Raw genomic sequence first — 56,901 nt, 5'->3', positions numbered from 1 at the left:
GCCCGTGCTGGGGCAGCAGACACGGCCAGTGTTTGCCGTAACTCTGTACGCCTACGCAGCCCTGCTTCTGCACCCGCTGCACCGCACCAGCCAGCACGTCTCGCATGGCCTGCTCGCAGCGGGTGATCAGGTCGGGCCAGGCGTCCGAGCAGTAGATGCGTAGTACCGGGACGCGTGCGGTCGTGACGAGGTGGCCGTCGCCGAGGTAGAGGCCCAGGAGGTAGGCGTAGGAGGCCAGGTCTGTCGGATCGCCGATGGCTGGGCGGCAACGGAAGCAGCGCAGCGCAGTCGGCCGCATGAGCGGTTCTGGCCGATCACGACACCAGTGCCATACGGTGTGGTAGGAGAGGCCGACGCTGCGGGCGGTGTCGGCGATGCTCGCTCCTGAGAGGTACAACCGCCGGGCGCGAGCGCGGATCTCGGATGGATGCACCTCGCCACTATCGAACATAGGTGCGACAGCTTCTGGTGCCCTCGGTGGGATTCGAACCCACACTGTATGGATTTTGAGTCCATTGCCTGCTGCCGGTTGGGCTACGAGGGCGTTCCACGATTCGACCCTGACAGACTACCCACTACGCTAAGGGCGGCGACACCCGGCATCGCGGGTGTCGAGCACAGACTGGTGGGAGTGGCTCGTGGCCGAGACGCAGACGGACGTCGAGCGCAGGCGCGTTCTGATCGCCGAGGACGAGGCGCTGATCCGGCTGGACCTCGCCGAGATGCTGGTCGAGGAGGGGTACGAGGTCGTCGGCGAGGCCGGTGACGGGGAGACCGCCGTCCGGCTGGCCGAGGAGCTGAAGCCGGATCTGGTCATCCTCGACATCAAGATGCCGATCATGGACGGCCTGGCCGCCGCCGAGCGGATCGCTGGCGCCCGGATCGCCCCGGTGATCATCCTGACCGCGTTCAGCCAGCGTGACCTGGTGGAGCGCGCGCGGGCGGCCGGCGCGATGGCGTACCTCGTGAAGCCCTTCCAGAAGAGCGACCTGGTCCCGGCGGTGGAGATCGCGCTGTCGCGCTACTCGGAGATCGCCGCCTTGGAGGCGGAGGTCGCGGGGCTGACCGACCGGCTGGAGATCCGCAAGACGGTCGAGCGCGCCAAGGGCGCGCTGATGACGACGTACGGGATGAGCGAGCCGCAGGCGTTCAAGTGGATCCAGCGCACGGCGATGGACCACCGGATGACCATGAAGGAGGTCGCCGAGCGGATCCTCGCCGAGACCGCCGGCGGCGAGGTCGCCCAGCCCACCTCCTGACCGCCCCACGGGACGGCGCGACACGCCGCCGTGCGCTCCGGGGACTCCTCGCGGGGGCCGTGGATCGATAGCATCTGATCCATGTGGACGAGGCGGCTGGTGGCGGTGCTCGGCGCCCTCGTGGTGCTGCTGGCCGGCTGCGACCGGGCCCCGGCGGAGCCCGCCGACGAGCCGCTGCGGCCGCGGTGGCAGCCGCTGACCCTGCCCGCGCCGCCGGGCGCGTCCGGCCGGCCGCTGCTGCGCGACGCCGTGGCCTGTGCCGGCCGGTGGTACGTGGTCGGCGGGCTGGCCGACGCGGCGGGGGAGACCCGCCCGGCCGCCTGGAGCAGCACCGACGGCGTCTCGTGGGCGGCCCTGCCGGTGTCGCCGTCGAGCCACTACGGCCGTCAGCACGTGCTCTACGCGGCGGCGTGCCGCGACGGCCGGCTGGCGGCGCTCGGCGCGAAGAACGGCGGCGCGCACGGCAACCCGCGCACGGGCACCTGGTCGCAGGCGCCGGGCGGGCAGCTGCGGGAGGCGCCCGCACCCTTCGAGCTGTACGCGGGCCCGCGCGCGGTGAGCGTGGCGCGGCTGGCGGCGGGCCCGGCCGGTTGGCTGATCGCGGGGGCGCGGGTCGACGGGGCGGCGGTGTGGACGTCGCCGGACGGCGAGCGGTTCACGATCCACGAGGGCGTCGCGGAGCTGGCCGGCGACGGGCGGGGCCGGACGGTCGCGTACGACGCGGTGGCCGTGCCGTCGGGGTGGTGGGCGGTGGGCGCGGTGCTGCCGTCCGGCGCGACGGCCCAGGCGCCCGTGGCCTGGTCCTCGGTCGACGGGCGGGCCTGGCGGCGGGTGGCGCTGCCGGCGTCGGACGGGCGTGGCCAGGCGCAGCGGGTGGCGTCGGTCGGCGGTGCCGTGGTGGCGGTGGGCCCGGTGCGCGACGGGTTCGCGACCTGGCGGCTGGTGGGTGACGAGTGGCGTCGGGCCGGCGGGTTCGGCGCGGCCGGTCCGGGGGTGTCCACGGTCCACGCCCTGGTGCCGGCGGGGCGGGATCTGGTGGCGGTGACGGGGGACGGCGGTGGTCACGGAGTGTGGCTCTCCGTCGATTCGGGGGATTCGTGGCGACTGATGGTCATGCCGACCCCTGTGCCGGATGGTGGGAACACCGCCGTGGCGGTGGCGTCGCAGGGCGATCGACTGCTGTTGGTGTCCGATGACGGGGAGGCGTCCCATGCCTGGTCAGTCGGGTTGCCGACCGTCGATCGGTAGGGGGTCGACGGGGTTCGACCCGTTACCGACGAAACGAAGGTGAGCGGCTTTCGCGGCCGACGGTTCTTACAGCGATCGTTTCGAATCCGCCACGCCGTGTAACGGTTCGGTCAACCCGCTCCCCTGGGGCTTTCGTCACAGCTGAAAGGTGGGATAGCGTCCGGCCCCAGACCGGCGACGACGGTCTGGTTCGTCCGCCCCCGCAAGGGCCAATCGGCAGCGGGTGGTTCGGACCATGGGACGGAGGAGGGTTCGGGCCTTGAGGCAGAAGCTCGCGCGCGTTATCGGTGGGGTCGCCATGCTGGCGCTCGTCGCCGGCGGCACCGCATGCTCCAGCGGTAGCGACGACACGGCGTCCGGTGGCGACGCCTGCGGCAACAAGATCGCGTTCTTCGGCGCGCTGACGGGTCCGTCGGCGGCGCTCGGCATCAACGAGAACAACGGCGTCAAGCTGGCGGTCGACAAGTACAACAAGGAGAACGCCGACTGCAAGGTCGAGCTGGTTCCCCTGGACTCGCAGGGCAGCCCGGACCAGGCGCCCGGTCTGGCGCAGAAGGCCATCGACGACGCGAAGATCCTCGGCATCGTCGGCCCGGCCTACTCGGGCGAGTCGGAGGCCGCCGGTCCGCTCTTCAACGAGGCCGGTCTGGTGACCATCACCCCGTCCGCGACCAACCCGACGCTGGCGAAGCAGGGCTGGAAGACGTTCTTCCGCGCGGTCGGCAACGACCTGAGCCAGGGCCCGGGGGCCGGCAACTACATCAAGAACGTGCTGAAGGCCGACAAGGTCTACGTCATCGACGACCAGTCCGCGTACGGCGCCGGCCTGGCCGACGAGGTCAAGAAGCTGCTCGGCCCGGCGGTCGTCGGCTCGGACAAGGTCCAGGGCGACGGCAAGCAGACCGAGTTCTCCGCGGTCGTCACCAAGGTCAAGGCCGCGAACGTCAACGCGATCTTCTACGGCGGCTACTACCAGGAGGCCGGCCTGATCCGCAAGCAGCTCACCGCTGCCGGGATCACCGCCCCGATGATCGCCGGTGACGGCGTGAACGACGCCGCGTACATCACCTCCGCGGGTGCGGCGGCGGCCGAGGGCACCATCCTCACCTGCCCGTGCCAGCCGGCCGCCGAGGCGCGCGGCACCTTCAAGGAGGAGTTCAAGGCGCTCAACGGCAGCGAGCCGGGCACCTACAGCGACACGGCCTACGACGCGGCGAACATCCTGCTCGCCGGCATCAAGGCGGGCAAGACCACCCGTGAGGGCCTGCTGGAGTTCGTGAAGGGCTACAGCGGCGAGGGCGTCGCGGCGACCTACAAGTTCGTCGAGGGCGGCGAGCTCGACCCGGCGCAGGTCAAGGTCTGGGCCTTCAAGGTCGTCGGCGGCAAGGTCGTCCCCGACCAGGAGATCCCGAAGTCCTGACGCCGGTCGCTGCTACGGCGATTGAGTTGTGATCGCGGGTGCGGCCGGGAGCTCGCTCCCGGCCGCACCCCATTTTTCTCTCCAGACCCTGATGGAGCGTCCCTCCCTTGAACTTCGACGGACTGTTCTCCAACTTCGGAGAACTCACCACGACCGGCCTGACGCAGGGTGCCATCTACGCCCTGGTCGCGCTGGGCTACACGCTGGTCTACGGCGTGCTGAAACTCATCAACTTCGCCCACTCCGAGGTCTTCATCGCCGGCGCGTTCTTCGCGATCTGGACCTGGAACTGGTTCGGTCTCGACCAGAACTCGCAGGTCAGCGGCGTCGGCTCGATCATTTTCTACCTTCTCGTTGCGATGGTCGTCGCGGCGATCGCCTCGGCGACCACCGCAACGGTCATCGAGCGGGTGGCGTACCGGCCGTTGCGTAAGCGCAACGCCCCGCCGCTGGCCTTCCTGATCACCGCGATCGGCGCGTCCATCGCCATCGCGGAGGCGTTCGGCATCTGGACCCGTCGCCGCCCGGAGGGCGCACCGTCGCTGGTCAGCTCCAAGCCGCTGTTCGAGATCTTCGGCGTGCCGATCGACGCCGTCCAGCTGCTGACGATCGGCGCCGCGCTGGTGATGATGATCGCGCTGGACATGTTCATCAACCGCAGCCGGGTCGGCCGCGGCATCCGGGCGGTCGCCCAGGACGCCAACACCGCCGCGCTGATGGGCGTGAACAAGGACCGGATCATCATGATCGTCTTCATCGCCGGCGGCAGCATGGCCGGCGTCGCCGGCCTGCTCTACGACGTGCGGATCCAGACCCTCACCTACAGCGTCGGCTTCCTGCTCGGCCTGAAGGCGTTCACCGCCGCGGTGCTCGGCGGCATCGGCAACCTGCGCGGTGCGCTGCTCGGCGGCCTGCTGCTGGGCGTGGTGGAGAACTACGCCTCCGGCCTGTTCGGCACGCAGTGGAAGGACTTCGCCGCCTTCGCACTGCTGGTGGTGCTGCTGATGTTCCGGCCGACCGGTCTGCTGGGCGAGTCGCTGGGGAGGGCACGGGCATGACGACCGTTCTGGACAAGGTGCGCTCCGGCCGCGAGGCGGTCGGCGAACGGTGGCACCACGCGCCGCGCTGGGTGCGCTGGGCGCTGCTGGCCGCGGTGATCGTGTTCTTCTACGCACTGCCGAACAAGGAGTTCTACCAGTACCTCGGGCCGATCCCGACCCCGGGCGCGAACTTCACCCAGGTGATGTTCACCGTCTCGATCTACGTGCTGCTGGCCGTCGGCCTGAACATCGTGGTCGGCTTCGCCGGCCTGCTCGACCTCGGCTACTTCGGCTTCTTCGCCGTGGGCGCGTACACCGTGGCGGTGCTGACGTCGCCGAGCAGCAACCTCAAGACGCTGTGGCCGTGGCTGCTGGCGGTGCCGGTGGCGATCGCCCTGACGATGGTCTCCGGCGTGATGCTCGGTACGCCGACCCTGCGGTTGCGCGGCGACTACCTGGCGCTGGTGACGCTCGGCTTCGCCGAGATGATCCGGATCGGGGCGGTCAGCTCCGAGTTCCTCCGGGGCCAGCGGGGCTTCAACCAGATCCCGCACCCGCCCGGCGAGTTCGCCGACGGCAAGCCGGTCTTCGGCGTGCTCGACGCCCGGCCGTACTACTGGCTGGTGCTCACGCTGATCATCCTGGTGGTCATCGGCGTGCGGAACCTGACCCACAGCCGGGTCGGGCGGGCCTGGATCTCCATTCGGGAGGACGAGGACGCCGCGCAGCTCATGGGCGTGCCGACGTTCAAGTTCAAGCTCTGGGCATTCGCCGCGGGCGCCGCGATCGCGGGCCTGGCCGGCGCGTTGTTCGCCGGTAAACAGAACTTCGTCAACTCGCAGAACTTCGAGCTGCTGAACTCGATCATCATCCTGGCCGCGGTCATCTTCGGTGGCTCCGGCAACATCGTCGGCGCGATCGTCGGCGGTGGCCTGGTGGCGTACATGATCGAGCGGTTCCGTGGCATCGAGCTGCTGGGCGTCGAGCTGTACGAGTACCGGTTCCTGTTCTTCGGCCTGGTGCTGGTGGTCATGATGATCTTCCGGCCGGAGGGTCTGATCCCCAACCGACGACGTGCGGCGGAGTTCAAGGATCGTCGCAAGGAGGTGACCGTCGGTGAGTGACACCGAGCAGACGCCGGTCGTTCCGGCGCAGGCCGGCGCGCCGGCCGTGGAGGCGGTGCCCACCCGGGAGCCGCTGCTGGAGGTCGACAAGGTCACGCTGCGCTTCGGCGGCGTGGTCGCCCTGAACGAGGTGGACTTCACCCTCTACAAGGGCGAGATCCTCGGTCTGATCGGCCCGAACGGCGCCGGCAAGACCACCTGCTTCAACGCCATGACCGGCATCTACCAGCCCACCGAGGGGCAGATCCGGTTCCGTGGCCAGAAGGTCAGCGGCAAGAAGCGGCACCAGATCACCAAGATGGGCATGGCGCGGACGTTCCAGAACATCCGCCTCTTCCCGGAGATGACGGCGCTGGAGAACGTCCTGGTGGGCGCGGACGCGCACAACAAGACGAGCGTCATCTCCGCGCTGTTCCGCCTGCCGCGGTACTGGAAGGAGGAGCGCGAGAGCCGGGAGAAGGCCGAGCGCCTGCTGGAGTTCGTCGGCATCCGCAAGCGGATGCACGAGTTCGCCCGCAACCTCTCCTACGGAGAGCAGCGGCGGCTGGAGATCGCCCGCGCGCTGGCCACCAACCCGGTGCTGCTCTGCCTGGACGAGCCGGCCGCCGGCTTCAACCCGGCGGAGAAGGAGGAACTGCTCCAGCTCATCCGGCAGATCCGGGACACCGGCGTGACCGTGCTGCTCATCGAGCACGACATGCGCCTGGTCATGGGGGTCACCGACCGGATCGTGGTGCTGGAGTTCGGAAAGAAGATCGCCGAGGGGCTGCCCGCCGAGGTGCGGGAGAACCCGAAGGTGATCGCGGCGTACCTGGGGGTGCCGGACGATGCTGCTTGAGATCGACGATGTGAGCCTGCTCTACGGGCGGATCCAGGCGCTGCACGGCATCAGCCTGACGGTGGACGAGGGCGAGATCGTCGCCCTGATCGGCGCCAACGGCGCCGGCAAGTCGACCACGATGCGGGCGATCTCCGGGATCCGGCCGGTCGCCAGCGGCAGCATCCGGTTCGACGGCGAGGACATCACCAAGCTCCGGGCGGACCTGCGGGTCCGGCGGGGGTTGTGCCAGGCCCCCGAGGGCCGCGGGATCTTCCCGGGCATGACGGTGCTGGAGAACCTGGACATGGGCGCGTACACCCGGCGTGACCGGGCCGGTATCGCCCAGGACCTCGACCGGGTGCTGGGGCTCTTCCCGCGCCTGGCCGAGCGGCGCAGGCAGCAGGGCGGCACCCTCTCCGGCGGCGAGCAGCAGATGCTGGCCGTCGGGCGGGCCCTGATGAGCCGGCCGAAGCTGCTGCTGCTCGACGAGCCCTCGATGGGCCTGGCCCCGATGCTGATCCAGCAGATCTTCGACATCATCGTCGAGATCAACCAGCAGGGCACCACCGTCCTGCTCGTCGAGCAGAACGCCCAGCAGGCGCTGGCCCGGGCCCACCGGGCGTACGTGCTGGAGACCGGCCGGATCGTCAAGAGCGGCACCGGCGCCGAGCTGCTGCACGACCCGGCGGTCAAAGAGGCCTACCTCGGCGTGGCCTGACCGGCCGTCACCCCTCATCGCAAGGAGTACCCCATGTTCCTCATCAGTGGTGGCCGCCGGGCCGCCCTCGGCGTCACCGGCGCCGCGCTGCTCGCCCTCTCGCTGGCCGGCTGCGGCGAGAAGGAGAACACCGAGCAGCCCGGCGCCGGCCCCAGCGTCACCGCCGCCGCCGACTCGGCGCTGGCCGCGAAGGTGCCCGACGCCATCAAGGCCGACGGCGTGCTCAAGGTCGGCACCGACTCGACGTACGCCCCGGCGGAGTTCCTCGACGCCGACGGCAAGACGGTCGTCGGCTTCGACATCGAGCTGTTCAACGCGGTCGCGCAGAAGCTCGGCCTCAAGGCCGAGTACGAGTCGGCGCCGTTCGACGCGATCCTGCCGGGCGTGGACTCGGGCAAGTACGAGGTCGGCGTCTCGTCGTTCACCATCAACGCCGAGCGGATGAAGACCGTCAACATGGTCAGCTACTTCTCCGCCGGCACCCAGTGGGCGACCAAGTCGGGCAACCCGGCCAAGGTCGACCCCGAGAACGCCTGCGGCAAGAAGATCGCCGTGCAGGTCGGCACCGTACAGCTCGACGACATCACCGCCCGGTCGAAGAAGTGCACCGACGCCGGGAAGCCGGCGATCACCATCGACCAGTACCAGGCGCAGAGCGACGCCACCGCCGCCGTGGTCAGCGGCAAGGACGACGCCATGCTGGCCGACTCCCCGGTCGGCGCGTACGCGGTGAAGCAGAGCAGCGGCCAGCTGGAGCTGCTCGGCGACATCTACGAGTCGGCCCCGTACGGCTACGCGGTGAAGAAGGACCAGGCCGCGTTCGCCGAGGTGCTCAAGGAGGCCGTCGCGGCAGTCATCGCCGACGGCACGTACGAGGGCGCGCTGAAGAAGTGGGGCGTCGAGGGCGGCGCCATCACGACTCCGGCGCTGAACCCGACCAGCTGACCATGTCAGTCGGAACAGACACACCCGAACGGGCACGGCCGGAACCCATCCAGGCCGTGCCCGTGCGGCATCCCGGGCGGTGGGTCGCCGTCGCCGTGATCGGGGTGCTGGTGGCCATGTTCGTGCACCTGCTGGTGACGAACAAGGCGTTCAACTGGCCGTTCATGGTCGACGAGATGTTCCGCCCGCCGATCATGGCGGGGGTACGCGGCAGCCTCGCGCTGCTGGTGACCGCCATGCTGATCGGCATCGTGCTGGGCGTCGTCATCGCCGTCATGCGGCTGTCGGAGAACCCGATCCTGCGCGGCGTCGCCTGGGCGTACACCTGGTTCTTCCGGGCGGTGCCCCGGCTGGTGCTGGCGATCCTCTTCGGCAACCTGGGCATCCTCTGGGCGCGCATCGAGTTCGGGCTGCCCTTCGACCGGCAGATCGGCGCGCTGTTCGGGGTCGACGACTTCGAGGCGCGGCTGTTCGGCTTCTCGACGGTGGACATCCTGACCGGGTTCGTGGCCGGCGCGCTGGCGCTGGGTCTCTCGGAGGCCGCCTACATGGCGGAGATCGTCCGGGCCGGCATCCAGTCGGTCGACGAGGGGCAGACGGAGGCCGCCCAGGCGCTGGGCTTGCGGCGGTCGCAGATCCTGCGCCGCATCGTGCTGCCGCAGGCCATGCGGGTGGTCGTGCCGCCGACCGGCAACGAGACCATCGCCATGCTCAAGGACACCTCGCTGGTGGCCTTCGTGCCGGTCTCGATGGAGCTGTTCTTCCAGCTCAGAGCCGTGGGTAGCCGGACCTTCCAGGTCTTCCCGATGCTGGTCGCGGCGACCCTCTGGTACCTGCTGCTGAGCAGCGTGCTGCTGGTCGGGCAGTACTACCTGGAGCGGCACTTCTCCAAGGGCGTGCGGCGCAGCGGGCGGGCGAGGACCAGGCTGCGCACGATCACGGCGGAGAGCGGCGGCACGACCGGGAAGGCGGGCGGCGCATGACCGAGCTGACGGTGCCGGCACCGGCCGGCGGAGCGACGGCGGATTCCACGCCGATGGTGCGGGCCGAGCAGGTGCACAAGTCGTTCGGGTCGATCGAGGTGCTCAAGGGCATCGACCTGGAGGTCCGCAGCGGCGAGGTGTGCTGCCTGCTGGGCCCCTCGGGCTCCGGCAAGTCGACGTTCCTGCGCTGCATCAACCACCTGGAGAAGATCAACGCCGGCCGCATCTGGGTGGACGGCGACCTGATCGGCTACCGCGAGCGCGGCGGCAAGCTGCACGAGATGCGGGAAAAGGACGTCGCCGCCCAGCGCCGCGCGATCGGCATGGTGTTCCAGCGGTTCAACCTCTTCCCGCACATGACCGCCCTGCAGAACGTCGCCGAGGCGCCGGTGCTGCTGGGCCGCGAGTCCAAGGCCGCCGCCCGGGACCGGGCCGCCGCCCTGCTGGAGCGGGTGGGGCTGGGCGACAAGCTCGGCAACTACCCGAGCCAGCTCTCCGGCGGGCAGCAGCAGCGGGTGGCGATCGCCCGGGCGCTGGCGATGCAGCCGAAGCTGATGCTCTTCGACGAGCCCACCAGCGCGCTCGACCCGGAGCTGGTCGGCGAGGTGCTCGACGTGATGAAGGACCTGGCCCGCGACGGCATGACGATGATCGTGGTCACCCACGAGATCGGCTTCGCCCGCGAGGTCGGCGACTCGCTGGTCTTCATGGACGGCGGCGTCGTGGTCGAGTCCGGGGTGCCCCGCGAGGTGATCGCCAACCCCCGGCACGACCGGACCAAGGCGTTCCTGGCCAAGGTGCTCTGAGCCGGATGCCGGCGCGGTCCCCGTCCGGGCCGCGCCGGCGCCCGAGCCTGCGATGTCCGCCCCCGGCGGTGAGGTCCGTGTCGGCCGCGCCTCCTGGCGGTGACGTCCGTGCCGGGCGCGCCCGTGCCGGTGTCCCGGAGTGTCGGAGCGGACGGCTAGAGTCGCTGCCGTGACAGCTACGACGCCGCGCCTGCTCCTCGTCGACGGACATTCCATGGCATACCGGGCGTTCTTCGCCCTGCCCGTGGAAAACTTCTCCACCACGACGGGGCAGCCGACCAACGCCGTCTACGGCTTCACGTCCATGCTGATCAACGTGCTGCGTGACGAGCAGCCCACGCACATCGTGGTCGCCTTCGACGTCTCCCGCCGCTCCTTCCGCACCGAGAAATATGCGGAATACAAGGCCGGCCGCAGCGAGACCCCGACCGACTTCAAGGGCCAGGTCAGCCTGGTCAAGGAGGTCCTGGCGGCGCTGCGCATCCCGGTGGTGGAGAAGGAGGGCTTCGAGGCCGACGACATCATCGCCACCCTCGCCTGCCAGGCCCGCGACCAGGGCATGTCGGTGCTGATCAGCAGCGGCGACCGCGACGCGTTCCAGCTCGTCGGCGACCAGATCACGGTGCTCTACCCGCGCAAGGGCGTCTCGGACCTGGCCCGGATGGACCCGGCGGCGATCGAGGCGAAGTACGGCGTCCCCCCGCAGCGCTACCGCGACCTGGCCGCCCTGGTCGGCGAGACCAGCGACAACCTGCCCGGCGTCCCGGGCGTCGGCCCGAAGACCGCCGCCAAGTGGATCAACCTGTACGGCGGGGTCGACGGGGTCATCGCGCGGGCCGACGAGATCAAGGGCAAGGCCGGCGACAGCCTGCGCGAGCGGCTCGCCGACGTGATCCGCAACTACGAGATCAACTGCCTCGTTTCCGACCTGGAGCTGCCGCTGCGCCCCGAGGACACGCGCTGGGAGGGGTGGGACCGCGAGGCCGTCCACCAGGTCTTCGACACGCTCGAGTTCCGCATCCTGCGCGACCGGCTCTACCAGTACCTGGAGGCGGTGGAGCCGGAGGCCGAGTCCGGGTTCGACCTGACCGGTGAGGTGCTCACCGAGCCCGGGGCGCTCGCCGGGTGGCTGGAGACGCACGCGCCGGCCGACACCCCGGTGGGCGTGGCCGCGAAGCTCGACACGGGCCCCAACCGCCGGCACACCGCCTCGGTGACCGGGCTGGCGCTGGCCACCGCCGGCGGCGCGGCGGCCTGGGTCGACCCCGCCACCCTGGAGCCGACCGACGAGGCGGCCCTGGCGGCCTGGCTGGCCGACGCCGGACGGCCCAAGGTCCTGCACGACAGCAAGCCGGCGGTGCTGGCGTTCGCCGCGCACGGCTGGCGCCTGGAGGGCATCCTGCGCGACACGCAGATCGCCGCCTACCTGGCCCGCCCCGACCAGCGTTCCTACGACCTGACCGACCTGGCCCTGCGCTACCTGCACCGCGAGCTGCGGGTCGACGCCCCGGAGACCGGCCAGCTCACCCTGGAGGGGCTCGGCAACGACGGCGAGGCGGAGCAGAACCTCATGCTCCAGGCCCGCGCCACCCTCGACCTGGCCGACGCGATCGACGCCGAGCTGTCCCGCGACGGCGAGCAGTCGGCGCGGCTGATGGCCGGGGTGGAGCTGCCGCTGATGCGGGTGCTCGCCGGCATGGAGCGCACCGGCATCGCTGCCGACACGCACTACCTCTCCGAGTTGGAGGCGCACTTCGCCGCCGAGGTGAAGGCCGCCGCCCAGGGGGCGTACGAGTCGGTCGGCCGGGAGTTCAACCTCGGTTCGCCGAAGCAGTTGCAGGAGATCCTCTTCGGCGAGCTGGGCCTGCCCAAGACCAAGAAGATCAAGACCGGCTACACCACCGACGCCGACGCCCTCCAGTGGCTGCACGCGCAGAACCCGCATCCGGTGCTGGCCCACCTGCTGCGCCACCGCGACGTGGCGAAGCTCAAGACGACCGTCGACGGGCTGCTCAAGTCGGTCTCCGACGACGGCCGCATCCACACCACCTTCAACCAGACGGTGGCGGCCACCGGTCGGCTCTCCTCGACCGAGCCCAACCTGCAGAACATCCCGATCCGCACCGAGGAGGGCCGCCGCATCCGACGCGCCTTCGTGGTGGGGGAGGGCTACGACTGCCTGCTCACCGCCGACTACAGCCAGATCGAGATGCGGATCATGGCGCACCTGTCGTCGGACGAGGCGCTCATCGAGGCGTTCAACTCCGGCGCCGACTTCCACGCGGCCACCGCCTCGTCGGTCTTCGAGGTGCCGGTGGACGAGGTCACCGCCGACCAGCGGCGCAAGATCAAGGCGATGAACTACGGCCTGGCGTACGGGCTGAGCGCGTTCGGCCTCTCCCAGCAGCTCGGGATCACCGCCGAGGAGGCGCGCGGGCTGATGGAGAACTACTTCGCCGGGTTCGGCGGAGTGCGCGACTACCTCCAGGAGGTCGTCGCCCGCGCCCGCCACGACGGCTACACCTCGACCATCCTGGGCCGCCGCCGCTACCTGCCCGACCTGGTCAGCGACAACCGGCAGCGCCGGGAGATGGCCGAGCGGATGGCGCTCAACGCCCCCATCCAGGGCTCGGCGGCCGACATCATCAAGGTCGCCATGCTGCACGTCGACACCGCCCTGCGGGAGACGGGCCTGCGCTCGCGGATGCTGCTCCAGGTGCACGACGAGCTGGTCTTCGAGGTGGCCCCCGGCGAGCGGGAGACCCTGGAGGCGCTGGTGCGGCGCGAGATGGGCGGGGCGCACCCGCTGTCGGTGCCACTGGAGGTCTCCGTCGGCGAGGGCCGGGACTGGAACAGCGCCGACCACTGACGGGCACCGACCCGCCGCGCGTCGGCGCCGGCCCTGCCCGGGGAAGGCGGCAGGGCCGGCGTCGCCAGTCGAACCGCGCGGGACGGACGTGATCGGGGCAAGGCCCGCGTCGCCGTCAGCCGTCCGGGACGGCCGTGCCCGCCGCGCGCAGGGCCGCCGCCAGCCGGTCGCGTACCGCCGTCTGCGCCGCGATGCGGGCGTCGAGCACCGCGAGCCGGTCCAGGGCGACCCGGACGCCGGCCGGCGCGGGCGCGGCGGCGGCCACGTCCCCGTCGAGGCAGGGCAGGAACGTCCGCACGTCGTCGAGCGTCAGGCCGGCGGCCAGCAGGTGGCGGATGTTGTGCACCCGGCCGACCGACCGCGCGTCGTAGACGCGGTAGCCGTTGTGGGCCCGCCGGGAGCCGATCAGCCCGTGCCGCTCGTAGTGTCGCAGCGCGCGCGGCGTGGCGCCGGTGGCCGCCGCCAGCTCGCCGATCAGCATGGTCCGCACCTCCGGGCACCGTTCTACCAGTGCGGCGCGCGGCGCCGTCACGCGATCACGGCGCCGCCGTCGACCGGCAGCACGACGCCGGTGACGAAGCCGGCCGCCGGGTCGGCGAGGTGCAGGATCGCCCACGCCACCTCCTCGGGGCGGCCGACGCGTCCCAGCGGCGTGCGCGCCACCTGCCACCGGCGTACCTCTGCACGCTGCTGCGGCGTCAACCCCTGGTGGTCGCCGATCGGGGTGTCGACGGCGCCGGGCGCGACCGCCACCACCCTGATCCCGTACGGCGCGAGCTCCACCGCCCAGCTGCGGGTCAGCGAGTCCAGGGCGGCCTTTCCCGCGGCGTACAGCGAACTGCCCGGCCAGGCCCGCGACCCGACCGACGTGGTGACGTTGACGACGACGCCCCGGCTGTCGGTCAGCGCCGGCACCGCCGCCTTAGTGAGCAGGAGCGGCGCCACCAGGTTCGTCGCCAGTTGGCGCTCGACGGTCTCGGGGGCGAGCGAACCGAGCGGACCGCCGCCGGCCACGCCCGCGTTGTTGACCAGCACGTCGAGGCGGCCGTGCCGCCGCGTGACGGCGCCGACGATCGACTCGGCGGCGCCGGGTGCGGTGACGTCGGCGACCAGCGGCTCGATGCCGGCGTCACCGGCGGCGGTCTCCGCCAGGGGCGCGGCCCGTCGGCCCACGGCGACTACGTGCGCGCCCCGGGCGCGGAACCCGTGGGCGGTGGCCCGTCCGATGCCGGTGCCCGCCCCGGTGACGACGACGATCCTGCGCTGTGTGCGACTCATGGCGCGCATCGTCGGACCCTGACGTCAGTGGCAGGGTCAAGAGCGGCGCCGCTCAGCGCTTCAGCGGGTCGTGGCCCCAGTTCATCAGCGACCAGCGCCACTTCGTGTCGCGGACGTCGCCGGAGGGGCGCTGCGCCATGTGCCGGCGGACGTAGCCGACGACCTTGCGCATGTGCCGGTAGTCGCCCTCGGAGAGTTCGGCACGCTTGCGCCGCAGCAGGTTGATGATCTTCCTGCCGGACTCGTGCCCGACCGACTCGCCGCCGCCGGAGCGCCCGCCCTTGTGCCAGCCGACCTGCTTCGACTCGTCGGTCTCCAGCCACTTCGACAGCTCGGCCGGCTTCATGTTCACCGCCTCGGTGAACTCCCGGTAGGTGTCGCGGCCCTCGTCACCCCTGCTCATGGCGCAGCACCTCCGGTCGGTGTGCGACGTCGCGCCCCGAGTCGTCGTTGCGGATCCGGTACTGCGGGTCGTCCGGGGACGCGTTCACGGTGTGCCCGCGTACGTGCGTCCGTTCGGTGATCTTCTCCTTCACCACGCCGTACGCCCGGCCGCTGTGGCTGGCCCAGGAGACGTGGTCGCCTCTGCGGAACTCGCTCTGCTCGGCCATGCCGCGCGGGTACCCGACGTCGATGCCCCGAAACGACGACCCACGGGCTACGGCGCGATGTCGGCGATCGGCAGCTTGATCTCGAATGGCTCGACCAGCTCGATCAGCTCCGCGCTGTCGGCGATCAGTTCGTACTGTCGCTCACCGCCCGGCCCGAGCCGATCGCCCCGCCGGTAGGCGTAGAGGTGGACCGGGTCCTGCTCGATCCGCCAGTAGAAGGGGATGCCGGCGGCGGCGTACTCGCCGGGCTTGGCGAACCGGTCGGTGCGGCGGGTGCCGGGCGACACCACCTCGACCGCGAGGATGACGTCGTCCGGTCTGAGCAGCGACCGGTCGGCGGTCACCTCCGTCCGGCACAGCAGCACGTCCGGATGCCGGCTGGTGTTCGCATTGAGGGCCACGCCGACGGCCTGTGTGGCACGCAGGTGTGCGGGGCAGTGGGTTCGTAGCCACAGCCAGAGCAGGCTGGAAATGTCCTGGTGGCCCAGGGTGGGGGAGGGCGTCACCTGGATGACTCCGTCGACGAGTTCGACGCGGGGGGCGTCGTCCGGCAGGTTGAGCAGGTCCTCCAGCGTGTAGTCGGCACGCTGCTGCCGGATCGGGTCCGGACACCATGGGCCAGGTGGTGTCGCGATCGGCTCGGCGCTCACCGGCTCAGCGTAACCCCGCCGGCCGTGGCGGACGTCGCACCGGCCGTCGCTCAGGCGGGTCTCTCGGCGACGAAGATGGCGGTGCCGGGGAAGAGGCGGCCGCGTAGCGGGCTCCACTGCCCCCAGACCCCCTCGTGCCCCTCGGGCCACTCCGGTTCCACCAGGTCGAGCAGGCGGAACCCGGCGCCCACGAGCTCGCGGACCCGGTCGCCGAGCGTGCGGTGCTGCTCGACGTAGGTGGCGTCGCCGGTCTCGTCCTGCTCCACGTAGGGCGAGCGGTCGAAGTACGAGTGCACGGCGGTCAGCCCGCCCTCGCCGGGATCGTCGAGGAAGATCCAGCGCATCGGGTGGGTCACCGAGAACACCCACCGGCCGCCGGGGCGCAGCACCCGGAACACCTCGCGCATGACCGCCGCCGAGTCGGCCACGAAGGGGATCGCCCCGAACGCGGTGCAGGCGGTGTCGAACGAGGCGTCGGGGAAGGGCAGCGCCAGCGCGTCGGCCTGCACCAGCGGCACGCGTACGCCGGTGCGCGCGGCCGCGAGCGCGGCGTGCCGCAGCATCCCGGCGGACAGGTCGAGGGCGACCGGCCGGGCGCCGCGGGTGGCGAGCCACCGCGCGGCGGCGGCGGCCCCGCAGCCGAGTTCCAGCACCCGCCGCCCGGACAGCTCACCCAGCAGCCGTACGTCGGCCTCCCGCACGCCCTCGGGGCACCAGACGAAGTCCAGGTCGCCGAGGAACCGGCCGTGCTCGGCCTGGTAGTCGTCGGCGTCGGCGTCCCACCAGCGGCGGTTCGCGCGGCGGGCCTCGGCGTCGCCGACCCGGCGCCGGGTCACCCGGCTGTCGTCATCCACCCGCCCACGCTAGCCCCGGCGGACCCGTGTGCCGGCCGACCCCCGCCGCGCGTGGCGTGGCGTGCGGCGCTACCGTTCACCCTGATGCTCCTGTGACCGACGCTACATCTGCGACGTCTTCCTCCCGATATCTCCGCTTTCGCAGCTGACGAGGCGACGAGAGGGCGGGAGGCCTTGCACGCTGTGGTAATGCAGCGGGTAGGCTAGACGATGCGCTCGCGGATCGTGTGCCTCGGCAGGGAGCAGGTGCGCGGTCTCCGGGACCACTGGCGGAGCCACATCCATGATCTCACGCGATGATCTTTCGGTGTGCCCGGCGACGGATCCGCTGGCGCGAACAGGTCACCGCGACACACCAGCCTGCTGTGACACACCATCCGACCGGAGCAACCGCCCACATGACGAGCAGCATCGAGGCCCCCTCGAGCGCCACCCGGGTCACCCACGACGATCTCGGTTCCGAGGAGGCTTTCCTCGCCGCGATCGACGAGACCATCAAGTACTTCAACGACGGCGACATTGTCGAAGGCACCGTCGTCAAGGTCGATCGGGACGAGGTCCTGCTCGACATCGGCTACAAGACCGAGGGCGTCATCCCCTCTCGGGAGTTGTCGATCAAGCACGACGTGGACCCGGCCGAGGTCGTTTCGGTTGGCGACCACATCGAGGCCCTGGTCCTCCAGAAGGAGGACAAGGAGGGTCGTCTGATCCTCTCCAAGAAGCGGGCGCAGTACGAGCGGGCCTGGGGCACCATCGAGAAGATCAAGGACGAGGACGGCGTCGTCCGCGGCTCGGTCATCGAGGTGGTCAAGGGTGGCCTCATCCTCGACATCGGGCTGCGCGGCTTCCTGCCCGCCTCCCTGGTCGAGATGCGTCGGGTGCGTGACCTGCAGCCGTACGTCGGCCGCGAGCTCGAAGCCAAGATCATCGAGCTGGACAAGAACCGCAACAACGTGGTCCTGTCCCGCCGGGCCTGGCTGGAGCAGACGCAGTCCGAGGTGCGCACCGAGTTCCTCAACAAGCTCCAGAAGGGCCAGGTCCGCAAGGGCGTCGTGTCCTCGATCGTCAACTTCGGCGCGTTCGTCGACCTGGGCGGCGTGGACGGCCTGGTGCACGTCTCCGAGCTGTCCTGGAAGCACATCGACCACCCGTCCGAGGTCGTCGAGGTGGGCCAGGAGGTCGAGGTCGAGGTCCTGGACGTCGACCTGGACCGCGAGCGGGTCTCGCTGTCGCTGAAGGCGACCCAGGAGGACCCGTGGCGTCAGTTCGCCCGCACCCACGCGATCCAGCAGATCGTGCCGGGTAAGGTCACCAAGCTGGTGCCGTTCGGCGCCTTCGTCCGGGTGGACGACGGCATCGAGGGCCTGGTCCACATCTCCGAGCTGGCCGAGCGCCACGTGGAGATCCCGGAGCAGGTCGTCCAGGTCGGCTCCGAGGTCATGGTCAAGGTCATCGACATCGACCTGGAGCGCCGCCGGATCTCGCTGTCGCTCAAGCAGGCCAACGAGGGCTTCGTCGAGGGCGAGGAGCACTTCGACCCGACCCTCTACGGCATGGCCGCGACGTACGACGCCGAGGGCAACTACATCTACCCGGAGGGCTTCGACCCGGAGACGGGCGAGTGGCTCGAGGGGTACGACAAGCAGCGCGAGACCTGGGAGAACCAGTACGCCGAGGCGCGTCAGCGCTGGGAGGCCCACACCAAGCAGGTGCAGACCTCCCGGGCCGCCGACGCCGAGGCCGCTGCCAACCCGGCTCCGGCCGTCACCGGTGGCGGCACCACCACCTCGACCAGCGCGGCCCCGAGCCGCCAGGCCGAGGAGCCGGCCGGCACCCTGGCCACCGACGAGGCGCTCGCCGCTCTGCGGGAGAAGCTCGCCGGCGGTAAGTGACCCGCTGAACGACGACGGGCCCCGTCCCCGCGATCGCGAGATCGCCGGGGGCGGGGCCTCCGTCGTTCCTACGCGCCCGGCGGCGCGGCGTCGGCGACCGGCTGCCTCAGGATGGTGCGTCGCCTCTCCGGGGCGACCCTGCGGAAGTCGCTGAGGTAGATCTCGTGGTGCCGGCCGACCATCCGCAGCCCGTTGCCCGGGACGAACTCGTCGTGCAGGCGCGCCAGCACCTCGGCCTCGTCGTCGAACGAACCGACGTGCAGCGTCTGCACGCACCGACCCTCGGACAGCGTCTCCAGCCGGACGTCGTCGAGACGCGACGGGCGGTTGCGGGCCCCGGCCTGCGCCACGGCGGCGCTGAACAGGTCCCGGCCGATCCAGTTCGGCGTCATGATCATCAACGTCCAGCTCCACCGTGACTTGTCGCGGGCGGTGGTGAAGGACGCCATCTCCTCGGCCCACCACAAGCCCTCCAGGGGCGGTACGACGTAGTCGCGTCCGAGGTCGCGTCCGCCGGTGAACTTCAGCTTGTAGGCCACGGGGTAGAGGGCCTCGACGGCGTCGGTGAACGCCGGCGAGGTGTTCGGGTCGCCGTGGCCGTCGATCATCAGGTACTGCGTGTCGGGCACGTCCACGACCCGGAACCGGCCCCGTTCGGCCCGGTACGTGTCGAGGGACTTCTTGAAGTCGGTCTTGTCCGTCATCGGGCACCTGGGCTCGGGCGGCGAGCCACTGCCTTTCCGCCTCCAGGAGGCTCAGGGAGTACGAGAACACCTCGCGCGCCGGTCGCGGGAGGGGGGCCTGCGCCTGCTGCGCCGCCCGCACCGCTCCGATGCGCCTCGACCCCCGCCAGGATATGAGGCCGGCGTCGGACGGGTGCCCCGGTGCCGGCGGCGCGGAGGTGATCCGGTTGACTGGTGCCCGTGTTGAAGGTGGGACTGACCGGAGGCATCGGGTCGGGCAAGAGCGCCGTGGCGAGGCGCCTGGCGGAACGCGGCGCGGTGGTGATCGACTCCGACCGCCTGGCCCGGGAGGTGGTCGCGCCGGGCACGGAGGGGCTGGCCGAGATCGTCGCGGCCTTCTCCGACCGGGTCCTCGACGCCGACGGCGCCCTCGACCGGGCGGCGCTGGGCGCGCTGGTGTTCGCCGACGAGACGGCGCGCCGCCGCCTGGAGGCGATCACCCATCCCCGCGTACGGGCCCGCTCCGCCGAGCTGGCCGCCGCGGCGGGGCCCGACGCGATCGTGGTCAACGACGTGCCGCTGCTGGTGGAGGTGGGGCTCGCCCCCGCGTACCACCTGGTGGTCGTGGTGCAGACGGAGGTCGCCACCCGGCTCGCGCGGCTGGCCCGCGACCGGGGGATGGACCGGGCGGAGGCCGAGCGGCGGATCGCCGCGCAGGCCGACGACGCCCGGCGCCGGGCCGCGGCGGACGTGCTGCTGACCAACGACGGCAGCCTCGCCGACCTGCACGCGGCGGTCGACGCGCTGTGGCACGAGCGGCTGCGGCCCTACGCGGCGAACCTGCGCGAGCGGCGGGCGGCCACCTCGCAGCACGTCGTCCTGACGGAGGCCGACCCGACCTGGCCGCAGCAGTACGCGCGGCTGGCCGCCCGGATCCGGCACGCGGTCGCCCCCGCCGACCCGCGCATCGACCACATCGGCTCGACCGCGGTCCCGGGACTCGCCGCCAAGGACGTGATCGACATCCAGCTCATCGTCCCGACCCTCGCCGACGCGGACGGGCCGCTGGCCGAACGACTCGCGGCGGCGGGTTTCCCGCGCCTGCCCGGCGACTGGTGGGACAACCCCCGCCCGTCCGGCAGCGCCCGCTGGGAGAAGCGACTGCACGCCAGCGCCGACCCCGGCCGTCCCGTGCATCTGCACGTCCGCCCGGTGGACTCGCCCGGCTGGCGGTACGCGCTGCTGATGCGCGACCACCTGCGTGCCGACCCGGACCAGCGGTCGGCCTACCTGACGCTGAAGCGGGAGCTGGCGGCCTCCGCCCCCGACAGCGCCACCTGGACCACCGCGAAGGACCCGTGGTTCGACGAGGAGCACCTGCGCGCCGAGCAGTGGGCGGCGCAGACGGGCTGGCGTCCCTGACCGGTCAGCCGCCCCCGGCCGGGGGCCGGGGCGCCGGCACGAGCCGGGGCACCGTGCCGGGCGTCAGGTCGAGCTGGGCCCACGCGCCTACGCGGGTACGCAGCTCCAGGCGGCGCAGCTCGCCGGAACGGTCGATCCAGTAGCGCAGCGGCCCCCGCGCCGTACGCAGCTCGACCACGTCGACCGTCCTCCCGGCGACGGTGTCGCCGCGGATCCGACGGGCGGCGTCCCGTCCGCCCGGCCTGGCGGCCCGCAGCGCCGCGTCGAGCAGCAGTCCCAGCTCGCCCGCGCGGCGCGGGTCGGCGCGCCATCCCTCGGCGGGCGGCGGCAGCGGCGGCCGGCCGGGCGACTCCACGCCGCCCGGGACGGTCGTGGCCGGCACGTCCGCGCGGCTGACGCCGGTGCCGTCCACGCGCAGCAGCGTCCGGCGATCCGGCACGTCGAGGTCGGCGACGGCCACGTACGCGGCCCGCGTGCCCCAGCTCACCCAGCCGGCTCCGCGCAGGTTGGTGACGGTGGCGACAGGCGCCGTCAGGGTCACGGCGGCGCCGCCGTGGGCGCGCAGCCGGGCGGGCAACCGGTCGAGGCGGTCCCGCTCGGCGGTGCTCAGGGCCCGGGGCTGCCCCGGCCGCCCGCCGAGGGCGTCGACGGGCCGCAGCGTCGGCCGGTCCGCACGGTTGAGCTGCACGGTCACCGGTCCGGTGCCGGCGAGCACGGTCTCCAGCCGGTGTAGCCGGGCGTCGTGGTCGAGCCAGTAGCGCGGCTGCCCGTCCGGCGACGGGGGCGGGGCCGACGCGCCGGGGCCGGGCGGCGGCGCCTGGAGGATGTCGACCGGCGCCGCCCCGACGGTGGCCCCACCGATGCGGCGCGCCGCGTCGGCGGGCGGGTCCGGGCGGTCGGTGGCGAGGCGGAAGACCAGGTCGAGCACGGCGGCCAGCCACCGCCCGGCGGGCGGGTCGTGCAGCCGCCAGCGGTCCGTCGGCGGCACCAGCGGGGGCGGCGCGGGGGTCGGCACGGCCGTCGGGTCGGGCCGCAGCAGGGCCACCGTCGGGGTGGCCTGGAGCAGCCCGCGCTCGGCGCCCGCGCCGGGCCCGCCGACGTCGAGGTAGACCATCGGCCGCGACCAGTCGACCCAGCCGACGAGTTCGGTACGCGCCCCGCCGGCACCCGCCGTCACGCGCACCCCGGCCCGCAGGTCCCGGTAGTTGGTGACCCGCATCGCGGCCAGTCGCTCGCGTTCGTCGACGGTCAGCGCCCGCGGCTGTTCCGCCCGCTCGGGCGCCCATGTCGCCAGCCCCACGACCAGCGCGGCGGCGGAGAGCACGGCCACCCCCGCGAGCACCAGCAGGGCGGTACGCCGACGGCCGGTCACCACCCGTGGGACGCCGCCGGTGTGGGCGTCGTCGTGCGGCGGGGTGGCCGATGGCGGGTGCGTCGGGCCGGGACGGGCGGTCCGGTCGGCGGAGGTCTCCACGGGAGGTTGAACGCGATTCACCCCGGTGGGGTGACGAGCAGGGGCGCTCGCGGCGGCCGGTCAGCGCCTCACGCGCGACCACGTCGGGTGCGCACGCCGGGCATGCCGGGTGCTGCGACCCCTGTGCCGGGGGCGGGCCGGCCCTGACGGCCTGGCCACCTGCCCGGTCGGCCGCCGCGAGCGGCCTACACGGAGAGCGTAGTCCGGTGAGATGCGCCACACAATGCGAATATTGAAGCCGATCACGGACCGGGCGTAGTCGCGGCGCGGTGTCGGACCCCCGGCGTACCGTTGGGGTCATGGCGCTCGACATTCCCCGGCTCGACGGCCGTTTCCAGGTCATCAGCGAGTTCCAGCCGGCCGGCGACCAGCCGGCGGCCATCGACGAGCTGGAGCGCCGGGTCCGGCGCGGCGACCGCAACACCGTGCTGCTCGGCGCGACCGGCACCGGCAAGAGCGCCACCACCGCGTGGCTGATCGAGCGGGTGCAACGGCCGACGCTGGTGCTGGCGCCCAACAAGACGCTCTGCGCGCAGCTGGCCAAGGAGTTCAGCGAGCTGCTGCCGCACAACGCCGTCGAATACTTCGTCTCCTACTACGACTACTACCAGCCCGAGGCCTACATCCCGCAGACCGACACCTACATCGAGAAGGACTCCTCGATCAACGAGGAGGTCGAGCGGCTGCGGCACTCGGCGACGATGTCGCTGCTCACCCGCCGCGACGTGATCGTGGTGGCCACCGTCTCGGCGATCTACGGGCTGGGCACCCCGGAGGAATACCTCGACCGGGCGGTGCGGGTCGCGGTTGGGCAGGAGCTGGACCGTGACCAGCTCCTGCGCCGACTGGTCGACATCCAGTACACGCGCAACGACATGGCCTTCAACCGGGGCACCTTCCGGGTCCGCGGCGACACGCTGGAGATCATCCCGGCCTACGAGGAGCTGGCCGTGCGGATCGAGCTCTTCGGCGACGAGGTGGAGAAGCTCTACTACCTCAACCCGTTGACCGGCGACGTGGTCAAGGAGGTCGACGGGCTGGTCATCTTCCCGGCCACCCACTACGCGGCCGGGCCGGAGCGGATGGAGCGGGCGATCCGCGACATCGAGGCCGAGCTGGCCGAGCGGCTGGCCGAGCTGGAGCGGCAGGGCAAGCTGCTGGAGGCGCAGCGGCTGCGGATGCGCACCACCTACGACATCGAGATGATGCGCCAGGTCGGGTTCTGCTCCGGCATCGAGAACTACTCGATGCACATGGACGGCCGGCTGCCCGGCAGCCCGCCGCACTGTCTGCTCGACTACTTCCCCGACGACTTCCTCACGGTCGTCGACGAGTCGCACGTGACCATCCCGCAGATCGGCGGCATGTACGAGGGCGACGCGTCCCGCAAGCGGATGCTGATCGACCACGGCTTCCGGCTGCCCAGCGCGGCCGACAACCGGCCGCTGCGCTTCGACGAGTTCCTGGAGCGGGTGGGTCAGATGGTCTTCCTCTCCGCCACGCCCGGCCCGTGGGAGCTGGAGCAGGCCCAGGGCGAGTTCGTCGAGCAGGTGATCCGGCCGACCGGCCTGATCGACCCGGAGGTCGTCGTCAAGCCCACCAAGGGCCAGATCGACGACCTGATGCACGAGATCAAGCTGCGCACCGAGCGCGACGAGCGGGTGCTGGTCACCACGCTGACCAAGAAGATGGCCGAGGACCTGTCCGACTACCTCCTGGAGAACGGCATCCGGGTGCGCTACCTGCACTCCGAGGTCGACACGCTGCGCCGGGTGGAGCTGCTGCGCGAGCTGCGCAAGGGCGACTACGACGTGCTGGTCGGCATCAACCTGCTCCGGGAGGGTCTCGACCTGCCGGAGGTGTCGCTGGTGGCGATCCTCGACGCCGACAAGGAGGGCTTCCTGCGCAGCGGCCGGTCGCTGATCCAGACCATCGGCCGGGCGGCCCGCAACGTCTCCGGCCAGGTCCACATGTACGCCGACAAGATCACCCCGTCGATGGCCGAGGCGATCGGGGAGACCAACCGGCGGCGCGACAAGCAGATCGCGCACAACGAGGCCCACGGCATCAGTCCCGAGCCGCTGCGCAAGAAGATCCACGACATTCTCGACGACATCTACCGCGAGGCGGAGGACACCGAGAACAGCCGCGTCGGCGGCGCCGTACGGCAGCTCTCCCGGGGCAAGGCGCCGGTCAAGGAGACCCGCAGCCGCAGCCGGGCCGGCGGCGCCGGGCCCGCGCGGGAGGGCATGGCCCGGGCCGAGCTGGCCCAGCTCATCCAGGAACTCAACGACCAGATGCTGGCCGCCGCCCGGGAGCTCCAGTTCGAGCTGGCCGCGCGGATCCGCGACGAGGTCGCCGACCTGAAGAAGGAGCTGCGCGGCATGGACGCGGCCGGGGTGAAGTGACCCCCGGCCGGCGTCGGCGGTCCGCCGGCAAGCGCAGGTGCCCGGGCGCGGTCCTGCGATGACGACGGGGGGCCGGTGATGGACGGGGCGGACGGTGGGACCGGCGAGATGGTCGTCGGCGTCCCGGCGATCCGGCTGCGTCCCTTCGTGGACCGCTACGTCGGTTACCGGGAGTGGGCGGCGCAACCCCTCGTCCGCCGCGAGGTGGCCGGCGCGTTCGTGGTGGTCATCCTCGGCTGGGGCGCCCCGCTGGACGTGGTCGATCCGCGCAGCGCCGAGCGCAGCGCCTACGGGGTCGACTCGTTCGTCGCCGGCACCTTCGACGCCTACTGCGCGACCCGTACCGTCGGCATGGGCGAGGGGGTGGAGCTGCTGCTGGCCCCGCTGGCGGCCCGACGGATCCTCGGGCTGCCTCTCGGAGAGCTGGCCAACCGGGCGGTGGCGGTCGAGCACCTGCCGGGCGGGTGGTTGGACCGGTTGCGGTGCCGCCTCGCCGTCGCCGCGAGCTGGTCGGCCCGTTTCGCCCTGCTCGACGCCGCGCTGGCCGCCCGGTTGGCGACGGCCGGTCCGGTCGACCCGCGGCTGGAGTGGGCCTGGCGGCGGCTGGCCGACAGCGGCGGGCGGGACGGCGTGGGGCCGCTCGCCGACGAGGTGGGCTGGAGCCGCCGCCACTTCACCGTGCGGTTCCGCCAGGAGGTCGGCCTGCCGCCGAAGACCGTTGCCCGGCTGCTGCGTTTCCACCGCGCGTACGCGGTCCTGGGCGCGGGGCCGGCGGTGCCGGCGGCACTCGTCGGGGCGCAGCGCTCGGGGGCGGTCGGCGGCTGGGCGGATCTGGCCGTCCGCTGCGGCTACTACGACCAGTCCCACCTGATCCGCGACTTCCGCGAGTTCGCCGGGGACACCCCGGCCGCGTTGCTCGCCGGGTCACATTCGTCCAATCCCGGCTGACCGGCCCGGCGGCAGGATCGGGGCATGCGAACCATCTACCCGATCTTCCGCTACCGGGACGCGCGCCCTGCCATCGATTGGCTCTGCGCGGCGTTCGGCTTCACCGTGCACGCCGTTCACGACGCGCCCGACGGTTCCGTGGCGCACGCCGAACTCATCCTCCACACCGGGATGATCATGGTGGGTGAGCGGCCCGACTCCGCGCCGCGCCCCGGCGACGACGAGTGGTCGGTGTACGTGGCGGTTGATGATCTCGACGCGCACCACGCACGTGCTCGCGCGGCCGGCGCCGAGATCGTCCGCGACCCCTTCGACACCGACTACGGCTCCCGCGACTACGCCGCCCGTGATCTGGCGGGAAACGTCTGGTCTTTCGGCACGTACCGACCCTGACCGGCCCCGACGGGGGCCCAGGTGACCGTGATCGGTTGCGGTACGCGAGCGGGCTATTGCGCTCAGTGATCGTCCTGCGTAATCTCCCTCGGTGGGGAGGCAGGGGATGCCGTTGCCAACGAGTCCGGTCATTCGTCGCGCCCGGCTGGGCGCCGAGCTGCGTCAGCTGCGGCGGCGGGAGGCGCTGACCCTGGAGCAGGTCTGCGACCGGCTGGGGTGGGCCTCCACCTCGAAGCTGTCCCGCATCGAGCTGGGGCAGAGCCGGCCCGACCTGGCCGACGTGCTCGACCTGCTCGACGTCTACGAGGTGCCACCGCCGCAGCGCGACGCGCTCATCGTCATCGCCCGCGACGCCGCCACCAGCCGGGGCTGGTGGAAGGCGCTGGGGGAGATGGGCGAGCGGCAGCGCACGTACGCCGAGCTGGAGGCGGGAGCGGCGAGCATCGTGGACTGGCAGCCCGCCGTCGTGCCGGGGCTGCTCCAGACCCCGGCGTACGCGCGGCTGCGGATCGCCGCCGGCCGGCTGCTCGACCCGGCCCTCGACGTGGACGCCGACGTGCGCGCCCGGGCAATGCGGCACGAGGTGCTGCGGCGGGCCGACCCGCCCCGCTACACGGCGCTGCTCGCCGAGGCGGCCTGCGACGCCGGTGACACCCCGCCGCAGGTGTGGCGGGAGCAGCTGCGGCACCTGGTCGACCTGGCCGGCCTGCCGCACGTGACGATCCGGCTGCTGCCCCGGGGCGTCGCCGCGCGGGGCGGGGCGCAGCCGCTCACGCCCTACTCCTGCTACTCGTTCCCCGACCCGGCCGACCCGCGCACGGTGATGCTGGAGGCGCTGACCACCGACGTACGCCTCGTGACGGCCGTCGACGTCGACCGCTACGAGCGGCTCACGGGCTGGCTGCTGGACGCGGCCCTCGGCCCGGAGGAGACGGTCGCGGCCCTGAACCGCCTCGCCGTCGACTGAGCGCGCTCACGTGTGGCGGCGGAAGCCGCCCTCCGAGTCGATGACCTGGCCGGTGATCCAGTCGGCGTCGGGCGAGCAGAGGAACCGCACCAGCCGGGCGGCGTCCTGCGGGGTGCCCCAGCGTCCGCCCGGGAAGAGCTTCGCGACCTCGGCGTAGGCCTCGGGGGAGGCGTACCCGGTGTCCGTCGGGCCGGGGTGGACGCAGTTGACGGTGATGCCGCGTGGCATCAGCAGCGGCGAGAGCTGGAAGGTCGCGTTCTCCACCGCCGCCTTGCTGACCGCGTAGGCGAGGGTCTGCGGCATCGGGCCGAGGCGCTGGCCGCTGGAGAAGAGCACCAACCGGCCGCCCTCACCGGCGGTGAAGGCGGCGGCGAACGCCTCGGCGAGCAGCAGCGTGGCCCGCACGTTGACCAGCAGGTGCCGGTCGATCTCGGCCGCGTCCAGCGCGCCGAACGGGGTGTCGGTGCAGTATGCGTGCACGGCGACCACCGCGTCGAGCCGGCCGTGCCGGCGCAGCGCCTCGCCGACCAGGTCGGCGGGCGCCGCCGGGTCGAGCAGGTCGGCGCGGACGTGTGCGGCGTCGCCCAACTCGCCCAGCAGGGCGGGCACGCCCTCGGGATCACCGCCGTAGGGCTGGGCGTCGTCGAACTCCGGCAGGCCGGTGAGCAGCAGCCGCCAGCCGTCCGCGGCGAGGGTGCGGGCGACCGCCGCGCCAATGCCGATGCGCCGACTCACGCCCGTCACGAGGGCCACCCGTTGCGTCATGGGGACCAGTCAACCGGGGCTCGGTGCCCGGGGCCAGCGGTTATCGCCGCGCGGCAACCGGGCCCGGCGCCCCCGAGCCCGTCGGGACCGGCGGCCGACGCGTGCACGGCGCACCCTAGGACAGGGGTACGACAATTCAGGCCGGCACGTCCACGAAGTGCTCGACCAGCGGCGGGTTGGCGAAGTGCGGGCCGATGAGCGCCCGCCACCGCGCGAAGCGCTCGGTGCCGCGGAAGTTGTCGTTGTGCGCCTCGACCGAGTCCCACTCGACCAGCAGCACGAAGCGGCTCGGGGACTCGACGCCCCGGGTCATCCGCACCGACCGGCAGCCGGGCGTGCCCGCGAGCACCGGATGCCCCTCGGCGTACGCGGCGGCGAAATCGTCCTCGTGGCCCGGCAGTACGTCGATGAGCGCGACCTCAAGCACCATGCCGGCAGCCTTTCACGCCGCCGGCCGGGACGCGCGCCGCGGGGTCTGTTCCCGCGCCCCGGGCGGATCCAGGGTGGGCGCGGGGAAAGGGGAGGCGCCTGCCTCTCATCTGGACACCTAGCCTCCTAGGATGCGGAGAGGTGGCGTATCCCGTCACGCGCCTTCTGATAGATGCTCGCGAGTGGGGAAGGACACCGGCCGCCCGGGCTGCGGCCGCTCGCCACGATGGGCAACAATGACGGGCGAGGAGGGGAGTATTCCCCCGCGACGGGGTCGTCAGCACGGTCGAGCGCCGATCTGGACGCCCGACCCGGCCCCGTCGGTCGCCGCCCCGCAGGCGGCGACGGAAGAGACCTCCGACAGTCACCAGTGTCAGCGTCGCCGGCACACCGCGCCCACCGGGGGCGTACGGTGTGCCCGTCGCTGCCTGTCTGCCGGAGGAATGAACCTTGGACGTGTCCGGACTGGTCTGGGCGGGGACGCTCGTCGCCCTCACCGGGATCCTGCTCGTGGATCTGCTGATCATCGGTCGGCGACCGCACGAGCCCAGCGTGCGGGAGTCGAGCCTCTGGGTCGGCTTCTACGTCGCACTGGCCCTGGTCTTCGGCGCCGGCCTCTGGCTGACGTCGGGGCCCAGCGCGGCCGGGCAGTTCTACACCGGCTGGCTGACGGAATACAGCCTCTCGGTCGACAACCTGTTCGTCTTCGTGATCATCATGGCCCGGTTCGGGGTGCCCCGGCAGTACCAGCAGAAGGTGCTGCTCATCGGCATCGTGCTGGCGCTGGTCATGCGCGGCGGCTTCATCGCGGCCGGCGCGGCGCTCATCTCGCAGTTCTCCTTCGTGTTCTACATCTTCGGCGCGTTCCTGATCTACACCGCGATCAACCTCGCCCGGCAGGGCGAGCCCGACGAGGACGAGTTCTCCGAGAACGTGCTGATCCGGTGGAGCCGCAAGGCGCTGCCGATCTCCCGGGACTACGACGGTGCCAGAATGACCACCCACACGGTGAAGGGAAAGCGGATCTTCACCCCGATGCTGATCGTCATGATCGCCATCGGCACCACGGATCTGATCTTCGCGCTCGACTCCATTCCGGCGATCTTCGGCATCACGCAGGAGCCGTACCTGGTCTTCACCGCCAACGTCTTCGCGCTGATGGGTCTGCGGCAGCTCTACTTCCTGCTCGGCGGCCTGCTCAGCCGCCTGATCTACCTCAGCTACGGCCTGGCCGTGGTGCTCGGCTTCATCGGCGTCAAGCTGGTGCTGGAGGCCCTCGCCGACAACAAGCTGCCGTTCATCAACGGCGGCGAGCACGTCTCCTGGGCCCCGCACATCCCGATCTGGCTTTCCCTGACGATCATCCTCGGCACTCTCGTGGTCGCCACCGTGGCCAGCCTGATCAAGTCCTCCCGCGACCGCCGGCGGGTGCTGGTCGACGCCCGCCCCTGAGGCGTACGCGGACGACGAAGCGGGGCGCCCTCGAACGGGCGCCCCGCTTCGTGTCGTAGGTGGTCGTTCGTCGGACGGGCCCGGGTCAGACCCGGTGGACGCCGACCAGGGTGGCGGTGCGCTCGTCGGGCAGCCGCTCCTCCAGCACCCGCCGCCGCAGGTAGCAGGCGTGCAGCATCCGCCGGTCGTCGCCGGGGCGCGGGTCGGCGGTGACGATGCCGATGTGGTGGATGCGGCGTCCCGGCCGGGCGAAGAAGTAGAGGTCGCCGGGGCGTTCCGCGCCCAGCGGCACCGGCCTGGTCGCCGTGGCCTGGTCGCTGGCGTCGCGCGGCAGCAGCACGCCGAGCCGCCGCCAGGCCAGGTGGACCAGGCCGGAGCAGTCGATGCCGTACGCCGACACCCCGCCCCAGATGTAGACGACGTCGAGCAGCCGCTGGGCGACGGCCAGCACCTCCTCGGCCGACGGGGGCGTGGCGGGCGCCGGCACCGCGTCGCCACCGGGCAGCCAGAGCGGCGCGGCGTGGCCCGGCGCGTGCACCGGTTGCCAGCCGTCGACCGCCGGCCCGGCAGGGGTCAGCCGGGTGCCCAGGACGACTCCGGGGAGCACCTCGGCGCCGCCCGGCGCGTCGCGTAGCGCGGTGACGGTGGCGTCGACGACGAGCGGGTCGGCGTCGGCGGTGCCGGTGGCCGGGGCGAGCTGCTCGGTGGGCAGCCAGCCCGGGTAGCCGCGCGGGTGCAGCCGGGGAGCCGGCTGCTCGACCGCCACCACGTGGGCCCAGCCGTCGTCGCGCAGCTCGGTGACCAGCACCCGCTCGCCGAGCAGCAGCTGGCTCAGTACGCAGTCGCCGACCTGCTGGTCGGTGTCCATGCCGGAGATCCAGGCCGCGATGTCCGTACGCGCGGCCAGGGCGGGGGCGTCGACCGCCCGTACCGCCTCGGGGCAGCTCCAGAGGGTCGCGACCGCGACCCGGACCACGGCCTCCCGGCCCGGTTGCAGCTCCACGTCCACCCCCAGCTCGCGCCGAATGTTCCCGCGACCATATGAAAGTTTTCGACGGGCATCAACTGCGAGTCTGCATCTTTACTTCAGTCACGGAGCTGATGCCGAGGCCCGGCGCGTCCGGCAGGACGACGGTCGCGCCGTCGTACCGCAGGCCGCCGCGCACCGGCGACCAGGCCAGCCACCAGGCGGCGTCCAGGTCGGCGACGGCGGTCGTGCCGTAGGCGCCGACCAGGCTCGCGGCGGCGCCGATGCCGACCTGGCTCTCCATCATCGACCCGACGACGGTGCCGAGGCCGTGCGCGGCGGCCAGGTCGAGCAGGGTCCGGGCCGGATGCAGGCCGCCGCACTTGGCGAGCTTGACGTTGACCATGTCGGCGGCCCGTCGGCGGATCACCTCGACGAGGTCGCGGACGCCGAAGACCGACTCGTCGGCGAGGATCGGCACGTCCACCCGGTCGCTGACCCAGGCCAGCCCGTCCAGGTCCCAACGGGCGACCGGCTGCTCGACCAGCTCCACGTTCAGCCCGGCGTCCTCGACGCCACGGATGACCCGGACCGCCTCGCGCGGGGTCCAGCCCTGGTTGGCGTCGAGCCGGATGCGGACGCCGTCGCCGACGGCGGAGCGCACCGCGCGGACCCGCTCCAGATCGCCGGCCGCGTCGGTGCCCACCTTCAGCTTGAGCACGTCGAAGCCCTCCGCGCGTCGCTGCCGGGCCGCCGCCGCCAGGTCCACCGCGTCGCCCGCGGCGAGCGTGACGTCCGTGGGCACCCGCAGGGCGGTGCCCCCGAGCAACCGCACCAGGGGTACGCCGAGCCGCCGCGCCGCCAGGTCGTGCAGCGCGACGTCGACGGCCGCCTTCGCCGCCTCGTTGCCGACGACCGCCCGTTGCACCTCGGTGCAGCGGGCCACCAGGTCGTCGGCGTCGCGACCGGTGAGCGTCGGGCCGATCAGCTCGCGGACGCACGCCTCGGAACCGGCGACCGACGCGCCGGTGACCTGCCACACCTGCGGCGCCTCGCCGTAGCCGGACCGGCCGTCGGCGTCGACGACCTCCACCACCAGGGTCTCCACGGTGGTGGTACGGCGCAGCGCGGTGACGAACGGCGTGTGTAAGGGGGCGGAGAGCCGATGGGTGCGTACCGCGGCGATCGTCATGTGCGGCACCCTATACGGACACGGACAGGCGAAGGGGAGGCCGTCATGAGCGAGCGGAGCGAGCGAATCATCGAGTGCAGGGCGGTGGTGCCTCATGGCGGCACGGAGCGCAGCGGAGTGCCGGCATGAGCGAGCGGAGCGAGCGAATCGTGAGGTGCAGGGCGGTGGTGCCTCATGGCGGCACGGAGCGCAGCGGAGTGCCGGCATGAGCGGGCGGGACTGGGAGTTGGTGGGGGCGCCGAACGCCCGTGACCTCGGCGGTCTGGTCGGCGCCGACGGCCGCAGGGTGCGTCCCGGGGTGCTGATCCGTACCCCGGCGCTGGGCCGGCTGACCGACGAGGACCTGCCGGTGCTGGCCAAGCTCGGCCCGTCCTGCGTGGTCGATCTGCGGGACCATTCGGAGACGGCGGTCGCCCCGCCGGACCGGCTGACCGGTCAGCCGAGGGTGGTGCACCTGCCGGTGCACGACGCCGAGCACCCCGTGTTCACGTACGTCTCGGCGGTGCTGCTCGGGCACGACCTGGGCGCGTACGAGGCCCTGGCGGAGCAGGGCACGCCGGCGGCGATGGCGGCGATCTACCGCTGGTTCGTCAGCGGGGAGTCGGCGCGGGCGAACTTCGGCACGGCGGTGCGGCTGGCGGCCCGGGCGGAGAACCTGCCGCTGGTCTACCACTGCTCGGCGGGCAAGGACCGCACGGGCTGGTTGACGGTGCTACTGCTCAGCGCGCTCGGCGTGGACGAGGCGACGATCCGGGCGGACTACCTGGCGAACAACCGGCTGACCGAGAGCCTGCGGGAGGTCCTGCTGGAGGCGATGCGGCGGCGGATGCCGGGGCTGGACGTCGAGGCGGTGCGCCCCGTGCTGGAGGTGCGTGAGGAGTACCTGGACGCCGCGTACGCGGAGGTGCGCCGGGTGCACGGGTCGTTCGGGGCGTACCTGCGCGACGGGCTCGGGGTGACCGACGACGTGGTGGTGGCGTTGCGGGCGCAGCTGCTGGACTGAGGCGTCAGGGTCACAGGTCACCTCGGGCGGCCCAGGCGGCGGCGGAGACCCGCGCGATCAGCCGGCAGGCGTCGTCGTCCTCCTCGCCGCTGGGGCCGCCGTCGGCGAGGTCCGTGGTGGTGCAGACGACGACGGCGTACGGCGGCGCGTCGTCGGGGAAGACCACCCCGGCGCCGTGCCGCACGCCGCGCACCCAACCGTTCTTGTGCGCGATGCGGGTGCCCTCGGGCAGGCCGGCGGCCAGGTCCTCGCGGTGCTCCTGGGCGAACAGCACGTCGAGCATGGCGGCGCAGCCGGCCGGTGAGGCGAGCGGGCCCGGGCGGTCGGCGCCGGCGGCCAGCGCACCGAGCAGCGCGGCCAGGTCGGCGGCGGTGACCAGGTTGGTGACGCCCGCCTCGCGGGCCGCGAAGTCCTCGATGCCCCGGCCGGTGACGCTGTGCCGGGCCCCGGCCAGGTCCCACACCCGTGCCACGGCCGGCAGCCCGACGTGGTCGATCACCAGGTTGGTGGCGAGGTTGCTGGAGCGGACGATCATGCGGTGGGCGAGCCAGCGCAGTGTGCCGTCGGCGCCGACGCGCTCCCAGACGGCCTCGTCGTTGTCGTAGTGCCGGGCGCAGGAGAACCGGGGCGCGCCGGGCAGCGCCGAGTCGAACTCGTTGCGCACCGGCACCGGTGCGTCGAGGTCGAGGGTGCCGGCCTCGGCGGCGCGGTGCAGCGCGACGAGCACCGCGGCCTTCATGGTGCTGGCCGCGTAGTGGGTCGTGTCGGCGTGCCGGGTCCAGGCGGGGGCGGCGCCGACCCGTGCCACGTACGCCGACACGGTGCCGGGCACCTCGTCCAGTCGGCCGTCGAGTTCGTCCCAGGTCATGCGGCCGACCGTAGCGGATCGGCGACGGGACGGCGGGCCGGGTCGATCGGTCGTACCGTGCGGGGATGACGGTTGCCGCCTACGACGCGCACGCCGACTGGTACGAGGCGTTCGCCACCGACACGTCCAGCGACTACATGACCCGGGTCCGCGGCCGGCTCGGCGACCTGCTCGGTCCCGGCTCCGGCCGCTGCCTCGACCTGTGCTGCGGCACCGGGCTCCAGGCGGCGGAGCTGCGCCGGCTGGGCTGGGCCCCGGTGGGGCTCGACCTGTCCGCCGGGCAGCTGCGGCACGCCCGGCCGCGCCTGCCGGTGGCCCGCGCCGACGCGGCGGCGCTGCCGGTGGCCGACGCCTCGGTGCCGGCGGTGGCGTGCGTGCTGGCCCACACCGACGTGCCCGACTACCCGGCGGTCGTCGCCGAGGTCGCGCGGGTGCTCGCGCCGGGCGGGCGGTTCGTCCACGTCGGAGTGCACCCGTGCTTCACCGGGGCCTTCGCCGACCGCTCCGATCCGCAGCGGATCGTGATCGACGGCGGCTACGCCGAGCGGGAGCGCAGCTTCCGGGCCTGGACGCCGCACGGGGTGCGGGTGCGCGTCGGCGCGTGGCACGTCCCGCTGGCCGACCTGCTCAACGCGGTCACCGACGCCGGCCTGACCCTGGTGCGTATGGTCGAGGCCGGCTCCGGTCCGGTGCCCGACCTGTTCGGCTTCCTCGCCACCCGTCCCGACTGAGCTGCGGGGGCGCAACGGGCGGAGCCCGGACCGCGTCAGGCGGTCCGGGCTCCGGGGCGGCTGCGGTCGTACGTCAGCCGGCGTGCTTGCGGCGGGCGGCGGCCCGGCCGCGGAGCTGCTGGTCGAGCACCACCTTGCGGATCCGGATGGCGGCCGGGGTCACCTCGACGCACTCGTCCTCGCGGCAGAACTCGAGGGCCTGCTCCAGCGACAGCTTGCGCGGCGGGATCAGCTTCTCGGTCTCGTCGGAGGTCGACGCGCGCATGTTGGTGAGCTTCTTCTCCTTGGTGATGTTGACGTCCATGTCGTCGGAGCGGGAGTTCTCCCCGACGATCATGCCCTCGTACACCTCGGTGGTCGGCTCGACGAAGAGCTGGCCGCGCTCCTGAAGGTTGATCATGGCGAACGACGTGACGGCGCCGGACCGGTCGGCGACCAGCGAGCCGTTGTTGCGGGTGCGCAGCTCGCCGAACCACGGCTCGTACGACTCGAAGACGTGGTGCAGGATGCCGGTGCCCCGGGTGTCGGTGAGGAACTCGGTGCGGAAGCCGATCAGGCCCCGCGCCGGGACCAGCCACTCCATCCGGATCCAGCCCGTGCCGTGGTTGACCAGCTGCTCCATCCGGCCCTTGCGGGTCGCCAGCAGCTGGGTGATCGCGCCGAGGTACTCCTCGGGGGCGTCGATGGTGAGCCGCTCGACGGGCTCGCAGGTCTTGCCGTCGATCTCCTTGGTGACGACCTGCGGCTTGCCGACGGTCAGCTCGAACGACTCGCGGCGCATCTGCTCGACGAGGATGGCCAGCGCCAGCTCGCCCCGGCCCTGCACCTCCCACGCGTCGGGGCGCTCGGTGGGCAGCACCCGCAGCGACACGTTGCCGACGAGTTCCTTGTCGAGGCGGTCCTTGACCATCCGGGCGGTGACCTTGGCGCCCTTGACCCGGCCGACCAGCGGCGAGGTGTTGGTGCCGATGGTCATCGAGATGGCCGGCTCGTCGACGGTGATCAGCGGCAGCGGCTGCGGGTTCTCCGCGTCGGCCAGCGTCTCACCGATCATGATCTCGGGGATGCCGGCGACGGCGATGATGTCGCCGGGGCCCGCCGAGTCGGCCGGCTTGCGCTCCAGCCCCTCGGTCATCAGCAGCTCGGAGATGCGGACCCGCTGGGTGCTGCCGTCGGTGCGGCACCAGGCCACGGTCTGGCCCTTGCTGATGCTGCCCTGGCGTACGCGGCACAGCGCCAGCCGGCCGAGGAACGGGGAGGCGTCGAGGTTGGTGACGTGCGCCTGCAACGGCGCGCCCTCCTCGTACGCGGGCGGCGGGATGGTGTCGAGCAGCGTGCGGAACAGCGGCTCGAGGCTGGTGCTGTCGTCGGGGACCGCGCCGTCGGCCGGCTGGGTCAGCGAGGCGATGCCGTCGCGGGCGCAGGCGTAGACGATCGGGAAGTCGATCTGCTCCTCGTCGGCGTCCAGGTCGAGGAAGAGCTCGTAGGTGTCGTCCACGACCTCCTTGATCCGGGCGTCGGGACGGTCCACCTTGTTGATCACCAGGATGATCGGCATGCGGGCCTTGAGCGCCTTGCGGAGCACGAACCGGGTCTGCGGCAGGGGACCCTCGCTGGCGTCCACCAGCAGCACCACACCGTCGACCATGGTCAGGCCGCGCTCCACCTCGCCACCGAAGTCGGCGTGGCCGGGGGTGTCGATGATGTTGATGGTCACCGGGTCGGAGCCGTCGGCCGGCAGGTACCGCACGCCGGTGTTCTTGGCCAGGATGGTGATGCCCTTTTCCCGTTCGAGGTCCATCGAGTCCATGACCCGTTCGGTTACCTCGCCGCGGGCGCCGTAGGCGCCGGCCTGCCGCAACATGGCGTCGACCAGGGTCGTCTTGCCGTGGTCGACGTGGGCGATGATGGCGACGTTGCGGAGGTCGGTGCGAAGCTGCATACCCTCCATACTCCTGTCTGCGGTTGCCGGGGCACGCGTCGGGGTCTACCCGCGAATGACCCGGATCTCTGCCGAAACTGATGTTCCGACCGTTTCAGCGCCTGGCATGCTGACCCCCGTGGGAATGGGGGCCCGATGCACGACCTGCTGACCTCGCTGCAGGGCCTGCCGCCCCTGCTGATCTATGTGATCGCCGCGATTGTCGTCGCGGGGGAGACCGCCGTGATCTTCGGTCTGCTGGTGCCGGGCGAGGCGACCCTGTTGCTGATCGGCTTCCTAGCGTACGCGGGGACGCTGCGGCTCGTACCGGCGCTGCTGGTGATGATCCTTGCAGCAGTGATCGGCGACACACTGGCGTACCGGGCGGGCCGGCGGCACGGGCCTCGGCTGCGGGCCGGTCGGCTGGGCGCCCGGGTGGGGCACGAGCGGTGGAGCCGGGCGGACGCGATGCTCGGCCGGCTGGGCGGTCGCGGGGTGCTCACCGCCCGCTGGGTGGCCTTCGCCCGCACGCTGGTGCCTCGGCTGGCCGGGGCGGCCGGTATGCCGTACCGGCGGTTCGCGCCGTGGAACCTCGCCGGCGTGGTGACCTGGGTGGGCGGTTCGGTGCTCGCGGGCAACCTGGCGGGGGAGTCGTACGAGACGGTGTCCCGGCTGCTCGGGCGGGCCACGGGCGCGGTGCTGGTGCTGGTGGCCTCACTGGTCGCGGTGGTGCTGGCGGGGCGGTGGCTGGGCCGCAACCCGGACCCGGTCCGGGCGCTGGCGTCGCGGGCGGCGGGGCTGCGGCCGGTGCGCTGGCTCAGCGGCCGCTACGGGGTGCTGTTCTTCCTGCTCGCCATGCACGTCGGGCCGGCCTGGACGTTGCTGATCAACCTGGTCGCCGGCCTGCTGCTGCTCTTCGTGGCCGGGTTCGCCATCGCGTGGGTGCTCGGGGCGGTCGTGCGGCACAGCGGCCTGGCGGTGCTCGACGGCGCGATCGCCGACTGGTTCGCCGACCGGCGTACGCCCGGGGCGGTCGACGTGACGCTCGCGGTGGTCTCAGCGCTGCGCGGCTCGTCGCTGATCGTGCTGGTGGCCGTGGTCGCGGCGGTGCTGGCCTGGCGCAACCGGCCCTGGCGGGCGGACCTGCTCAGCGTGGTCGGCACGGTCGGGGCGTTCGTGCCGCTGGTGGTGCTGGCCGTGGTGGTCGACCTGGCCGGGCCGGCGGCGGGCGGGCCGGACGGCCGCGGCAGCGCCCTGTTCCCGGCGCAGAACGCCGTGGTGGCGGCCAGCCTCTGCACGCTGGCCTGGCTGTCGTCGCGGGGGGCGCGCTGGCCCGTGGCGGTGGCCGCCTGGACTGCTGCGGCTGCCGGCGTGGTCGGCATCGTCGGCGCCCGCCTCTATCTGGGGCTGAGCACCGCCAGCGGCAGCGCCACGGCGGTACTGCTCGGGGTGGCCTGGACGGCGCTGTTCATGGTCGCCTGGGCGACCCGCGACAAGGCGGTGGGCGACGACCCGGCGGAGCCGGCGCCGGTGGCGCTGCGCGCGGACGCCTGAGCCGACCCGGGCCGACCGGCGTGCCGGCGCCGCCTGAGCCGACCCGGGGCCGACCGGCGTGCCGGCGCCGACGGCGAGCGGGGGCCGTGGCGGCGACGCCACGGCCCCCGCCGCCTCCGAGGGGCCGGTCAGTCCCGGGTGGTGACCGACTCGCGTCCGGCTTCGTCCTCGTCCCCGGCGGGCTCGCGCCTGATCCGCCCCGGCCACCAGAAGCGGTCGCCGAGCGTGAACGCCAGGGCCGGCACCAGGACCGTCCGGACGAGCAGGGTGTCCAGCAGGACGCCGATGCAGACGATGATTCCGATCTGGGTCAGCAGGAGCAGCGGCAGGACGCCGAGGACGGCGAAGACCGCCGCGAGCAGGATGCCGGCGCTGGTGATGACGCCGCCGGTCACCCGCAGGGCCGAGAGCATGCCGGCGCGGGTGCCGCTGCGCCGGGCGTCCTCGCGGGCCCGGGTGACGAGGAAGATGTTGTAGTCCACGCCGAGGGCCACCAGGAACACGAAGGCCAGCAGCAGCACGCCGCTGTCGAGCGCCGGCATGTCGAGCACGTGGTCGAAGATCAGCCACGACGCGCCGATGCTGGCGAAGAACGAGGCGATCACCGTGAGCACGAGCAGCACCGGGGCGACCAGGCCGCGCAGGAGCAGCACCAGCACCGCGCCGACGAGCAGCAGGATGATCGGCAGGATCAGCCGCAGGTCCCTGCCGTTTGCCTCGTTCTCGTCGTAGGTGGCGGCGACGGCACCGCCCACCACCGCGCCGTCGAACGCGGGCGCGCCCTCGACCGCGGGCGGGGCGGAGCCGGGCACCGCCGCGACCGCGTCCCGCAGGGCCGCGACGGCCCGGCTCGCGGCGTCGGTGCCGGGCTCGGCCTCCAGCACGACGTCGACCTGGGCGACCTGGGCGCCCGCCTCGCCGGGACGTGCGGAGGCGACTCCGGGGACCCCGGCGGCGGTGTCCGTGACGGCCTGTACCGCCGCGGGGGTGGTGAGCACGGCGACCGGCTGGGTCGTGCCCGCGGGGAAGGACCGCGCGAGGGTCTCCGCGCCGGCGACCGCCTCCGGCTTGACCCGGAACTGCTCGGTCTCCGACAGGCCGGTGTTGATGCCGAGCCCGCCGAGGGCGAGCCCGGCGAGCAACAGCGTCGCGAGCAGCGCGACCGGTGCGGGACGGCGCTCGACGGCGGCACCGAGCCGGCCCCACAGCCGGCCCTCGCGGACCTCCCCGCCGACCCGGGGCACGAACGGCCAGAACAGGCCGCGTCCGAAGATCACCAGGGCCGCCGGGAGGACGAACAGGGCCGAGAGCATGGCGAGGACGACGCCCGTCGCGCAGGCCACGGCGAGGGCGCGGTTGAGTTCCTGCTCCGACAGCAGCAGGGTGAGCACGCCGAGGACGACGGTGGAGCCGCTGGCGAGGATGGGCTCGGCGACCCGACGCAGCGCCGCGCGCATCGCCACGAAGCGGTCCTCCTCGCGGCGCAGTTCCTCGCGGTAGCGGGCGATGAGCAGCAGGGCGTAGTTGGTGGCGGCGCCGAAGACGAGGACGCTGGCGATGCCGGTGACGGCGCCGCCGGGCAGGTTGATGCCGACGGCCGGGACGATCGTGTCGAGGGCGCGCAGCGTGAGCTGCTCGGTCGCGGCGACGACGACGAGCGGCACGATCCACAGGAACGGGCTGCGGTAGGTGATGAGCAGCAGCAACGCCACGACGCCGGCGGTGACGGCGAGCAGCGTGGTGTCGGCGCCGTCGAAGACCTTCGTCAGGTCGGTGGCGAACGCGGGGCCGCCGGTGACCTCCACGTTCAGCCCGTCCGGCACGTCGTCCAGGGACGCGCGCAACTGGTCGATCCGGCCGGCGACCTCCTGCTGCCCGCCGGCGGTCGACAGCGGTACGGCGACGAGTGCGACGGTGCCGTCGGGGGAGACCTGCGGCGGGCTGACCCGCCCGCCGACGGCGAACTGGCCGAGGTCACCGGACTGGTTGGTGAGGGCGGCGCGGTCGGCATCGGTGAGGGCCGCCCGGTCGGCGCGGCTGACGACGACGATCGCCGGCTGGACGTCGCGGGAGGGCAGTTGATCCTGGAGGCGCTCCACCTGGGTCGACTGCCACTCCACGGAGAGGCCGGTGGACGAGACGGGCGCCGGGTTCTCGGGCTTGGGCAGCCCGAAGACGACCGCCCCGAAGACGATCGCGGCGACCACGGTGAGCCACGCGGTGAGCCGTCCGCGCGCCACGCGGGTGAACACTGACATCGGATGCCCTTCACGGTCTCTCGACGGATTTCGTACGACGCTCGAGACCTCGCGAACGACGCAAAGTGCCGGCAGTCGAGTATCTTGATAAACGAGATTATCGACTGCTGAGTTATGCTGCAACCGGAACGGACGGCAGGAGGCGGCGACCGAGGTGGCAGGTCACGGCATGTACCGGCGGCGCGACACGCGCCGCGAACGCCTGGTCGCCGAGATCGGGGCCGAGCTGCGGCGCTATTCGGTCGACGCGCAGCACATCGGGCACGCCTTCGCCGGCCTGCACGGGCTCAACGCCACCGACCTCCAGGCGCTCATCGCGGTGATGGACGCCGAGCTGATCGGTCAGCCGATCACCCCCGGCCGCCTCGGCGAGCAGCTGAACCTGTCGTCCGGCTCGGTCACCGCGCTGATCGACCGGCTGGAGCGCGGGGGCACATCCGCCGCGACCGCGACACCGCCGACCGCCGCAAGGTCTTCCTGCACTACGCGGAGCAGGGCGCCGCCCTCGCCATGGAGTTCTTCCGCCCCCTCGGCCGGCGTACCGACGACGTGATGGCCGGCTTCAGCGACGAGGAGCTTGAGGTGGTGCACCGGTTCATGAACGCGATGACCGCCTCCATGGCGGAGCACCGCGACGCGATGCGCGCCGCCCGCGACGAGCCGGCCCGGCGCGCGAACGGCTGACGGCGTGCTCGACCGGCTGGCAACCCGCCTCGCCACCGCCGCCCTGCGGTTGCCGCCCGCGCGCACCCGGCGGGTCACCCTCACCCGGGGCGTCCCGGTGCGGGTGCGCGACGGCGTGCCGCTGCGCACCGACCACTACGCCCCGGACCTGCCCGCCGCGCCCACCGTGCTGATCCGCACCCCGTACGGGCGGGGTGGTCCCATGCGGCTGCTCGGCCGCCTCGCCGCCGAGCGCGGCTTCCACGTGGTGATCCAGTCCTGCCGCGGCACGTTCGGCTCGGGCGGCGTCTTCGACCCGCTGGTGCACGAACGTGAGGACGGCCTCGACACCCTCGACTGGCTGCGCCGCCAGCCCTGGTGGTCCGGCGCGTTCGGCATGTTCGGCGCCAGCTACCAGGGCTTCGTGCAGTGGGCCCTCGCGGCCGACGCCGGCGAGGAACTGCGCGCGATGGTCGCGGTGGTGACCGCGTCGGGCACCCGCGACTCGACGTACGCCGGGGAGTCCTTCGCACTGGACACCGTGCTCACCTGGGCCGAGCTGCTCCAGGCGCAGACCGTGCCGTGGCTGGCCCGGCAGTGGGAACTCAAGCGCGGCCAGCCCCGGCTCGTCGCGGCGCTGGCCCACCTGCCGCTGGCCGAGGCGGACCGGGTGGCCACCGGCGTCACCGTGCCGTTCTTCCAGGAGTGGCTGCGCCACCACACCCCGGACGCCGACTACTGGCGGTCGCGGGTCTTCGGCGACCGGATCGCCGAGGTCCGCGCGCCGGTGGCGATGGTCAGTGGCTGGCACGACATCTTCCTGCCGGCCCAGCTACGTGACTTCGCCGCGCTGCGGGCGGCCGGCGGGAGTCCCCGGTTGACGGTCGGGCCGTGGACCCACGGCAGCCCGGGGCTCTTCGTCGCGGCGCTGCGCGACGGGCTGGACCACCTCGACGCGCAGCTCGCCGGGCGGCGCCCGCGCGCGGGCGCCGCCGCCCCCGTACGGGTGCACGTCGGCGGTGCCGGCGGGGGCTGGCGGGACCTGCCCGACTGGCCGCCCCCGGCGGTGCCCACCCCGTGGCACCTGCACCCGGCGGGCGGACTCGACACCGCCGCGCCGGTGCCGTCGGCGCCGGACGGCTTCCACTACGACCCGGCCGACCCGACGCCCTCGCTCGGCGGCCCGCTGCTCGTCGCCCAGCGGGCCGGCCCCGTGGACAACCGGCCGGTCGAGGCCCGGCCCGACGTGCTCACCTACACCAGCGCCCCGCTCGACGCGCCCGTCGAGGTGATCGGCCCGGTACGCGCCGAGATCCACCTGCGCAGCGAGCTGTCCCACCTGGACGTCTTCGTGCGACTGTGCGACGTGGACCGGCGCGGCCGGTCCTGGAACGTCTGCGACGGGCTGGTCCGGGTCGCCCCCGACCGCTTCACCGCCGACGCGGCGGGCGTGGTGCGCGTACCCGTGGAACTCTGGCCCACCGCGCACCACTTCGCGCCGGGGCACCGGCTGCGGGTGCAGGTCTCCGGCGGCGCGCACCCCCGCTACGCGCGCAACCCCGGCACCGGCGAGGCCCTCGGCTCGGCAGTCACCCTGCGTGCCGGATGGCGGGAGATCCTGCACGACCCACAGTGTCCGTCCGCAGTGGTCCTGCCGATCATGCCGCCGGCACCACAGCTTTCTCCCAATCGAAAAAACCCCGCCTGAGCTGGGCGTTCATCAATCGATGGGGCTATGGTTGGGCCAATGCCCGACGCTGTGCACCACTCGGTCGGGCCTGCCTGTGAGGCCCTCACACCGCCTACGCGGTGTCACTGTCGTGCCCGGCCTCGACCATCCGCAAGGGGGAATCCCATGACGCGGGCACCGCAAAACCTGTTGGCCGTCCGCCGCCTGCTGCTCGACCACCTCGACATCGATCCCGACAGATCCCGCGACCAGGACCTCGAACCCGCCGAGGTCGGCATCGTCGGCGACCCCGCCCACCGGGGCGGTTACCACTGCGGCTCCGACCGGGTCGTGACGCGGGACTACTCCGTCGTCGAGTCCACCCGGGACTCGTCCGGCCTCACCCTCGACGCGTCCGCGCTCGACGTCGGGTCCTTCCGGGTCAGCGTCGGCGGGCGGACCCACGATCTGCGGAGCTTCTCCACCTGGTGCGTCGAGCAGTGCGCCGCCGACAGCGCGGACAGCCGCGACATCCGGGAGATCATCTACTCCCCCGACGGCAAGGTCGTCCGACGGTGGGACCGCCTGCGCAGGCGGACCAGTGGCGACAACTCCCACCTGTGGCACACCCACTTCAGCTTCTTCCGCGACTCGACCAAGGCCAACCGGGACCAGACGCCGCTGTTCCGCCGCTACCTGACCGCCATCGGACTGATCGCCCCACCCGCAGAGGAGCCCACCATGGAACAGACCGACCAACTCGCCTACAAGACCGACCTCTCCACGCGTACCGTCGGTCAGGTCCTCGCCGACCTGTCGAACCTGCGCAACTGGCTGATCTCGCCCGTCGGAACGGTGGGCCTGGTGAGCCCGCCGATGGACCAGTCGCCGCTGACGCTCCTGCTCGCGATGGCGCGCGGCTACCCGGCCCTGGCCGCCCAGGTCAAGGCCCTGACCGAGAGTGACTTCAGCGACGAGCAGGCGATCATCACCGGCGTGCTCGCCGGCCTGTCGCCGGAGCAGATCGCGGAGGCCATCCCGCCCACCATCGCCCAGCAGGTCACCGACGAACTGGCCCGCCGCCTGGCGGCCTGACCTCCCGAGCCCGCGCAGCGTCGCGCCCCGGGCGGTGCGGCCGGCTGATCGCGATCCGGCAACGGCAGTTGCGCAAGAGTTGTTGCGCAACTGCCGTTCGCCCTGCTCCCAACGGAGCCGACCGCGGCGTCCGAGGACGGCCTGCGCCGCGACGCCCACCGGCCCCCGGCGTTGCTGATCCCGCTCGCCGGACCGGCGAGTGACTCGCACTGCCGGCGACCGGCGGGATGCTGGTCGGCCCGGGAGGGTGCCTGCCTGCTGATGGGGCCGCTGCGGCGGAGACGGGACCTGCCCGACGCGCCGAAGCGGCCCTGAGAACGCGCTGCGGCGACGGCCGGCATCCGGCCGCCGCCACCGGCACGGGATCTACAGCGAACGGACGTTGTCCGCCTGCGGACCCTTCTGACCCTGGGTCACCTCGAACTCGACCTTCTGGCCCTCGTTCAGCTCCCGGTAACCGCTCGACGCGATGGCCGAGTAGTGGACGAACACGTCCGGCCCTCCGCCATCCTGCTCGATGAAGCCGAAGCCCTTTTCCGAGTTGAACCACTTAACCGTGCCGGTTGCCATGCATCTCTCCCTGTTCCAAAGCGGGTGACCTCGGTCGTCGACCGATGATCGCCCGGTGCCACCCCGAGAGTAGCTGGCCGGACCCGGATTTGCTGGCCGAAGTGCCGCAGGCGGTGCGGCGAACTCTCGGCGCGGGGGACGCGAAAGCCGGGCGGAGCCCGGCCGGCTGGGGCATGCTTGCCCCGATGGGGAGTGCCACAGTTGACGCGTTGACCGAGCTGGAGCGGGAGATCGACGCTCCGGGCGACGGGCTGGACCGGCTGCGGCTGGTGCGGATCCCGTTCGTCCCCGAGGTGCGGCTGCACCTCGCCGAGGACGCCATCGTCTGGTGGGCCCGGATGGAGGCGCAGGCCGGGCACGCCCTGCCGCCGCCGTACTGGGCCTCGGTCTGGGCCGGGGGTCAGGCCCTCGCCCGCCACCTGCTGGACCACCCCGGCCTCGCTGCCGGACGCCGGGTGCTCGATCTCGCCGCCGGCTCCGGCCTGGTCGCGATCGCCGCCGCGCTCGCCGGCGCCGAGCGGGTCGTCGCCAACGACATCGACCCCTACGCCGTGGCGGCGGTCACCGTCAACGCCCGGGCCAACCACGTGACGGTCGCGGCCGCCGGCGGCGACCTGCTCGACTCCGACCCCGACGGGACGGACCTGCTGGTGGCCGGCGACGTGCTCTACGACGCGACGATGGCGGCGCGGGTGCTGCCCTTCCTGCGGCGGGCCGCCGCCTCGGGCGCCGAGGTGCTGGTCGGCGACCCCGGGCGGGGCCACCTGCCACCGGGCCTGCTGGCGGCGGTGGCGAGCTACCCCGTGCCGACCACCGAGCCCTCGGTCGACTCGTCCGTGCGCCGGGTGCAGGTGCTGCGTCCCCGGTGACCCTCGGCCCTCAGGGTCGACCCCGAGCCCGATACCAGGGGGCGCTGGGGGATCGGACCCGATGCTCCGGGTGGCCGGGCGGCCATAGCGTACGGGGCATGGCGGATTGGCTGACCCAGCTCGGAGAACTCCCCACCACCCTGCTCATGGGGGTGCTCGGGGTGGTGATGCTCTTCGACGCCGTACCGCTGCTCGGGGTGCTGGTCCCCGGCGACGTGGCGATCCTCGCCGCGACGGGGGTCGGCGGACCGACCACCGGGGCCGCCACCTTCGCCGTGGTGGTGGCCGGCTGCCTGGCCGGCTGGTCGCTGAGCTTCCTCGCCGGCCGGCGGTACGGCGAGCAGTTGCGGCGCAGCCGCCTCGGCGGCTGGATCGGCGAGGCGCGCTGGGCGGCGGCGGAGGGGATCCTCCAGCGCGGGGGCGGCCGGATGGTCCTGGTCGCGCCCTTCCTGCCGGTGTTCAACGCGCTGCTGCCGCTGGCTGCCGGCGGGCTGCGGATGTCGTACCCGCGATTCCTCGGCTGCGCGACGCTCGGCGCGGCGGCCTGGGCCGGTCTCTACCTGGTGCTGGGCACCGCCTCGCGGTCGGTGGCCGGGCTGCTGCCGGGGGAGTCCAGCCCGATGCTGGTCACCATGGCGGTCGGTCTGCTGCTGGCGGGCGTGGTGCTGATGGGTACGCGGCGGCGGCTGCGCGCCGTCACTGGCGCCTGAGCCGCCGCCCGGCGCGGACCGGCGGGGGGCCGGCCGGCGACGGAAGCCGGGGGACCGCCGGTGGAACGGGGGAGTCGGGGACCGACGGGGGGAGCGGGGTCGGGCGCGATCGGCGCCCGGCCCCGCTGCGGTTCACCAGCCCCGGGCGCGCCACTGGGGCAGCGCGGGGCGTTCCGCGCCGAGCGTGCCGTCCTTGCCGTGACCCGGGTAGAACCAGGTCTCGTCGGGCAGCCGGTCGAACAGCTTGTGCTCGACGTCGTCGATGAGCGTGCCGAAGCGCTCCGGGTCCTCGTCGGTGTTGCCCACCCCGCCCGGGAACAGGCTGTCGCCGGTGAACAGGTGCGGCGTCCCGGCCGGATCCTGGTAGAGCAGCACGATCGAGCCGGGGGTGTGACCCTTGATGTGGATCACCTCCAGCGCGCAGTCGCCCACCGCCACGCTGTCGCCCTCGGCGAGCGTCGCGGCCTCGATCGGCAGCCCGGCCGCGTCGTCGGCGTGCACCAGCGCCCGGGCGCCCGTCTTGGCGACGACCTCCTCCAACGCCACCCAGTGGTCCATGTGCTGGTGGGTGGTGACCACGGTGGCCAGCCCCGCCTCGCCCACCAGCTCGAGCAGTCGGGGCGCCTCGTTGGCGGCGTCGATCAGCACCTGCTCGCCGGTCGCCCGGCAGCGCAGCAGGTAGGCGTTGTTGTCCATCGGGCCCACCGACACCTTCGTGATGGTGAGCCGGTCGAGCTCGCGTACGGCCGGCGTGCCGCCGGGTGTGACGTCTCCGCTGTAGGTCATGAGGTCGTTTATATCCATTCCGGTGGTTGCGGCAGGGGCCCGTCGGGGGTGACGGCCAGCATCGTGCCGGGGCTGCGGCCGATCAGCCAGGCGGCGATTTCGGGGGCGGCGCCGGTGACCGTGGGCGCGGTGGCCCGGTCGCCGACGACGAGTTCGTGCCGGCTGCCGTCGAAGCGCAGCACCATCGGCGGTACGTCCGTCCGGCCCGCGAGGTCGCCGGCCACCTCGTGCAGCAGCCGGTGGCCGAACGCCTCGGGCCAGTCGGCCGGCCGGTAGCCGGCGTCGAGGTCCACGTGGTGCACCTCGATCTCGCGCAGCCGGCCCCAGACCAGCATGGCCGCCGGCCACGGGCCGCGCCGCGTCTGGACGGTGGCCGCCCACGCCTCGACCGGCATCGCGGCGACGGCCTCGGTGAACCGGTCGGCCGAGCGGCGCAGGTCGTCCAGGTGGGCGTCGGGCGGGCGGGGCGCACCGGCCGCGATGTCGGCGTCCCGCGCCGTCGCGGAGGCGTACATCGGGATCGGCTCGCCGGTGCGCGCCGCGGTGAGCAGGTTGACGAAGCCGTCGGCGTTGCGGGCCAGGTGGGCCAGGACGTGCCCCCGGCTCCAGCGCGGTAGCAGCGACGCGGCGGCGAGGTCGGCGCCGTCGAAGGTGGCCGCGGTCCGCAACAGACGGTCCGTGGCCCCGTCCACCTCGCCCGTCAGCAGAAGCGGATCCATGGTCACCCACCGACCCTATCCGCCGGGCCGCCCCGCGTCGCCGGGGAAATCGCTTTCGGCGCGTCGCGGCACGTCCTACCGTCGGCGTCGAACGCGGCACCGGAACGGCGGGGGAGGTGGTGACCATGCCGGTAGCAGTACGCGTGCGTCAACCGCTCCGACACCGATGAGGATGCCATGACCATCGATCTGACCGCCCTCGGCTGGAACGCCGACTGGGCGGCACACGTACCGCGACGCGGTGGCCACCCGGGCCGGGTGGCCCGGGTGGACCGCGGGGTCTGCACCGTGCTCTGCGCGGACGGCCCCGTCCGCGCCACCCTGGGCGGGGCCGTCCTGGCTGCCGCCGCCCGCGACCTGACCCTGCTGCCCTGCGCGGGCGACTGGGTGCTGCTGGGCACCTGGCCCGACCGCAACGTCACCGTGGAGGCGGTGCTGCCCAGGCGTACCGCCCTCGTCCGGCGGACCGCCGGCAAGGACGCCAGCGGCCAGGTGCTGGCCGCCAACCTCGACGCCGCCGCCGTGGTGGAGCCCGTGCACCCCGAGCCGGACGTCGGCAGGATCGAGCGGCTGCTCTCCCTGGCGCACGAATCCGGCGCCCGGCCGTTGGTGGTGCTCACCAAGGCGGACCTGGCGGCCGACCCGCGGGCCGTGGCACGCCAGCTCGCCGGGGTCGCCCCCGGGGTGCCGGTGCTGGCCGTCAGCGCCGAGCACGGCACCGGGCTCGACCCGCTGCGCGCCGAGGTGGCTCCCGGTCGCACGCTCGGCCTGCTCGGGCCGTCCGGGGCCGGCAAGTCGAGCCTGGTCAACGCGCTGGCGGGGGCGGCGCTGATGCCCACCCAGGCGATCCGGCGCGTCGACGGCAAGGGCCGGCACACCACCACCTGGCGGGCGTTGCTGCCGGTGCCGGGCGGGGGCGCCGTGCTGGACACCCCGGGCGTACGGGCGGTCGGCCTGCTGGACGGCTCGGCGGGGCTGGACCGGGCGTTCGCCGACATCGCCGAGCTGGCCACCGGCTGCCGCTACGCCGACTGCGGGCACGACGGGGAGCCCGCCTGCGCGGTGCGCGAGGCGCTGGAGAGCGGCGAGCTGCCGACGCGGCGCTGGGAGAGCTGGCGCAAGCTCCAGCGGGAGTTGGCCTTCGAGAGCCGGCGGCGGGAGGTCCGGCTGGCCGCGCAGCGGCGTGGCGGCTGGCGCGCGGGCCGGCGGCGGGCGGCCCGCCCCTGACGGAGGTACGCACGGGCGGGACCGGTCGACCACCGGTCCCGCCCGTTTCCGCGGTCGCGACGGACCGGCTCTCCCGGGCGCGACGGACCGTTTCCGCGCGCGCCGTTTCCGCGCGCGCGACGGACCGCTTCCTCGCGCGCGCTTGCTCGCGCGCGACGGACCGCTTGCTCGCGCGCGGCGGACGGGCTTTCCCGGGCGTGCCGACCCCGGTCATTCGGGCGCGGCGGACCGGGCTGAGCTGGGGGAATGTGCCGGCGAGGGAAGTTGTCGTACCTCGGGGCTAGAGTTGCCGAGGCGCCTTTCTGCGCGCCCACAACCACTCAGACAACCGCTCAGACCAGCCTTGGAGCGGACATTTCCTCCTCATCTTCTTCACCCGGGAGTACACGGACAGTGGCCGACCGACTGATCATCCGTGGCGCGCGCGAGCACAACCTGCGCGACGTCAGTCTCGACCTGCCCCGGGACGCCCTGATCGTGTTCACGGGGCTCTCCGGGTCGGGCAAGTCGAGCCTGGCCTTCGACACGATCTTCGCCGAGGGGCAGCGCCGCTACGTCGAGTCGCTGTCGTCGTACGCGCGGCAGTTCCTCGGCCAGATGGACAAGCCGGACGTCGACTTCATCGAGGGTCTGAGCCCGGCGGTCTCCATCGACCAGAAGTCCACCTCGCGCAACCCGCGCTCGACGGTGGGCACCATCACCGAGGTCTACGACTACCTCCGGCTGCTCTTCGCCCGCATCGGCGAGCCGCACTGCCCGGTCTGCGGCGAGCGGATCTCCCGGCAGACCCCGCAGCAGATCGTCGACCGGGTCCTCGCGATGGCCGAGGGCACCAAGTTCATGGTGCTCTCGCCCGTGGTGCGCGGCCGCAAGGGCGAATACGTCGACCTGTTCGCCGAGCTCCAGGCCAAGGGCTACGCCCGGGCCCGGGTCGACGGCGTGGTGCACCCGCTGACCGAGCCGCCGAAGCTCAAGAAGCAGGAGAAGCACACCATCGAGGTGGTGATCGACCGGCTCACGGTCAAGCCGAGCGCCAAGCAGCGGCTGACCGACTCGGTCGAGGCCGCCCTGGGCCTGTCCAACGGCCTGGTCCTGCTCGACTTCGTCGACCTGCCGGAGGACGACCCGGAGCGCGAGCGGCGCTACTCCGAGCACCTGGCGTGCCCCAACGACCACCCGCTGGCGATCGAGGACCTGGAGCCCCGGGTCTTCTCCTTCAACGCGCCCTACGGCGCGTGTCCCGAGTGCACCGGCCTCGGCACCAAGAAGGAGGTCGACCCGGAGCTGGTGGTCCCCGACCCGGAGCGCACCCTGCGCGAGGGCGCGGTCCAGCCCTGGTCGACCGGGCACAACCTGGAATACTTCCTGCGCCTGCTGGAGGCCCTCGGCGCGGCCGAGCACTTCGACGTCGACACGCCGTGGCGGGCCCTGCCGTCGCGGGCGCAGAAGACGATCCTGCACGGCTCCGACGACCAGGTGCACGTGCGTTACCGCAACAAGTTCGGCCGCGAGCGCTCCTACTACACCGGCTTCGAGGGCGTGGTGCAGTGGATCGAGCGCCGGCACACCGACACCGAGTCGGAGTGGTCGCGGGAGAAGTACGAGGGCTACATGCGCGACGTGCCCTGCGCGGCCTGCGGTGGCGCCCGGCTCAAGCCCGAGGTGCTCGCGGTCACCCTGGCCGGCCGCAGCATCGCCGAGGTCTGCAACCTCTCCGTCGGGGAGGCCGCCGACCTGCTCGCCGGCATCGAGCTGACCGACCGGCAGAAGATGATCGCCGAGCGGGTGCTCAAGGAGATCAACGCCCGGCTGAAGTTCCTGCTCGACGTCGGTCTCGACTATCTGTCCCTGGACCGCCCGGCCGGCACCCTCTCCGGCGGCGAGGCGCAGCGCATCCGCCTGGCCACCCAGATCGGTTCCGGCCTGGTCGGGGTGCTCTACGTCCTCGACGAGCCGTCGATCGGGCTGCACCAGCGCGACAACCACCGGCTGATCGAGACCCTGGTCCGGCTGCGGGGCCTGGGCAACACGCTGATCGTGGTCGAGCACGACGAGGACACGATCCGCACCGCCGACTGGATCGTCGACATCGGCCCAGGCGCGGGTGAGCACGGCGGCAAGATCGTGCACAGCGGCTCCGTGCCGGCGCTGCTGGAGAACCCGGAGTCGGTGACCGGGGCCTACCTGTCGGGGCGCCGGTCGATCCCGACCCCCCAGGGGCGTCGCCCGCAGACCCCGGAGCGGGAACTGGTGGTGCACGGCGCGCGCGAGCACAACCTGCGCAACCTGACCGTGTCGTTCCCGCTGGGCCAGCTCATCGCCGTCACCGGGGTCAGCGGCTCCGGCAAGTCGACGCTGGTCAACGACATCCTCTACGCGGTGCTGGCCAACCAGATCAACGGCGCCCGGCTGGTCCCCGGCCGGCACACCCGGGTCTCGGGGCTGGAGCACGTCGACAAGGTGGTCGGCGTCGACCAGTCGCCGATCGGCCGTACGCCGCGCTCCAACCCGGCCACCTACACGGGGGTCTGGGACCACGTCCGCAAGCTCTTCGCCGAGACCACCGAGGCCAAGGTCCGGGGGTACGGCCCCGGTCGGTTCTCGTTCAACGTCAAGGGCGGTCGCTGCGAGGCGTGCTCCGGCGACGGCACGATCAAGATCGAGATGAACTTCCTGCCCGACGTGTACGTCCCCTGCGAGGTCTGCAAGGGCGCCCGCTACAACCGGGAGACCCTGGAGGTGCACTACAAGGGCAAGACCGTCTCCGACGTGCTGGAGATGCCGATCGAGGAGGCGGCCGAGTTCTTCTCCGCCATCCCGGCCATCCACCGGCACCTCAAGACGCTGGTCGACGTCGGCCTCGGCTACGTACGGCTCGGCCAGCCCGCGCCCACGCTCTCCGGCGGCGAGGCGCAGCGGGTCAAGCTCGCCTCCGAGTTGCAGAAGCGCTCGACGGGGCGGACGGTCTACGTCCTCGACGAGCCGACCACCGGCCTGCACTTCGAGGACATCCGCAAGCTGCTGATGGTGCTCGAAGGCCTGGTCGACAAGGGCAACACGGTGATCACCATCGAGCACAACCTCGACGTGATCAAGACGGCCGACTGGTTGATCGACATGGGTCCCGAGGGCGGCCACCGGGGCGGCACGGTGCTCGCCACCGGCACCCCCGAGGAGGTCGCCGAGGTGCCCGGCAGCCACACCGGCCAGTTCCTGCGGCAGGTGCTCAAGCTCGACGGCGAGGCGAAGGGCGCGGCGGCGGCCACCTCCCGGGCGGCCAAGGCCAACGGCACGAAGTCCCGCGCCCGCAAGGTGCCCGCCGGGGCGCGCTGACGGCGCGCTCCGCCCGGTCGGCCCCGGCCACCGGGCGCGGGCGGGATCGCTGACGGGGCCACCCGGCGGGCCGACGGCCCACCCGGGTGGCCCCGCGGTCGCCGATCGGGTGAACCGTCGGGCAGAGTGATCCGTGTACCCGAGTGTGGCCGCGGATCATGACCAGGCGGCGGCAGCCGAGAGAAGGGCGAGGCATGAGTGACGATCAGGGGCTGACCGGGCCGGCGACGCGGACGCGACGCGCCCTCCTCACGGGCGCGGGCGCCGTCGGCGCGGCGGTGGTCCTGGCCGCCTGCGGCAGCGACGACTCCGGCGACGGGGCGGCCCCGACCAGCGGCGGCCCGGCGGTGCCCAGCACCGGTGACGCCGGCGGCGGCGACCGCGAGGGCGCCCAGTCGCTGGCCCGTACGGCCGACATCCCGGTCGGCGGCGGCACCGTCTATCCCGCGCAGGGCGTGGTGATCACGCAGCCCCGCGAGGGCGAGTTCAAGGGGTTCGACTCCATCTGCACCCACCAGGGCTGCCCGGTGACGAACGTCGACGGCGGCACCATCAACTGCACCTGCCACTTCAGCAAGTTCTCGATCGAGGACGGCTCGGTGAAGGGCGGCCCGGCCACCAAGCCGCTCCCGCCGAAGAACGTGAAGGTCACCGGCGACCAGATCTCGCTGGCCTGACCGACGCAGCGGGGCCGCCGGTCCCGGCCCCATGGCCGCCGGCCCCGGTCACTCTGTCGTGGCGTTCGCGCCGGCCCTCGGCCGCTCGCCAGCCGCCCGCGGCGGGTCGCGCAGGGCGGCGGGCGGCAGGCGCCGTTCCAGCAGCAGGACGCCGACGACGCCGAGGGCGTTGAGCAGCGCCAGCGTCAGCCAGGGCGCGGCGGTGCCGACCTCGTACAGGGTGCCGAAGAAGGCCGGCGCGACCATCGAGGCGAGGGCGAACGAGTACTGGAAGGCCGCCAGGTAGCGGCCCCGGGCGGCGACCGGCGCGGCGGCGGCGGCCAGCGCGGCGGACGCCGGCGCGTGCACCACCTCCGCGACGGTGAACAGCAGCGTCGCCGCGACCAGCAGCGCGGCCACCACGCCGAGGCGCCCCGGACCGAGGGTGGCCATGGCGACTCCCCAGACCGTCCACAGGGCCGCCGCCAGCGCGACCGCGCGGGTGCGGCGGTGGCGCGGCAGGCGGGTGCCGACGGGCGCGGACAGCAGGGCGACGAGGAAGGCGTTGCCGGCCAGGACGGCGGAGGTCAGCCAGGCGGGACCCCGCAGGTCCGTGAGCATCACCGTCGGCAGGGCCAGGCCGAGCATCATGCTGCTCAGCGCGAAGACGGTGTTCAGGCCGATGAGGGCGAGGAACGGGCGGTCCCGGACCAGCGTCGCGTACCCGCCACGGCCGGATCCCGCCGGCCCACCGGCGGGCGGCGGGATGCGTACGCACGCGGCGATCAGCACCGCGGCGAGGGCGAAGCAGGCCGCCGCCGCGTAGGCCACCGCGCGGTAGGTCGCCGCCCGCCCGTCGGCCACCACCACCCCGGTGGTCAGGCCCCCGACCGCCAGCCCGGCGGTACGGGCGCCGTTGCTGATCGCGTACCAGGTGTCGCGGGTCCAGCCGCCCGGACTGCCGTCGGCGTGGTCGGCGACCGCCGTGAAGACGGTGGACCAGAAGAACCGCACGCCGACGGCGACCAGCGCCGCCGCCACGAAGACGCCGACGGGGCCCCGCACCCAGGCGTACGCCAGGTAGCCGGCCGCCTGGAGCAGTTGCGAGGCGACGACCACCGGCAGCGCCCCCACCCGGTCCGCCAGCGACCCCGCCCACAGCGGTACCGGCAGGGTGAGCACCGTGGCCGCGCTGAGCAGCACCCCGAGCAGCGCCAGGGGCACGTCGGTCAGCCGCAGGAAGTACACCAGCGACAGGGGCAGGAAGAGCCCGTTGCCGATGGAGTCGACGGTGAGCGCCGCCACGAGGACCGCGCCCCCTCGGCTGCGTCCCCCGGGGTGTGCGCCCATGTCCCCCGTGCCCCCTCGCGTCTGCCCGGCCAGGGGCGGATGCTAGCCGGGAGCGGCTCCGGCGGCACCGCAATAACCCGGGCCTGCGGCACTGCGACGACATGGGCTTCGGCGCCGCGACGACCCGGCCTCCGGCAGCCGCGACCACCCGGGGCGCCGGCGTGGGGGCGGCACCGGCGTCCCGGGGCCTGTCGGGGGCTCGGACTACGCTTGCTGGCGTGGCTGACCCCTCGACCTACCGTCCCGCGCCCGGCACCATCCCGGAGTCACCGGGGGTCTACCGGTTCCGCGACGGCACCGGCCGGGTGATCTACGTCGGCAAGGCGAAGAACCTGCGCAGCCGGCTCAACTCCTACTTCGCCGACCTGTGGGGCCTGCACCAGCGCACGCAGCAGATGGTCACCACCGCCGAGTCGGTGGACTGGGTCACCGTGGGCACCGAGGTCGAGGCGCTCCAGCTCGAATACACCTGGATCAAGCAGTACGACCCGCGCTTCAACGTCCGCTACCGCGACGACAAGTCCTACCCCTACCTCGCGGTCACCCTCGACGAGGAGTTCCCCCGGTTGCAGGTGATGCGGGGTGCCAAGCGCAAGGGGGTGCGCTACTTCGGGCCCTACTCGCACGCCTGGGCGATCCGCGAGACGCTCGACCTGCTGCTGCGGGTCTTCCCGGCGCGCACCTGCTCGGCCGGGGTGTTCAAGCGGGCCAGCCAGGTCGGCCGCCCCTGCCTGCTCGGCTACATCGGCAAGTGCTCGGCCCCCTGCGTCGGCAGCGTCACGCCCGAGCGGCACCGGGAGATCGTCGACGGCTTCTGCGACTTCATGGCCGGGCGCACCGACACGATGGTGCGCCGGCTGGAGCGGGAGATGACCGACGCCAGCGAGCAGTTGGAGTTCGAGCGGGCGGCCCGGTTGCGCGACGACGTGGCCGCGCTGCGCCGGGCCATGGAGAAGCAGACCGTCGTGCTCGGCGACGGCACCGACGCCGACGTGGTCGCGTTCGCCGACGATCCCCTCGAGGCGGCCGTGCAGGTCTTCCACGTCCGCGACGGCCGGGTCCGTGGCCAGCGCGGCTGGGTGGTGGAGAAGACCGAGGAGCTGAGCACGGGCGACCTGGTGCACCACTTCTGCACCCAGGTCTACGGCGGCGAGCAGGGCGAGGCCGACGTGCCCCGCGAGCTGCTCGTGCCGGCGCTGCCCGCCGACGCCGACGCCCTGGCCGACTGGCTCTCCGGTCACCGGGGCAGCCGGGTGAGCCTGCGGGTGCCGCAGCGCGGCGACAAACGGTCCCTGCTGGAGACGGTCGAGCGCAACGCCAAGGACGCCCTCGCCCGGCACAAGCTGCGCCGGGCCGGCGACCTGACCACCCGGAGCAAGGCGCTCGACGAGATCACCGAGGCGCTCGACATGCGCACCTCGCCGCTGCGCATCGAGTGTTTCGACATCTCGCAGATGCAGGGCACCGACGTGGTGGCGAGCATGGTCGTCTTCGAGGACGGGCTGCCGCGCAAGAGCGAATACCGGCGCTTCATCATCCGTGGCGCCACCGACGACCTCTCCGCGATGTCCGAGGTGCTGCGCCGCCGCTTCGCCCGCTACCTCGACGCCCGCGCCGAGACCGGCGAGGCGGGCGTCGAGCCGGCCGACGACCCGGTCGCCCCGGCCGGGCAGGCCGCGCCGGAGGACCTCGCTGCGCCGGCCGGCGACCCCGCCGCCCCGACGGGGCCCGACGAGCCCAGGGTCGGCGTTCTGATCGACCCGACCACCGGGCGGCCGCGCCGGTTCGCGTACCCGCCGCAGCTGGTGGTGGTCGACGGCGGTGCGCCGCAGGTCGCGGCGGCGGCCCAGGCCCTGGCGGAGCTGGGCGTCGACGACGTGGCGCTGTGCGGCCTGGCCAAGCGGCTGGAGGAGGTCTGGCTGCCCGACGACGAGTTCCCGGTCATCCTGCCGCGCACCTCGGAGGGGCTCTACCTGCTGCAACGGGTACGCGACGAGGCGCACCGCTTCGCCATCACCTTCCACCGGCAGCGGCGCTCCAAGCGGATGACCGAGTCGGCGCTGGACAGGGTGCCCGGCCTGGGGGAGGTGCGGCGCAAGGCGCTGCTGCGGCACTTCGGCTCGCTCAAGCGCCTCTCCGCCGCCACGGTGGAGGAGATCACCGAGGTTCCGGGCGTGGGCCGGCGCACCGCCGAGGCGATCCTCGCCGCGCTCGGCGGCGAGGCGAAGGCCCCGGCGGCGGACTGACCCCACCGCCCCGGCCCACGTGCGCCGAAGGCCGGCCGGCTGGCTCCGCCGGGTACCCCACCCGGCCACGTCGTTCCGGCGGCCACGTCGTTCCGGCGGCCACGTCGTTCCGGCGGCCACGTCGTTCCGCCGGGCGCTCGCCCCGCCGGGTGGTTCGGCCGGCCGGTGCTCACTCCGCCAGGACGGCCAGGATCTGCTCGCCGTACTTCGCGAGCTTGTTCTCGCCGACGCCGCTGACCGCGGACAGCTCGGCCAGCGACGTCGGCGCGTCGGTGGCGATCTGCCGCAGCGTGGCGTCGTGGAAGATCACGTACGCCGGGACGCCCTGCTCCTTCGCGGTGGCTCCCCGCCAGGCGCGCAGCCGCTCGAAGACCCCGGCGGCGGTCGGGGAGAGCTCGGCGACGACGGTGGCCGCCCCGCGCGGCTTGGCCGCCCGAGACGAGGCGACCTTCTCCGGCTCGCGGCGCATCATGACCGTGCGGCGGCGGCCCAGCACCTCGGCGCTGGCCTCGGTCAGGGCCAGCGTGCCGTAGTCGCCCTCGACGGCCAGCAGGCCCTCGGCCAGCAGTTGCCGCACCACGCCGCGCCACTCGGCCTCGCGCAGCTCGCTGCCGATGCCGAAGACGGTCAGCGAGTCGTGGCCGTACTGGGTGACCTTGTCCGTGGCGCGGCCGAGCAGGATGTCGACGCAGTGCCCCGCGCCGAAGCGCTGGTTGCGTTCCCGGTCGAGCCGGAAGACCGTGGAGAGCAGCTTCTGTGCCGCGACGGTGCCGTCCCAGGACTCCGGCGGGGTGAGGCAGGTGTCGCAGTTGCCGCAGGCGGCCATCGCCTTCTCGCCGAAGTAGTCGAGCAGTTGGCCGCGCCGGCACCGGACCGTCTCGCAGAGGGCGAGCATCGCGTCGAGGTGGGCCGCGAGGTTGCGCCGGTGCGCGAGGTCCCCGTCGGAGGTCTCGATCATCTTGCGCTGCTGCACCACGTCCTGGAGCCCGTACGCCAGCCAGGCGGTCGACGGCAGCCCGTCGCGCCCGGCGCGGCCCGTCTCCTGGTAGTAGCCCT

At 72.9% G+C, this 56,901-nt stretch carries 50 protein-coding genes, 1 tRNA gene and 1 pseudogene (2 of these 52 running past the window's edge); 30 read left to right on the top strand and 22 right to left on the bottom strand.

Features of this window, described 5'->3' with window-relative positions:
- A protein-coding gene (locus tag CLT72_RS12470) for a terminase gpP N-terminus-related DNA-binding protein (protein ID WP_284039041.1) crosses the window boundary here: on the bottom strand, positions 1–451 show its 5' portion. The gene continues 317 nt to the left of window position 1, outside the view; the window shows 451 of its 768 coding nt (coding positions 1–451); it begins with the start codon at positions 449–451; the stop codon falls past the left edge of the window.
- Between the two features lie 15 nt (positions 452–466).
- Positions 467–544: transfer RNA gene (locus CLT72_RS12465), tRNA-Leu, on the bottom strand.
- Between the two features lie 94 nt (positions 545–638).
- On the opposite strand from CLT72_RS12465, the gene CLT72_RS12460 reads away from it, so the two are divergent.
- The 11 genes from CLT72_RS12460 (at position 639) to polA (ending at position 13,232) form a co-directional block, all read left to right on the top strand.
- Positions 639–1,259 carry an ANTAR domain-containing response regulator gene (locus CLT72_RS12460; RefSeq protein ID WP_101411756.1) on the top strand — a complete coding sequence of 207 codons (621 nt, stop codon included), beginning with the start codon at positions 639–641 and terminating at the stop codon, positions 1,257–1,259.
- 81 nt (positions 1,260–1,340) lie between these two features.
- The gene (locus CLT72_RS12455) at positions 1,341–2,507 is read left to right on the top strand and encodes a hypothetical protein (protein WP_101411754.1); all 1,167 of its coding nucleotides are present in this window, start codon (positions 1,341–1,343) and stop codon (positions 2,505–2,507) included.
- A 259-nt stretch (positions 2,508–2,766) separates the two neighbouring features.
- Positions 2,767–3,927, top strand: a complete 1,161-nt coding sequence (locus tag CLT72_RS12450) for a branched-chain amino acid ABC transporter substrate-binding protein (protein WP_101411752.1) — start codon at positions 2,767–2,769, stop codon at positions 3,925–3,927.
- A 107-nt stretch (positions 3,928–4,034) separates the two neighbouring features.
- Positions 4,035–4,985 carry a branched-chain amino acid ABC transporter permease gene (locus CLT72_RS12445; protein ID WP_101411750.1) on the top strand — a complete coding sequence of 317 codons (951 nt, stop codon included), beginning with the start codon at positions 4,035–4,037 and terminating at the stop codon, positions 4,983–4,985.
- Entirely contained in the window at positions 4,982–6,091 is a 1,110-nt protein-coding gene (locus tag CLT72_RS12440) for a branched-chain amino acid ABC transporter permease (protein ID WP_101411748.1), read from the top strand. Before CLT72_RS12445 ends, CLT72_RS12440 begins: the two co-directional genes overlap by 4 nt.
- Complete coding sequence (locus CLT72_RS12435) at positions 6,084–6,929, top strand: ABC transporter ATP-binding protein (protein ID WP_101411746.1); 846 nt, start codon at positions 6,084–6,086, stop codon at positions 6,927–6,929. Before CLT72_RS12440 ends, CLT72_RS12435 begins: the two co-directional genes overlap by 8 nt.
- Positions 6,919–7,629 carry an ABC transporter ATP-binding protein gene (locus CLT72_RS12430; RefSeq protein WP_101411744.1) on the top strand — a complete coding sequence of 237 codons (711 nt, stop codon included), beginning with the start codon at positions 6,919–6,921 and terminating at the stop codon, positions 7,627–7,629. The genes CLT72_RS12435 and CLT72_RS12430 overlap by 11 nt, the downstream gene beginning before the upstream one ends.
- 33 nt (positions 7,630–7,662) lie before the next feature.
- Positions 7,663–8,574: an ABC transporter substrate-binding protein gene (locus CLT72_RS12425; RefSeq protein ID WP_101411742.1), complete on the top strand. Its 912-nt coding sequence runs from the start codon at positions 7,663–7,665 to the stop codon at positions 8,572–8,574.
- A gap of 2 nt (positions 8,575–8,576) precedes the next feature.
- Positions 8,577–9,557, top strand: coding sequence for an amino acid ABC transporter permease (locus CLT72_RS12420; protein ID WP_101411740.1), 981 nt, complete (start codon positions 8,577–8,579; stop codon positions 9,555–9,557).
- Positions 9,554–10,363 (top strand): amino acid ABC transporter ATP-binding protein, encoded by an 810-nt coding sequence (locus CLT72_RS12415; protein ID WP_101411738.1) that lies wholly within the window; start codon positions 9,554–9,556, stop codon positions 10,361–10,363. Before CLT72_RS12420 ends, CLT72_RS12415 begins: the two co-directional genes overlap by 4 nt.
- Before the next feature lie 169 nt (positions 10,364–10,532).
- Positions 10,533–13,232 carry a DNA polymerase I gene (gene polA, locus CLT72_RS12410; protein ID WP_101411736.1) on the top strand — a complete coding sequence of 900 codons (2,700 nt, stop codon included), beginning with the start codon at positions 10,533–10,535 and terminating at the stop codon, positions 13,230–13,232.
- A gap of 115 nt (positions 13,233–13,347) precedes the next feature.
- On the opposite strand, the gene CLT72_RS12405 is transcribed toward polA, so the two are convergent.
- The 6 genes from CLT72_RS12405 to CLT72_RS12380 are packed head-to-tail and all read right to left on the bottom strand — an operon-like array spanning position 13,348 to position 16,625.
- Positions 13,348–13,713 (bottom strand): MerR family transcriptional regulator, encoded by a 366-nt coding sequence (locus tag CLT72_RS12405; RefSeq protein WP_101415122.1) that lies wholly within the window; start codon positions 13,711–13,713, stop codon positions 13,348–13,350.
- A gap of 47 nt (positions 13,714–13,760) precedes the next feature.
- The gene (locus CLT72_RS12400) at positions 13,761–14,510 is read right to left on the bottom strand and encodes an SDR family oxidoreductase (RefSeq protein ID WP_199184560.1); all 750 of its coding nucleotides are present in this window, start codon (positions 14,508–14,510) and stop codon (positions 13,761–13,763) included.
- Positions 14,511–14,562: 52 nt separating this feature from the next.
- Positions 14,563–14,913, bottom strand: a complete 351-nt coding sequence (locus tag CLT72_RS12395; protein WP_101411732.1) for a DUF3140 domain-containing protein — start codon at positions 14,911–14,913, stop codon at positions 14,563–14,565.
- Positions 14,900–15,121, bottom strand: coding sequence for a hypervirulence associated TUDOR domain-containing protein (locus CLT72_RS12390; protein WP_101411730.1), 222 nt, complete (start codon positions 15,119–15,121; stop codon positions 14,900–14,902). The genes CLT72_RS12395 and CLT72_RS12390 overlap by 14 nt, the downstream gene beginning before the upstream one ends.
- Before the next feature lie 47 nt (positions 15,122–15,168).
- On the bottom strand, positions 15,169–15,771 hold the full coding sequence (locus CLT72_RS12385; protein WP_358166392.1) for a Uma2 family endonuclease: 603 nt from the start codon (positions 15,769–15,771) through the stop codon (positions 15,169–15,171).
- A gap of 50 nt (positions 15,772–15,821) precedes the next feature.
- Entirely contained in the window at positions 15,822–16,625 is an 804-nt protein-coding gene (locus tag CLT72_RS12380) for a class I SAM-dependent methyltransferase (RefSeq protein WP_101411728.1), read from the bottom strand.
- A gap of 296 nt (positions 16,626–16,921) precedes the next feature.
- Between CLT72_RS12380 and rpsA the strand changes: the two genes are divergently transcribed.
- Positions 16,922–18,517, top strand: coding sequence for a 30S ribosomal protein S1 (gene rpsA, locus CLT72_RS12375; protein WP_088999324.1), 1,596 nt, complete (start codon positions 16,922–16,924; stop codon positions 18,515–18,517).
- Positions 18,518–18,585: 68 nt separating this feature from the next.
- Here rpsA and CLT72_RS12370 read toward each other — a convergent pair whose 3' ends face one another.
- Complete coding sequence (locus CLT72_RS12370) at positions 18,586–19,221, bottom strand: GyrI-like domain-containing protein (RefSeq protein WP_101411726.1); 636 nt, start codon at positions 19,219–19,221, stop codon at positions 18,586–18,588.
- 219 nt (positions 19,222–19,440) lie between these two features.
- Here CLT72_RS12370 and coaE point away from each other — a divergent pair, with 219 nt between their 5' ends.
- On the top strand, positions 19,441–20,622 hold the full coding sequence (gene coaE / locus CLT72_RS12360; RefSeq protein WP_101415120.1) for a dephospho-CoA kinase: 1,182 nt from the start codon (positions 19,441–19,443) through the stop codon (positions 20,620–20,622).
- 4 nt (positions 20,623–20,626) lie between these two features.
- Here the strand turns inward: coaE and CLT72_RS12355 are convergent, their stop codons facing one another.
- Positions 20,627–22,096, bottom strand: a complete 1,470-nt coding sequence (locus CLT72_RS12355; protein ID WP_101411724.1) for a hypothetical protein — start codon at positions 22,094–22,096, stop codon at positions 20,627–20,629.
- A 299-nt stretch (positions 22,097–22,395) separates the two neighbouring features.
- Here CLT72_RS12355 and uvrB point away from each other — a divergent pair, with 299 nt between their 5' ends.
- From uvrB to CLT72_RS12335, 4 genes are all read left to right on the top strand, one after another.
- Positions 22,396–24,504 carry an excinuclease ABC subunit UvrB gene (gene uvrB, locus CLT72_RS12350; RefSeq protein WP_101411722.1) on the top strand — a complete coding sequence of 703 codons (2,109 nt, stop codon included), beginning with the start codon at positions 22,396–22,398 and terminating at the stop codon, positions 24,502–24,504.
- A 78-nt stretch (positions 24,505–24,582) separates the two neighbouring features.
- The gene (locus tag CLT72_RS12345) at positions 24,583–25,452 is read left to right on the top strand and encodes a helix-turn-helix domain-containing protein (RefSeq protein ID WP_101411720.1); all 870 of its coding nucleotides are present in this window, start codon (positions 24,583–24,585) and stop codon (positions 25,450–25,452) included.
- Between the two features lie 24 nt (positions 25,453–25,476).
- Entirely contained in the window at positions 25,477–25,845 is a 369-nt protein-coding gene (locus CLT72_RS12340; RefSeq protein ID WP_101411718.1) for a VOC family protein, read from the top strand.
- A 106-nt stretch (positions 25,846–25,951) separates the two neighbouring features.
- Positions 25,952–26,812 (top strand): helix-turn-helix domain-containing protein, encoded by an 861-nt coding sequence (locus CLT72_RS12335; protein WP_101411716.1) that lies wholly within the window; start codon positions 25,952–25,954, stop codon positions 26,810–26,812.
- 6 nt (positions 26,813–26,818) lie between these two features.
- Here the strand turns inward: CLT72_RS12335 and CLT72_RS12330 are convergent, their stop codons facing one another.
- Positions 26,819–27,577: an SDR family oxidoreductase gene (locus CLT72_RS12330; protein WP_101411714.1), complete on the bottom strand. Its 759-nt coding sequence runs from the start codon at positions 27,575–27,577 to the stop codon at positions 26,819–26,821.
- 136 nt (positions 27,578–27,713) lie between these two features.
- Positions 27,714–28,007, bottom strand: coding sequence for an antibiotic biosynthesis monooxygenase family protein (locus CLT72_RS12325; protein ID WP_088999332.1), 294 nt, complete (start codon positions 28,005–28,007; stop codon positions 27,714–27,716).
- Positions 28,008–28,456: 449 nt separating this feature from the next.
- On the opposite strand from CLT72_RS12325, the gene CLT72_RS12320 reads away from it, so the two are divergent.
- Positions 28,457–29,458, top strand: a complete 1,002-nt coding sequence (locus CLT72_RS12320; protein ID WP_101411712.1) for a TerC family protein — start codon at positions 28,457–28,459, stop codon at positions 29,456–29,458.
- Positions 29,459–29,543: 85 nt separating this feature from the next.
- Here CLT72_RS12320 and CLT72_RS12315 read toward each other — a convergent pair whose 3' ends face one another.
- Positions 29,544–30,461: a C40 family peptidase gene (locus tag CLT72_RS12315; protein ID WP_101415119.1), complete on the bottom strand. Its 918-nt coding sequence runs from the start codon at positions 30,459–30,461 to the stop codon at positions 29,544–29,546.
- A 58-nt stretch (positions 30,462–30,519) separates the two neighbouring features.
- The gene (locus CLT72_RS12310) at positions 30,520–31,617 is read right to left on the bottom strand and encodes a mandelate racemase/muconate lactonizing enzyme family protein (protein ID WP_101415118.1); all 1,098 of its coding nucleotides are present in this window, start codon (positions 31,615–31,617) and stop codon (positions 30,520–30,522) included.
- Positions 31,618–31,822: 205 nt separating this feature from the next.
- Here CLT72_RS12310 and CLT72_RS12305 point away from each other — a divergent pair, with 205 nt between their 5' ends.
- Positions 31,823–32,620, top strand: coding sequence for a tyrosine-protein phosphatase (locus CLT72_RS12305; protein WP_101411710.1), 798 nt, complete (start codon positions 31,823–31,825; stop codon positions 32,618–32,620).
- A 10-nt stretch (positions 32,621–32,630) separates the two neighbouring features.
- Here the strand turns inward: CLT72_RS12305 and CLT72_RS12300 are convergent, their stop codons facing one another.
- The gene (locus CLT72_RS12300) at positions 32,631–33,488 is read right to left on the bottom strand and encodes a serine hydrolase (protein ID WP_101411708.1); all 858 of its coding nucleotides are present in this window, start codon (positions 33,486–33,488) and stop codon (positions 32,631–32,633) included.
- A 65-nt stretch (positions 33,489–33,553) separates the two neighbouring features.
- Between CLT72_RS12300 and CLT72_RS12295 the strand changes: the two genes are divergently transcribed.
- The gene (locus tag CLT72_RS12295) at positions 33,554–34,219 is read left to right on the top strand and encodes a class I SAM-dependent methyltransferase (protein WP_101411706.1); all 666 of its coding nucleotides are present in this window, start codon (positions 33,554–33,556) and stop codon (positions 34,217–34,219) included.
- A gap of 73 nt (positions 34,220–34,292) precedes the next feature.
- On the opposite strand, the gene typA is transcribed toward CLT72_RS12295, so the two are convergent.
- On the bottom strand, positions 34,293–36,161 hold the full coding sequence (gene typA / locus CLT72_RS12290) for a translational GTPase TypA (protein ID WP_101411704.1): 1,869 nt from the start codon (positions 36,159–36,161) through the stop codon (positions 34,293–34,295).
- A gap of 135 nt (positions 36,162–36,296) precedes the next feature.
- Between typA and CLT72_RS12285 the strand changes: the two genes are divergently transcribed.
- Positions 36,297–37,694: a DedA family protein gene (locus CLT72_RS12285; RefSeq protein WP_101411702.1), complete on the top strand. Its 1,398-nt coding sequence runs from the start codon at positions 36,297–36,299 to the stop codon at positions 37,692–37,694.
- Positions 37,695–37,822: 128 nt separating this feature from the next.
- Here the strand turns inward: CLT72_RS12285 and CLT72_RS12280 are convergent, their stop codons facing one another.
- The gene (locus CLT72_RS12280) at positions 37,823–39,952 is read right to left on the bottom strand and encodes an efflux RND transporter permease subunit (protein WP_101411700.1); all 2,130 of its coding nucleotides are present in this window, start codon (positions 39,950–39,952) and stop codon (positions 37,823–37,825) included.
- 169 nt (positions 39,953–40,121) lie between these two features.
- Here CLT72_RS12280 and CLT72_RS12275 point away from each other — a divergent pair.
- The 3 genes and pseudogenes from CLT72_RS12275 to CLT72_RS12265 all read left to right on the top strand — a co-directional run bounded on the left by CLT72_RS12275 (position 40,122) and on the right by CLT72_RS12265 (position 43,379).
- A pseudogene (locus CLT72_RS12275) lies at positions 40,122–40,636 on the top strand (MarR family winged helix-turn-helix transcriptional regulator).
- 4 nt (positions 40,637–40,640) lie between these two features.
- Complete coding sequence (locus CLT72_RS12270) at positions 40,641–42,323, top strand: CocE/NonD family hydrolase (RefSeq protein WP_101411698.1); 1,683 nt, start codon at positions 40,641–40,643, stop codon at positions 42,321–42,323.
- 147 nt (positions 42,324–42,470) lie between these two features.
- Positions 42,471–43,379 (top strand): hypothetical protein, encoded by a 909-nt coding sequence (locus CLT72_RS12265; protein ID WP_101411696.1) that lies wholly within the window; start codon positions 42,471–42,473, stop codon positions 43,377–43,379.
- Positions 43,380–43,745: 366 nt separating this feature from the next.
- On the opposite strand, the gene CLT72_RS12260 is transcribed toward CLT72_RS12265, so the two are convergent.
- Positions 43,746–43,949 carry a cold-shock protein gene (locus tag CLT72_RS12260; protein WP_088999344.1) on the bottom strand — a complete coding sequence of 68 codons (204 nt, stop codon included), beginning with the start codon at positions 43,947–43,949 and terminating at the stop codon, positions 43,746–43,748.
- 185 nt (positions 43,950–44,134) lie between these two features.
- Here CLT72_RS12260 and CLT72_RS12255 point away from each other — a divergent pair, with 185 nt between their 5' ends.
- Positions 44,135–44,818: a class I SAM-dependent methyltransferase gene (locus CLT72_RS12255; RefSeq protein WP_308220752.1), complete on the top strand. Its 684-nt coding sequence runs from the start codon at positions 44,135–44,137 to the stop codon at positions 44,816–44,818.
- A 98-nt stretch (positions 44,819–44,916) separates the two neighbouring features.
- Positions 44,917–45,528, top strand: coding sequence for a DedA family protein (locus tag CLT72_RS12250; protein ID WP_101411692.1), 612 nt, complete (start codon positions 44,917–44,919; stop codon positions 45,526–45,528).
- A gap of 132 nt (positions 45,529–45,660) precedes the next feature.
- Here CLT72_RS12250 and CLT72_RS12245 read toward each other — a convergent pair whose 3' ends face one another.
- Positions 45,661–46,314: an MBL fold metallo-hydrolase gene (locus tag CLT72_RS12245; RefSeq protein WP_101411690.1), complete on the bottom strand. Its 654-nt coding sequence runs from the start codon at positions 46,312–46,314 to the stop codon at positions 45,661–45,663.
- Positions 46,315–46,322: 8 nt separating this feature from the next.
- Positions 46,323–47,039: a maleylpyruvate isomerase family mycothiol-dependent enzyme gene (locus CLT72_RS12240; RefSeq protein ID WP_101411688.1), complete on the bottom strand. Its 717-nt coding sequence runs from the start codon at positions 47,037–47,039 to the stop codon at positions 46,323–46,325.
- A 171-nt stretch (positions 47,040–47,210) separates the two neighbouring features.
- Between CLT72_RS12240 and rsgA the strand changes: the two genes are divergently transcribed.
- The 3 genes from rsgA (at position 47,211) to CLT72_RS12225 (ending at position 52,270) form a co-directional block, all read left to right on the top strand.
- Positions 47,211–48,260 carry a ribosome small subunit-dependent GTPase A gene (gene rsgA, locus CLT72_RS12235; RefSeq protein ID WP_101411686.1) on the top strand — a complete coding sequence of 350 codons (1,050 nt, stop codon included), beginning with the start codon at positions 47,211–47,213 and terminating at the stop codon, positions 48,258–48,260.
- A 393-nt stretch (positions 48,261–48,653) separates the two neighbouring features.
- Positions 48,654–51,593: an excinuclease ABC subunit UvrA gene (uvrA, locus tag CLT72_RS12230; RefSeq protein ID WP_088999350.1), complete on the top strand. Its 2,940-nt coding sequence runs from the start codon at positions 48,654–48,656 to the stop codon at positions 51,591–51,593.
- Positions 51,594–51,787: 194 nt separating this feature from the next.
- Entirely contained in the window at positions 51,788–52,270 is a 483-nt protein-coding gene (locus tag CLT72_RS12225; RefSeq protein ID WP_088999351.1) for a Rieske (2Fe-2S) protein, read from the top strand.
- Between the two features lie 48 nt (positions 52,271–52,318).
- Here the strand turns inward: CLT72_RS12225 and CLT72_RS12220 are convergent, their stop codons facing one another.
- A complete protein-coding gene (locus tag CLT72_RS12220) occupies positions 52,319–53,599 on the bottom strand; it encodes an MFS transporter (RefSeq protein ID WP_101411684.1) in 1,281 nt (426 codons plus the stop codon).
- Between the two features lie 218 nt (positions 53,600–53,817).
- Here CLT72_RS12220 and uvrC point away from each other — a divergent pair, with 218 nt between their 5' ends.
- Complete coding sequence (uvrC, locus tag CLT72_RS12215; protein WP_101411682.1) at positions 53,818–55,845, top strand: excinuclease ABC subunit UvrC; 2,028 nt, start codon at positions 53,818–53,820, stop codon at positions 55,843–55,845.
- 169 nt (positions 55,846–56,014) lie between these two features.
- Here the strand turns inward: uvrC and recQ are convergent, their stop codons facing one another.
- A protein-coding gene (recQ, locus tag CLT72_RS12210) for a DNA helicase RecQ (RefSeq protein WP_101411680.1) crosses the window boundary here: on the bottom strand, positions 56,015–56,901 show its 3' end. It continues 952 nt past the right edge of the window; only the last 887 of its 1,839 coding nucleotides appear in the window; its start codon lies off the right edge, out of view; it ends in the stop codon at positions 56,015–56,017.

This window comes from Micromonospora sp. CNZ309, from assembly GCF_002846525.1.
This window is presented reverse-complemented; position numbering and strand designations above follow the sequence as displayed.

Excerpts from the sequence above, each read along its gene's own strand:
- CLT72_RS12455 (WP_101411754.1), top strand. The coding sequence starts at position 1,341 with ATGTGGACGAGGCGGCTGGTGGCGGTGCTCGGCGCCCTCGTGGTGCTG.
- CLT72_RS12440 (WP_101411748.1), top strand. The coding sequence starts at position 4,982 with ATGACGACCGTTCTGGACAAGGTGCGCTCCGGCCGCGAGGCGGTCGGC.
- CLT72_RS12430 (WP_101411744.1), top strand. The coding sequence starts at position 6,919 with ATGCTGCTTGAGATCGACGATGTGAGCCTGCTCTACGGGCGGATCCAG.
- CLT72_RS12425 (WP_101411742.1), top strand. The coding sequence starts at position 7,663 with ATGTTCCTCATCAGTGGTGGCCGCCGGGCCGCCCTCGGCGTCACCGGC.
- CLT72_RS12420 (WP_101411740.1), top strand. The coding sequence starts at position 8,577 with ATGTCAGTCGGAACAGACACACCCGAACGGGCACGGCCGGAACCCATC.
- CLT72_RS12415 (WP_101411738.1), top strand. The coding sequence starts at position 9,554 with ATGACCGAGCTGACGGTGCCGGCACCGGCCGGCGGAGCGACGGCGGAT.
- CLT72_RS12405 (WP_101415122.1), bottom strand. The coding sequence starts at position 13,713 with ATGCTGATCGGCGAGCTGGCGGCGGCCACCGGCGCCACGCCGCGCGCG.
- CLT72_RS12400 (WP_199184560.1), bottom strand. The coding sequence starts at position 14,510 with ATGAGTCGCACACAGCGCAGGATCGTCGTCGTCACCGGGGCGGGCACC.
- CLT72_RS12395 (WP_101411732.1), bottom strand. The coding sequence starts at position 14,913 with ATGAGCAGGGGTGACGAGGGCCGCGACACCTACCGGGAGTTCACCGAG.
- CLT72_RS12390 (WP_101411730.1), bottom strand. The coding sequence starts at position 15,121 with ATGGCCGAGCAGAGCGAGTTCCGCAGAGGCGACCACGTCTCCTGGGCC.
- rpsA (WP_088999324.1), top strand. The coding sequence starts at position 16,922 with ATGATCTTTCGGTGTGCCCGGCGACGGATCCGCTGGCGCGAACAGGTC.
- CLT72_RS12370 (WP_101411726.1), bottom strand. The coding sequence starts at position 19,221 with ATGACGGACAAGACCGACTTCAAGAAGTCCCTCGACACGTACCGGGCC.
- uvrB (WP_101411722.1), top strand. The coding sequence starts at position 22,396 with ATGGCGCTCGACATTCCCCGGCTCGACGGCCGTTTCCAGGTCATCAGC.
- CLT72_RS12345 (WP_101411720.1), top strand. The coding sequence starts at position 24,583 with ATGGACGGGGCGGACGGTGGGACCGGCGAGATGGTCGTCGGCGTCCCG.
- CLT72_RS12340 (WP_101411718.1), top strand. The coding sequence starts at position 25,477 with ATGCGAACCATCTACCCGATCTTCCGCTACCGGGACGCGCGCCCTGCC.
- CLT72_RS12335 (WP_101411716.1), top strand. The coding sequence starts at position 25,952 with ATGCCGTTGCCAACGAGTCCGGTCATTCGTCGCGCCCGGCTGGGCGCC.
- CLT72_RS12330 (WP_101411714.1), bottom strand. The coding sequence starts at position 27,577 with ATGACGCAACGGGTGGCCCTCGTGACGGGCGTGAGTCGGCGCATCGGC.
- CLT72_RS12325 (WP_088999332.1), bottom strand. The coding sequence starts at position 28,007 with ATGGTGCTTGAGGTCGCGCTCATCGACGTACTGCCGGGCCACGAGGAC.
- CLT72_RS12310 (WP_101415118.1), bottom strand. The coding sequence starts at position 31,617 with ATGACGATCGCCGCGGTACGCACCCATCGGCTCTCCGCCCCCTTACAC.
- CLT72_RS12305 (WP_101411710.1), top strand. The coding sequence starts at position 31,823 with ATGAGCGGGCGGGACTGGGAGTTGGTGGGGGCGCCGAACGCCCGTGAC.
- CLT72_RS12300 (WP_101411708.1), bottom strand. The coding sequence starts at position 33,488 with ATGACCTGGGACGAACTCGACGGCCGACTGGACGAGGTGCCCGGCACC.
- CLT72_RS12295 (WP_101411706.1), top strand. The coding sequence starts at position 33,554 with ATGACGGTTGCCGCCTACGACGCGCACGCCGACTGGTACGAGGCGTTC.
- typA (WP_101411704.1), bottom strand. The coding sequence starts at position 36,161 with ATGCAGCTTCGCACCGACCTCCGCAACGTCGCCATCATCGCCCACGTC.
- CLT72_RS12285 (WP_101411702.1), top strand. The coding sequence starts at position 36,297 with ATGCACGACCTGCTGACCTCGCTGCAGGGCCTGCCGCCCCTGCTGATC.
- CLT72_RS12280 (WP_101411700.1), bottom strand. The coding sequence starts at position 39,952 with ATGTCAGTGTTCACCCGCGTGGCGCGCGGACGGCTCACCGCGTGGCTC.
- CLT72_RS12265 (WP_101411696.1), top strand. The coding sequence starts at position 42,471 with ATGACGCGGGCACCGCAAAACCTGTTGGCCGTCCGCCGCCTGCTGCTC.
- CLT72_RS12260 (WP_088999344.1), bottom strand. The coding sequence starts at position 43,949 with ATGGCAACCGGCACGGTTAAGTGGTTCAACTCGGAAAAGGGCTTCGGC.
- CLT72_RS12255 (WP_308220752.1), top strand. The coding sequence starts at position 44,135 with ATGGGGAGTGCCACAGTTGACGCGTTGACCGAGCTGGAGCGGGAGATC.
- CLT72_RS12250 (WP_101411692.1), top strand. The coding sequence starts at position 44,917 with ATGGCGGATTGGCTGACCCAGCTCGGAGAACTCCCCACCACCCTGCTC.
- CLT72_RS12245 (WP_101411690.1), bottom strand. The coding sequence starts at position 46,314 with ATGACCTACAGCGGAGACGTCACACCCGGCGGCACGCCGGCCGTACGC.
- rsgA (WP_101411686.1), top strand. The coding sequence starts at position 47,211 with ATGACCATCGATCTGACCGCCCTCGGCTGGAACGCCGACTGGGCGGCA.
- CLT72_RS12225 (WP_088999351.1), top strand. The coding sequence starts at position 51,788 with ATGAGTGACGATCAGGGGCTGACCGGGCCGGCGACGCGGACGCGACGC.
- CLT72_RS12220 (WP_101411684.1), bottom strand. The coding sequence starts at position 53,599 with ATGGGCGCACACCCCGGGGGACGCAGCCGAGGGGGCGCGGTCCTCGTG.